This window comes from Roseibium album (assembly GCF_001404515.1).
GTDB classification, from domain to species: Bacteria; Pseudomonadota; Alphaproteobacteria; order Rhizobiales; family Stappiaceae; genus Roseibium; species Roseibium album.
On sequence record NZ_CXWE01000006.1, the window covers coordinates 1 to 57671 of the forward strand.

Sequence of the window (57671 nt, forward strand, 5' to 3'; positions counted from 1 at the left end):
TCTTCGGGCTGTCCCAGCCTACATCAGATCGGACAACGGGCCGGAATTCGTTGCTCAAGCCGTCAGGGACTGGATCAACGCTGTGGGTGCCAAGACCGCGTACATCGAACCTGGTTCGCCATGGGAAAACGGATACTGCGAGAGCTTCAACGCCCGTTTCCGAGATGAACTGCTTGACGGAGAAACCTTCTACAGCCTGAAGGAAGCGCAAATCCTGATTGAACAATGGAGGAAACACTACAATACCAAGCGTCCACACAGCGCCTTGGGATACCGACCACCGGCACCGGAGACCATCATCCAGATGGACCGCAGCCCAGTCATGCACTAACAATCAAAACGGACCACTCAAGTGGGGCTGATCAGCATTGTGCGGGCTAAATGCTTTGATTTTTGGTGCAATCTGGCGAACAAAGACGCTCAGACACCCAGTTTACGTTTGTTGGGATACGTAAGTAGTACAATGAACAGTTCGGCCCTCCAAGATCATTGGTGCCGATAGCGTCGAATAACTGGAACGAGCCCAACGTGAAGACTTGAAACATCCTTGGTTTCGACAGATCATCGATGAAAAAGCTAGCTATAGCCTGCCCCGTCGCTTCAACGCATCGTCAAACTTGAGCATACGAAGCGCGTTAGGGCTCTTGAGTTTGTGAGCGATCACATGGGATTTCACCCTTTCAACCGGTCCTCCCATAAAGCTTTTAGCGACGTATTTGACGATTCCGATCACTGCCGCAGGTGTAGTGAAGTATCCGCTGACTGTTTCGAGCAATGGTAACATATCAAGCCCCATAACCGAGTAGCGGGCATGATCTGACCCCCGATCGAAATTGTCGATCAACCTGTTCACTTGCTTTGCCCGCTCTCTGTACTCTTGTACAAGTTCTTCAATGTTTTCTACCAATACGGAGATGCCCTCTTTGGTAGAGATCTTTTCCTGCTCCTGTAGTATGGCGTACAGACTCTCAATTCCCGCGTTGATTTTGTTTTTGAGGAGTTTCGTTTCGTTGTTCGACAAGAATTCGATCAAAGCGTTCGCATCTCGATCCTGAAAGGTCTCCACTTCGAAAGCGCCAGTAATCCTCCGAAAAACCCATTCCCACATCTCCTTGTCATTTGGTGAGAGCTTGGGTGCAGCACTCGATTTCACATCACCACCTCGCGGCGCTGTTGCGTCGACGGTTTCTTCCATTGGGGCAAACGCGAAAATGCCTCCAAGGGAGGCGGTTATCTCCGAAAAGGCTAGCCATTTGGTAAAGCTCACGAATTTTAGGAACTCAGGGAGTTTTTCCGTATCCGACTTAATAGCCTCAAGTCGATCCATAGTATTTTGATAGATGATTGGATCGAATGCGTTGAAGTATGAAATATTGCTTGCTAACTGGGCTGCGTTCCCTCGCGAAAATGGCACTGCCTCAAATGCTGTTCCCTTTCGGACAACAGCTGGCAATCCTTCGAACCTCAATAAATCCTCGAAAACTTCCGCTTGCATTACGTCAAATCGATCGACTTTTGACCTCAAAAAGGCATTGATCCTTGCTTTGTGGAAGTAAGAGCGAGCAATTAGGTCATCTAAATCGCTTCGTCTGCTCCCGGTTAGCTGTACATCGGTCCATTCTTTCGGGTCGGATCCATACAGCACTGGGATGACCAAGCCTGCTTTGACGAACGGTCTGATTCCACCGAAAGTCATTCCAGTTCGGGAGATGAACATGTCTTCCGATTCAGGTCGAAGGTCTATGACGGGGGTGTCTCCATACGGCAACACATCAAAGAGCCTGTAGCCGAATGGCAGATTGGTCGGTCGATTGATCCCCGCCTTCTTCAACTCGGGCCAGAATTCCTTCACTCCAATTCGATTGGTATAGGACCTGATCGATTTTGGGACCGAATCCACGATACCTTGGATTGTGTCTGTCTCATCCTGTATGCGCTCGGTAAACTGTCCGGAAAAGTCCATCGCGAGCCTCTATTGTGAAAAACGATTGTTTAAACACGTTGAACCCTAACACAAATTGACAACCAATGGTGCGTGAACATCGAGCTGTGTGCCAACCGCAGCTGAAAGGCGGCTTTGTCCGCAATGCTGAAGTTTGAACCCGTAACGGTGAAGTTCCGCTCTTCACCCGCCTGGCGACAAAACTCAACCCTCAAGGAATTTCACCGAACGTATCTCCCGCCATAAAACCCCATCGCACCAACTGTGACATAGGCAATCATGCTCCGAGTTTCTTTCAGGAAGACAGGTTATTCAAACGAAATCATTGCATTGTCGAGAGCCGACCCCGAATTAAGCACAGCAACAACCCGTTGCTGATCCCAAACGCCGACCTAGATGCCGTGACAGCGAAATCGGGAGCCTTTATGCGAGACTCAAGTGGATTGAAAACGCATAAAATAGCGTTCCTGTCCTGTCTGGAACGGAATCATCAGGATAGACACCTCAAGAGTGCGAGTGGATGCCAACTTGAAACATAATATCGCTTTTGCCCGATTGTCGGAAATTGAGCCAGCCGAGATTGCGGCTCACATGTCTGACCCCAGGGTCGCGGAACACATGCCGCTTTTGACATTTGCATGGGACGACGCGGCTGTGAGGAAATTCGTTGCCCAAAAGGAAGAATGCTGGAATCGTGATGGGCTCGGTCACTGGGCGATCTTGTCCGATGGCCGGTATGTCGGGTGGGGTGGTTTTCAAAAAGAAGGCGACGAGTGGGACTTCGGACTGGTTTTGCGACCCGATGCCTTTGGTCTCGGAACACGCATTTCGAGAAAGGCGCTGGAATATGCGATTGCCGACGAGCGCATCCCCTTTGTAACATTTCTCTTGCCACCATCTCGAAAGAACCTGGGTGCACTCAAAAGGATTGGAGCGAAATTTCTCGGGGAGATCGAATACGATGGCGCCAGGTTCCTCAAGTTTCAACTTGAGACTGCATGAAAGCTTCGTCCGCACTGCTGAAACGGGTGTCAATAAACTGCAAGGTTTGCGTTCAGGAATGATAACGTCCGGTCGCGGGGGCCGTTTGAGGACCTAAACAAAATATCCTGTAAATTACTTCCATAGATCAAAAATTTCTGCGAAATCTGTCGAGATATGAAATTGCATAACGCCACCTCTTATGCCTGCCGTTGTCTGTAGGGAAATCATATACAAATATACGCTACCTTCAGGTGAATAGTATTGAACAATAAAATCTGAAATTAAGTTAGATCGCTCATTTTTCCAAGATATCTACAAGCTTGAAATCCCTTTGGAAAATATTTCTCGAGAGGACTTAGAAATGCTTGCCTTTTCTCGGCCGGAATAGGGAAATTGTCTTCGACACCTAACAGAAATTCTCGATATCTTCCCTGATAAATTTGATCGACTCCACTTCGGACTTGTGGAACAACCACTGTTTCTCCGCCTTCGCATAAGCTTTCCGCAGCTTCTATTTCAGCAAAAGGAATACATAATAAAGACAATGCTGATATAGTGAAAATTATTAAAAATCTTCTAGAGTTGAATATTTTATACTTACAATTCATTTTGGCCACTCTGTTTTACTCAATGCCTTTGCACCATATTGACTACAACTCAATGCATTTATCGTTGCCCCTTGCTCGAATTCAAAATAACTGACCCGATAATCTGCTGTGCGGCAGAGCAAAGATAGTTTTGAAGACGGATGGAGCAGATTTCTTCATTTTATCTTTCTCTCAAACAAGAGTTTATTCGCACACAAGTGCCAAGTTTAGCAACCAAATCTTCGAACGCTCAGACTAAGTGAACTCGGCAGTAGCCTAGAGAAATTCAAAAGAATTCCCCGCTACCGTCTCTAAACCACAGTGCCGGCAGAAACCTGGTGAAATACACCAACAGAAATTCCAGATCTTCCGAAGCCGACGTAAATGCCACCTGTCCAGAATCGAAATCATATATCAGACTATGTTTCTTTAATACTTTGAATTTTTCGTCAATCCTTGTATTCTCGCCAAACAACCCAATATATTGGACTACTTTTTGCTGATTTTGAATAAATCGAATCTTTTTTTAAGGAAGTCACGTACACTTGAGACAACAGAAAGCTTCCCGGTCCAGGGAAAAATGTTATAAAAACAGCCACCACGCATGTATTAAAAACAAATTTTACAATTGACGGAATTACCGGTTGCCCACCGAAACTAAATCCAATCAAAAATATAGAGGCCAGAGAAAAAGCAAATATGCAAGAACAGAAAATACAGATCTTTTTTGTCATTTTGAAGTTTCTTTTCTTAAAACTTTTTCTTCCAAGTATTTCGGGGGCAAAACTTCGGAACGCTGTCGACGCCAGATTCAATCTCCGAACAAGTCTGAATTAACGCCAATCTTGCCACGTGTTAAGACTTGCACAATTAGATGATCTTTCTATTCTTTCCTACCACTGTTTTCTGACCACCTTCATCAGAGAATTGACCTTAACTTATGATGATTTGGATCAACAATGAAACTACCGGTTGGAGACCATCCAGTTGAATAATTCATTGCAACTCCGCCATGACAACACCACTAGCTGGTGCTCTTCGATGTCATTTTTTGTTTTTCCTCTTTTTGAAATTTAATAATTAGCTGAATAAATAGATAAACAACAACAACAATTAGCAATCCAACCATTTTATCAACATGTCGAGACACACGTCAATGTAATTCTTACAAATAATCCACGAAAGCGCAAATGCCTCCAGTAAAATGAAGGCCAATTGCTCACCCAAATAAATAAAGATAACCTTTTTCGCTTCTTTCAAACTAGAATCCCCACGATACACTGCTCCCTCTAATGAAGTTAAACACTTTTATTAAGTGTCACGCTAGGCTTCAGGCTCATAGCCAGTAGCAGACGGTTGCGGCGAAGCAGAGTGCTGATAGAAAGTTTCTGGCGTTTCGGTCGTATCGCGTAGCGATCCTGCGGAACTCCTTGAGCCTGCCGAACATTCTCTCAATGACGTTTCTGCCCTTGTAATGGTGTGGTGAGAACCAGTTTTTCCATCTACGAATTTTTCTCGACGGGATGTTGGGTAGAGATCCACGCGCCTCTACTGTCCGGCGGATACGATCACTGTCGTAGCCTTTGTTGCCATGCGGAACGCCGTTTTCAGGAACGAGCGGCAAGAGTGCCTCTGCTCCAGTGAAGCCCGGGACATTGGCTCCGGTGAGGTGGAAGGCGATGGGTCTGCCCCTGTTATCGCTCAGAGCGTGGATTTTGGTTCCCGGACCACCACGAGCTCTGCCCTGGGCGTGGGTTTGAGCCCCATTAGCCGCCATGAGCAACCCCCGGTGCGCCCGAACGGCTGTACTGTCCGTAGGCCGGCAGGTGACGCAAGTATCACCGAGAGACGATCATCACTTCCAGCGTGGGCCGCCGGTTTGGGACAGCGTATCGAAGATACCCGTCCAGACACCTTTCTCGGACCAGCGGACGAAGCGATTGTAGATGGTTTTCCTCGGCCCATAGACATCTGGTGCATCGAACCAGCGGCCGCCTGACTTCAGGACATGAATGATCCCGCTGATCATCGACACGGGCCTTGCCTCGCGTGTCGGTCGGCAAAAGCGACTGCAACTTTGAAAACTGCTCGTTGGTAAGACAGCAATACCCATCGGACATCGTCAAACTCCTGTTCAGGAGCTTGAATCAGGCTTCCACTGATTTGCACTGCCGTTTTATGGGTCCGAAGCCTAAGAAGGGAAGAGTATTTACTTTCCGTCATTTAGCGCAATCTTTCCTAATTTCATCAATCTTTGTTAGGATAGTGGGTTCTAAATCACCCTTCATTAGAAGCGATAGTTCTAACTCATCATAAGAAACGACCTGAACACCATTGCATTTTATGTATTGGGTTTTTGAATTACTTAATTGCGCGCGCTTAAAAAAAGAAATACTCTTACTCGCGCTATTACTTCCATATAACTCTACACGTTTGATTTCTTCTAAAAAAATACTTTGCTCCACCCTAAATACAGCTTCTGGATGCTTACAGGAAGAATTTTGCTGTATGACTTTAATTAAACACTGATTTATCTTGACTGTATATTTTGCGTTTCCATAGGTGAATATTGACTCTTCAATCGACTTACTCAACTCTTCGAAATTATCAGAACTCTCGACCGAATTCGTTTCTTGAACCAAATACAAAACAGTCAACAAATACAAAAGTGCATTTTTTCTTCGGCGAATCATCAATAATGCCCCTTTAACGCTGCGTTGTACAAATACCCTCAAGTAAAATTAGATTTTTTAGACCTCATGCGCCATCGAAACAAAAAAATCCGGATATCAAGCATGGTATCCAAAACGCTCCAGTTTCGAATTTTCGCACTCAAGTAATTCCACTCCAACCTATGTTTATCTACTAAATTTGAACAACAACATTCGAAACCACACCTAAAGCTCATCCACTTTATGATGGTTCATATCCCGCGGCGGCAAAATAGTTTGCGCATTCTTGTGGTTTGAACTGGGCGATGAGATCGCCAACAGAGCTCCACAGGGCATCGACAGTGCGCTCCGCCTTTGCACGCAACAGCGCCTTAAGCTTCGAAAACGCCATCTCGATCGGGTTAAAGTCGGGACTGTAGGGCGGCAGATAGCGCAACTCAGCATCCGCGCATTCAATGGCCTCCCGGACACCGGCCGCCTTGTGGGCTGGCAGGTTGTCCATCACGACGATGTCGCCGGGTGAGAGAGTAGGCACGAGAGCCTGCTCGACATATGCCAGGAAAGCGGCGCCGTTCATGGCACCCTCCAGCACCATCGGAGCCGTCATGCCGGTCAGGCGCAAGGCTCCGGTGAAGGTTGTCGTTTTCCAGTGCCCATGGGGAACGCCTGCCCGGCAACGCTCTCCCTTCAGGGACCGTCCGCGCAGCCGCGCCATCTTCGTATTCAGGCCGGTCTCGTCTATGAAGACGAGTTTAGCCGGATCAGGATCAAGCTGACTGTCGAACCAGGCCTGACGCTGCATCATCAGGCCTGGGCGCTCTTGCTCCAATGCGTGTGCGGTCTTTTTTTTGTATGTGAACCCGCGCGAGCGCAGCCATTTGCTCAACATGCTCCGGCCGATCTTTATGTCGCGCTCTTCAGCCAACCGGACAACCATCTCATCAAGCGTGATGTCCTTCTTGTCCTCGATCGGGCGACGATGAACTCTTCGTGCGGATCAAGCCGGGAAGTTGTCTTGCGTCCTGTTTTGCGGGGCGCCGTCTCGCCCTGTCCGGCACGCGCAATCCAACGGATTGCACTGGAAGCACTCACCCCAAATCGTGCCGCCGCCTGCCGTGCGGAACTGCCGTCTTGCCAGGCTCTCAAAACTCGCCCTCTACCTGTTTTTACAGCCCACTTAACGGTCAACGTGCTTGAAACGCCGACTTAATCGCCACAATCAAATTCAGAACGAAAATTGTGAATGCGGATACGCAAAGCATGAAAATTGATACTTCCGGAAAATTCGCCTTTGTAAGCTTTCCTTCCAAACTCGGCAGTAACTTCCATGTCACCGCCAGGTATGTAACCTTTTATTCCATCAAGTATTGCTGTAAAAGCCCATGGCGAAACGTACTCCGTTTTGAACTTGACACGAAAATCTGCGCTCTCAAATTTATAATCAGTTATTTCTGAACCATAAATTGACCTTGTCATCGCGATGAATACTCCAGTAATTTGGCGACTACTTGCGCCCCGTAACCAAGTGGGAAACAAGAAGATAAAGGTTCCACAACGCTGCCAAGCCGCCAACAATCAACACAAGCCCACCTGCCAGTAACTTTAATTCGCTTGGCAAGTATTCGAACGAAAGAAAGGCCAAAACAACTGAAATAAAGAGCGCGAGAAAAAAATTAAATACATAAAACACAATCAATTTTCCACCCAATTACAACATCGCTCTCAAGATACTAGATAGCACAATGTCGCAGGAAATAGCATTCTAGTGCGTTTCGCGGGCAAGATAGTGCGCGGCCCGGTAGTCCGCCTCGGACCCATCCGCCAACCGGACCCCCATGCGGCCCGAGTTTTGCCTCTCCCTCGCCGGAGCACTGCCGGACACACGCGGCATTTCTGCCCCGTCCACCTGCGCAGCCGGTCCCCTATCGCCGGGCACTCTATCGACGCGCCCGGAGAGATCAGAATCACTTCTGTCCACCTTGCCCCATTCCCTTCGCTCAACCGCAACCGTCCCTCGCCTCGAGGCAAGGTTACCGGTCAGGACTGCCATACGGCAACCCCTGATAAGGTTAACCAAACCTTTGCAATAGTACCAAGTCACGTGCAACCGAATTTGTTCGATTTCCGGTTGAAATTCAAACTAACGCCGCGTTGTCAGGAAGGTGTGGCTACAGGCTGGTGCGTGAGGTGAAAACTGAGACTTTCGATTGACAAGTGCGCGTTTCAGTAACAAATGGCTCGAGAAGAATTAGATTGTCGCGGCGTTCCTGCAAGTCGGACGGTGGTAACTCTTTCCGCACGGGGCCGCTTTGCCAACACGGGTTGATACCAGTGTCTCTCGCGGGAACTCCATCGACGTTTGCCGGTCAGAGCCTGGCGCAGCTTCAGGACGATGCGCAGAATCAACCGCCTCAAGACACTGTCTCGATGGCAAAAGTCAGAAAGTCATTGGGAAAAATGGTCGGGGCAGCAAGATTCGAACTTGCGACCCTCTGGTCCCAAACCAGATGCGCTACCAGGCTGCGCTATACCCCGATCCGTTGATTTGTCGGGGTGTATCCGCGTTCGCCGTCGGCGTCAAGAGACGAAAACCGTGATTTCCAGAGACTTGTGAACAGTTCCATAATCGAGCGGTTTTGAAATCACTCGATGATCATCGACGGACTGGAAACCTCATTGCCGACATCCAGGCCGAGTTTTGCCGCTGTTCCAGCGTTGAGTTCCAGGACATACTTTGCCGGGTCGCCCGAGGGAACGACCTTTTCGGAAAAGGGTACCGTGTTGGCTGCAATGCTGACGATCGCGCCGTTTGCGCCTATATAGATAATGTCGAGGGGAAGCGGCGTGTTCTTCATCCAGAAATAGCGCTCGCCCTCGCTGTCGAAAATGAACAGCATGCCGTGGTCGGCCGCCATCTCTTCCCGAAACATCAGGCCACGGGAGCGTTCGCGGTCAGTGGCGGCAATCTCTACAAGGAACCGGTGTTCGGTGTCACCGGAACGGACGGTGAGTTCCTCCTGGCGCAGCTGTTGAGGCTCATCTTGTGCAAGAGCGGTGACCGACGGACCGATGACGAGAACAACAATCAAGAACAAACGCGCAAAAGCCTGAAGCAAAGGGACACCCTTTCCAAATCCGGTAACGGGACGACATCAAAGAAGCATCCTGCCTCTTGCCGATCAACGCACGTGAACGCGATCTGCCAACCACCCACCGGAAATACAACCGCGCGACAGGTTCGACAAACAAAAAGGCCGAAACAAGTCCGGCCGGGAGGTACGGAATAAATTTTCTGGTGAGATCAGTGCGATGCGGGAATGTGTGTTCCCGTTCCCATCGGCCGGATTTCAGCGGCCATGCGTCCCTTCGGACCTTCACCAAAACGCACCTGGACATCCTGGCCCGGACGCAATTCTGTGATGCCGAACCGGCGCAGGGTTTCCATGTGAATGAAGATATCTTCCGTGCCCTCGCCCTGGGTGAGGAAACCGAAGCCCTTGACCCGGTTGAACCACTTGACGGTCGCCTTTTCGAACCCGCCTTCGGGCACGACCTGAACATGGGTCCTGGATGGCGGCAATTGCGAGGGGTGTGTCGCCGTGGTCTCGTCCATAGACAGGATGCGGAATGCCTGCAGACCGCGGGGTCTGTCCAGAACCTCACAAACGACCCGGGCGCCCTCATAAGCTGTCTGGTAACCATCGCGCCGGAGGCAAGTCACGTGTAGCAGGATATCACCGTCACCGTCGTCCGGTACGATAAAGCCGTAGCCCTTGCCCACGTCGAACCACTTTATTGTTCCGGCAATCTCGAATACGTCAACGGCAACATCATCTGCCACCGACTCGAGCGCGCGGGGTTCCCGTGCGGTTTTGACCCCCATAGCGATTTTGTCCCGTCTCTAGGTCCGCATGATTAGGCCGAAGGCAATTTGCGACTCACCTCGCACCCGATTCCTAATAAAAGGATAACATTGCGACTAATTGCGAGAAGCGAAATTGTGAAACTAACCACAGACCATTTACAGGTTTTGCTCATTTTCTTCGCCAAAATTTGCAAAAGTTTGTGCCAATGGTGTGCGAATGACAGTAGTGGCCAGTGAATCGAGCGGCGTTTCTTGCCCGTTGAGAATCACCAGGCCAGCGCCGGAGCGCACCGCAACCGCCGGCAATTGCGCAGCAGGATGAACGACCAGCGACGAGCCGAGCACCAGAAACAGGTCGCATTCCCGCGCTGCCTGGACGGCTCTTTCAAGTTTCGCCTCCGGCATCTGTTGCCCGAAACTGATGACAGCCGCCTTCAACAATCCGCCACAAGCGTCGCAGCGCGGGCTTCGCGCCGCCTCCACCTCGGCCCGCTGCGCATCAAGTCCGGCGCGCCGTCCGCACTCCAGGCAGGTGGCGAATGTCGAGTTGCCGTGGATCTCGATCAACCGGTCCTGCGGAAAGTCAGCCGCCTGGTGCAAGCCGTCAACGTTCTGCGTGATCAGGCATGTCAGGCGGTCTTCTTGTGCGAGCAGCGTGAGGGCCTCGTGCGCCGCATTGGGTTCGGATTTTTCAAAAAAGTCCATCATTTCAAAGCGGCGGTCCCAGTCTTCCAGGCGGGCATCCTCCGATGAGATGAAGTCCTGGTATTGAACCGGCTGGCGTCTTGACCATATCCCTCCAGGGGACCGGAAATCCGGAATTCCCGATTCAGTTGAAATTCCGGCTCCGGTCAGCGCCACAATTCTGAGGCGGTCATCCTTGTAAATTTTTGCCAGAAAGTCTCGAGCTTCGGATAGGCTGGTGATAAGTGTCATGAGCCAGTCGGGTACCTTTCGATCAGATCCCTCGGTGGAGGAAAAGGACAAGCTATGCGTTATCTGCACACGATGGTTCGCGTAACCAACATTGAAGAATCCCTGGACTTTTATTGCAACAAGATGGGCATGACGGAAATTCGCCGTCACGAGAGCGAGAAGGGACGCTTCACTCTGGTCTTCCTCGCCGGGTCAGACGATCTGGAAGCCGGCAAGGCCAGTGCCGCGCCGCTCCTGGAACTCACCTTCAACTGGGATCCGGAAGAGTATACGGGCGGGCGCAATTTCGGGCATCTGGCCTATGAGGTCGATGACATCTATGCATTCTGCGAAAGCCTGCAGAACAAGGGCGTAACGATCAACCGCCCTCCCCGCGACGGTCGTATGGCGTTTGTCCGCTCGCCGGACAACATTTCCTTTGAATTGCTGCAGAAGGGTGAAGCCCTTGAAATCAAAGAGCCCTGGGCCTCCATGCCCAATACAGGCGAGTGGTGATTTCAGCAGGTTTTCAACAAGTGCGGGCCCGAGGGATCGGGCCTGCAAAAAATTGTAATAAAGGCTCTTGCGGGCAGGACCATTCCCGCCTATAAGCCTCCCCACGACGCAGCCGCGTCGACCGCGCGCCCATCGTCTAGCGGTCTAGGACGCCGCCCTTTCACGGCGGAAACACGGGTTCGAGTCCCGTTGGGCGTGCCAATTTCTTCCCAAGAATTGGACCATGATGATCAGGCGCCGCGCGCCTGAAGTTTCATGCGCGTGATGGTGAAACGAAACGGCCTTCGATCTCCTGGGCCGGATCATCCATTCCGAAAAACGCCCTTCCGGGAAATTCCCGTCTGTAGAAGTTCGCGATATCGTTTGCAGTCGGCCCGGCATATTCGATGCGTCCGTTAGGAAAAAACACATCCAGGTCATCGTCCTCGTGATCCGTGGCGTAGGTCTCCTGTGAGCCATGAAGGATCATGTTCACGCCGATCCGGCTGTTGACGAAGGTTTGCACGTCCATGAATTTCGGCGAGCGGGCGTGGATCTGCCCCAGTCTCTTTTCCTTGACCCTGATGATCCGGTCCGGTGCATCCATGTCGACAATTCCGTAGAGATCGAAATCACCATGGACACATTTCCCCTCCCTGAGGATCGTGGTCGGTGAAAACTTGACGCAGCCGAAGTAAGGATCTTCCGGATTGCGCTCCACGAAATAGCGGCCACTGTTCGGGATAATGAAAGCTATGTTCTTCTGCTGTTCATAAGTTGCCATTTCCGGTCTCAACTGGCTGGAAAAGGACCGCCAGGCCGCCAGTGCCTTGGGATATTTTCCATCCTTGTACGCCCGTTCACCGAAAAGCGTCGGATCGACGACAAGCCCGGCAATAGACCCTCTCCTGGCCTCCGGCAGCCGGCTGCCGCGAGGGACAACATCGAAATCTGCAGTTTTGGCTTTGCAATCAAGTGGCTTGGGGACGGCATAGCCCTCACCGATATGCTGTAGCGAAGCGGTATTGGTTCGCCTGACGAGAATTGCGACGTGGTAAAGCCGTGCGGCGGATTGAAAGACGCCGACATGCGCCTTTTTCATATGCCTGTGAATATCGGACCGACCCGCCATAAGAACTGCCTCCACGATTTCCTGAATGCGTGACCAGTCGGCCATCACCTGAACAAAGGCATTCTACCAGACCATGCCCGGTACAAAGCGTGATCTCTGTCACGTCTGTCGCGGTGCGACTGCTGCGGTTCCGCAACAAAGAACACCGTCTCGCCATCAAGGCAGTGCGCACTGCCGTGTTGACACGTATTTGATACAAAAAAATTAGGGGTAACGTTAGGAAACGTGGAACTGCCGGGAAACCTTGATATAATGCCGTCGGAATTTGGACGGTGGAGCTAATTGGCCTGGCAGGGTTCCGTTTCATTTAAGACGAATTTCACCAAAACGAATAGTTGTGACACGTATTACAGAACATTTAATGCCGCTGGGGTTAGCTCTATAAACAAGAGGAAACAGGCCTCAAGATAATGATCGGATTAACCGACAGGCAACAATGATCTTACGAGAGGACAGGAAATGTTCACACGAATGATCGCCGTGCTGGCAATACTGATAGCAGGGACTGCCCCGGCACTCGCCAAGCGCGTTGCCCTGGTAATCGGCAACGGCGCATACGAACACACGATACCGCTTCCGAACCCGTCGAATGACGCGGAACTGATGGCCGCCAAATTGCGCAGCCTCGGTTTTGAAGTCGTGGCGGGTCAGGACCAGACTTATAACGACATGCGCCGGTCCGTGCTGGATTTCGCGAAGAAGGCCTACGGGGCCGAGATCGCGGTTCTGTTCTACGCCGGCCATGGCATGCAGGTAGGCGGTCAGAACCTTCTGATCCCGATCGACGCCAAGATCGAGGACGAAACCTCGCTCGATTTTGAAACGATCTCGGTCGACTTCATCATGCGCCAGATGTCCAAGGACGTGAAGGTGCAGATGGTTTTCCTGGACGCCTGCCGCGACAATCCGCTGGCACGCACGCTTGCGCGCCGTATGGGCCCAAGCCGTTCGGCAAACCTCGGTTCGGGACTTGCGGAAATCAAGGTTGAGGAAACCGGTGGCGAAGGTTCCGTGATTGCATTTGCAACCAGCCCCGGCGATGTAGCCCTTGACGGCGACGGCAAGAATTCTCCTTTCACCTCTGCCCTTATCCGCCATATCGATACGCCGAATGCGTCTATTCAGACAGTCATGACCCGGGTGACCGGTGACGTCTATGACGCAACGGAAAAACGCCAGCGTCCGTGGGTGAACGCTTCCCTGATCGGCGAAGTGTTCCTGAACAAGTCAACCGCTTCGGCGGAAGGCACGGAAGTGGCTTCACTGGGCACGACCACAACCACAGTTCCGGACCAGGCCGTCACCAATGCGGCTGTGTCAGCGGCGGCGACCACTTCCCAGCCCAATCTCGATTGGGAACGTGAGAAGCTGATCTGGGAAGCAGCAAAGTCCAGTGACACGGTGGCCGACTACAAATCCTACCTGGCGGCCTACCCGAAAGGTACGTTTGCGGATTTTGCTCGCAACTCGATCAAGCGTCTGAGCAACGGTGCGCAGGTTGCTGCGGTCAATCCGGCCACAACACCTGGTGCCGCCGCTGCTGCGAACCCGACAAACGGTGCTGCCGCGTCACTGCCGAACCCGCAGACTGCGATCCCGGGAACGGCCGAGACGGAAGCTGCTCTTGGCTGGAACCGGACTGCACGGCGGGAAGTGCAGACACGGCTGAACCTTGCCGGACACAATGTCGGGCGCCCCGACGGTGCTTTTGGTCCCAAGACCAGAGCCGGTGTCGTTGCCTGGCAGACGCAAAACGGAATGGTTCCGACCGGGTTTTTCACCGCGGCACAACATCTCCTGCTGAACTCGCAAACAACGGCTCAGTACACGGCCTATATTGCAGAGATCAAACGCAAGCAGCAGGCGGCCGCCACGTCCCGCAGCACAACAACACGCCGGGCGAACACCACTCCGCAACGCACGACCAACACGACGCGTCGTACCAATAACGGTGGTGGTGGTCTCAACCCCGCAGGCGCAGCCTTTATCGGCGGCGTGGTCGGTGGAATTCTTGGCGGCGCGATCGGCCGCTGACTTCAGCCACAGACACGAGCTCGGCCCGGTGATTCACCGGGCCGATTTTTTTCATGTCTTCACTTTGCGCATTCAATCGAGTTTCAAACTCACACGTTTCATGTTCGTAGCCTTTGCGGCATCGAGAATATGAACCACCTGCTGGAAATCGGTTGCCTTGTGCGGGATAAGAACGGCAGTTTCAGCCCCCGCTGCAGCCAGACGGTTCAGTTCGCTTCCAAGTTCACCAAGGGGTACCGGCAGGCCATTCACGATCAGTTCCGGGATATCCGAACCCGCTCCCATTTTCAGGACGATGAGAACGGCCGGAGCGGTGGAAGTTCGCGAATTATCGGCGGCGCCAACACTTTCGCCACTCCCAAGGGCAACATCGAGCGGACGCCAGATACCGAATGTTGACGAGAGCAGGAAAAACATCACGAGGATGAAAATCACGTCGATCAGCGGCGTCAACGGGATGCGCCTGCGCTTTCCTACCGGGTTGTGGATCTGGATCATCTGCGGCTTCTGGTTCTTGCAATTTCCGGCAACTCTGACCGCCACTTTCCAGCAGTTGCGCTCAAACCACAATGAAAAAAGGCAAATTGACCCAAGGCTCTCACTTGCTTAGCGTGAAATCATCAATGACTTCGAGTGACAATTCATGGCAACGGCCTTTCAATCCAGTTTCCGACCGTGCTTCGCAAGGAAGAAGACCAACACGGCAATCCGGCTCTTTCTTCTGCTGTTTGCCTGCGTGCTGGTTCCTCAGGCGGCTCAGGCAGGACTCAGGGTCTGCAATGGATCCGTCGATCTCGTGAATGTGGCGATAGGCTATGACACGGAAGACGGTTTACGGACCGAAGGATGGTGGACAATCACGTCCAATGCCTGCAGCCAGGTCCTTCAGGAACCGCTGAAGGCCAGCAACTACTACCTTCATGTCTCCGACGGTTTTGGCGAGAGCAGGCTCGGCGGCGATGTGACGCTTTGTATCCGCGAAGAGAAATTTGTCCTGTTCGACGGAGATCAGTGCTGGCAACGGGGATTGATCGAAGCGGATTTTTTCAAGATTGAAACAGAAGGGGCTGAAGACTGGACAGTGTTGTTGTCATATGACTGACTTTTGTGTCAGATGTTCTTAATGTCCAGTTGCTCAAGTGTTTGGATTGAAGTGTTCCGGGGGTTTGTAAATGCGATTTTCGACGCAACTTTTTATGCTTGGTTATCTTTGCGCTGCGATTGCAGCACCTGCGCACGCACAGGAGCCAGCCGGTAAGATCAGTCTCGAACTCAATCATGTCCAGCCAACACAGGACGGCGGTTGCCGGCTTTCGATCATTGCGACCAACGGACTTGAACGTCCGATAAATCAATTGGGCCTGGAAATTGTCGCCTTTAACACCGAGGGGCTCGTCGACCAGTTCCTGCGCCTCGATTTCTCCCGTATTTCTGCAGGCAAGACAAAAGTTCTGCAATTCGACCTGGCTGGCAAGGCATGCGATGGCCTGTCCAGATTGCACATCAATGACGTACTGAACTGCGTCCCTGCAAGTGTCACGGATGTATACTGCCCCGATCTTCTGGATCTCAAGAACCGCACTCCAATCCAGTTCGGTGACTGATCGTTTCCGCACACACAGTCTGGAGCTGTCGCTGAATGGTTGAATCGTCTTCTTCCCTGCTTGAACTGGGAGGGCCTGTTGTCCTTGTTCTCCTGGGGATTTCCGTGCTCGCGCTCGCTGTCATCCTTGCCAAGGCTTTCCAGCTTTCCAATGCCCGTGTCGGTCGGCACAGTCTTGTGAGACAGGCAGTGACGATGTGGCGAACCGGAGAGCGTTCCAAGGCAACGCAGGCTCTGCTGAAGGACCGTTCGCTTTCGGCTGCCCTTGTCCGGAGCGCCATGGAAGCGATCCAGAAACTGGACGGTCAGCCATTGAGTTCGCAGGAACGGGACATTCGTGAAGAACGCCTGCGCGAAGAGATTTCCGCCAGAGCCGCCGACCGACTTTTCGGGCTCACCAGTTGGCTGAAGGCACTCGATCTCGTCACCCAGATTGCCCCCCTGCTTGGCTTGCTCGGGACCGTGCTCGGGATGATCGAGACGTTCCAGACACTGCAGGAGTCCGGATCTTCCGCCAACCCGGGCACACTTGCGGGCGGGATCTGGGTTGCTCTTCTGACAACAGCCTGCGGTCTTGCGGTTGCCATACCGGTATCTGTCGCGGTGACTTGGTTCGAGACAAGACTTGAAAAAGAGCGCGCAGCTCTTGAGGTGCTTCTGACGGGTGTCTTCACAGCCGGTGCAACGAGCAACCAGTCTCCCTCATCGTGAAACCTTGAACGCAGAGAGGGAGTAAACGCCCGGTGACGCCAGAACATTCGCAATCCGTTCTGCCGGAAGCCTGCCAAACGAGCCTGGCTGTTTTTGCTTGGGCCTGTTCCAGACGGCCAGGATCAGCGCGGTTTCGCTCTGGCCACCGGTTATCAGCGTAACCGGGATTGAAAATCGCCAGCCACCCAATGTCGCTGTACTCGTCTGAACCCGGACGAAGCTCCTGCCATCATGGATCTGACCGGCATCGTCAATAAGATAGAGCTCCGGCGGTCCCTTTCCGTCCAGTTCAAGACCTGCCTCTTCCGCCTGCGCAATACGTCCGAGTGGCAAGTCACGCTGGATCACACCGGAAACCCTTGTACCGCTTGTCACGACGGTCCTGTCCAGCTCCACAAGACCCGGCGCTTCAACTCCGTTTGAAATACCAAGTGCATCAAGAAGAGCACATTGACGACCTGTGACCAGACGCACTTCAATATCAGCACCATATCCCTGATCAGTCGTGAAACGTTGATCAAAAAGAACGAACGGATCGATTGCAGATCCAAACGCGGTCACGCGCGCGGTGTCCGTTCCAGCCGACATCACTGAAAGATGCGCGCAGCTTCCCGCATCGTAGTTGGCAACATAAGCCGAAACATTTGCCAGTGGATCAATCGTGGCAACTTCATCTGGTGGCACGTTGGCCGTGGGATCAGACGATACAGGCGCAGCCGGTACGTTGGACGGGTTCGGATCGCTTGGATTTAGAGCAGGAAGATCCACTTCTGACGGTTGAACGGCAGCAATCTGTTCCTCAACGGGCCTGACAGGTTTCACGGTTCCGCTTTGAACCTGAACCGGGCTGGCACTTGAACTTGGAACGACAACCGCAGACACCTGGCTCGCAGAAGAATTGCTTGAAACGACAACAGGACTGGATGCAACGGGAGCGGACGACACCGGTGCAACCGTCGAGCTTGATGTGGTGACAACAGCTGAACTTGTGCTCGGCGTTACCGTTTGACTGGCTACCACGACTGATTCTGTGCTCGATTGCGCAGGCCGAGTTGTCGTCGAGGAGCTGATGTCTGCAGGCTGAACCTGAGCCGGCACTACCGCTGCGACGTCAACCGGGAGCGGATTTGCCGCCTCGGAGGTCGGTGCAAGTGTTTCAACAATCTGGCTTTCGGGCGTTGCAGGATCCTGTACCTGTTGCACAACATCAAGCGCGGTTTCTTCCGGCGCCGCTTGCACTATTTCGGTCACATTCGATTGGCCTGCGACAACGACCGTCTCCGGTGGTGTCACGGCTAAGATCTGCTGATTGGCAGCTTCAAGAGCCTCCGGCGTCTGTTCAGAAATGGTCTCAACGGCAACGGCAGCGACGGCGTCAACCGAAGGAGTGGACACCGGCTGAGCGGAATTCGAATCGAGTTGTTCAGGCGCAACAGGATCGCTGCTATCGGCTAAACTCGGTGCCAGCGTCTCAGGCAAAACAGTGGCTGTGTAAGCTGCCTTTGTTGCCTCAGGTCTGACGGTTTCACTGCCATTCGGTATTGCCTGCTCCGGCGACAAGGGAATGACGGCGTCGGCTGCCGTTTCGTTCGCCTGGATGGCTGCTGCATCGGGTATCGCTGCCTCGGACACTACAGACTTCACCGCATCGGCAGATTCAAAAACCAGATCTTCGCTCTGAATGACAATTTTCGTTTCGACCGGTTCCGGAGGATCTGCGGACTGCCAGGTGAGTTGCGGCAGGCCGTAAATCAGGAAAGCCAGGTGGGCGGCAACCGACAGCACAAGAACAGCAGTCCAGACCAAAGCGGGGATACGTAGTTCACCGGCCTGATTGTAAACAGCGGCTGTCACGGTTCATTCGCTTCAATGGCAATGAAAGACAGGTTCTTCACACCTGCAGATCGCATCTGTTGCGCAAGCTGCGCGACCGCTTCCATCTTTGCCCGGCGGTCAACCTGGACGGACATGTTGTCCTTGAATTCAGGGGATTGTGCCAGATAGTCAATCAAACCCTGTTCGTCGAGTTCAGTCCCAGCAAACCAAAGATTACCAGATCGCGTCAGGACAAGGCTGTTCTGGATGTTGCCCTTGCCCGACTCAGAACTCGTTTCCGCCCACTCGAATTCGTCGGGAAGCGGCGGACGTAGAGTTCCGGCAACAAGCAGAAACAGAAGCAGCAGGAACACGACGTTGATCAAGGCCAGTGAACTGTCCGCTCTACGATGAGCCAACGGCTTGGGTACGTGGATCGGCTTCGTGTAGCGTTTCATTGCTGTTTCAATTCACTTCCCGCCCGAACACCGCAACTCATGGCACCACTTTGACTGTCGTTGCCGTCGCCCGCAAGATCGGCAAGTCCTGCATGAGCGCGTTAAAATAGGCACCGGCCTGCTTTTCCTGGCGCCCGGACAGGTTCGCAACAAGATCTCTGCCCACCATTGAAATGATCAATCCGGTTTCTTCCGAGAGCGTTTTCAGGCTCAACGGTACGACGAACCCTGCCCCGCCGTCATCCGACTGCAGATATGGAGACAGGTTGACAACCTGACCGGTGCTCGACACGAACAAAAGCCCGAGTTCACCCGTCGACGGATCGTAACCGGAAATACGACCGGCCATGTTTTCTCCGTTCGGTACCACGGTTCGCTGCATATCAAGCTGGAGTTCGGTCTTTTCATTTCCCTGTGGTGTGGCCCGCAGGAATGCGATGGCGGGACATTGTGCATCGCTGACAAGATTCACCTGTATCTTGGCTTCAAACCCCTGCGACTGGGTAAAATCGCTGTCGAATGTGATAAAAGGTGGCGTTCTTGACGCGAACCCCTCGATCTCGGCCGAATTGCCGGCGACCTGGACGGGCTGCAAATACATGCAGTCGCCGGCCTGGTAGTTGCTGACGTAATTCCGGATACGGTCTGCCGGTTTCAAAGTCTCGTCCGGCTGGGTCCCATTCTGCAAATCATTGTCCGGCAAGACGGGCGGCGATACGGCAATATCAGTCGAGTCCTTGACAGGCGGGTTCTCGATTCGCGGATCCGGCAGAACCGGTTGGGTATCCTGGCCAGAGTTGCCGGACGAATCCACGTTGATATCGTTACCGCCCTGCGCCACGTCAGTATTGTTCTGATCCGTTGGTTGGGCGGGCCTGTCCGGCGCATTTTCACGAGGCTGTGCCACAAGAACCGGCTTCTGATTCTGCTCCGGCAGGTTTTGCCCGACGACGAAGTAAACAGCTGCTGCGCCGACGCCTGCAAATCCCAGCAGGGAAAATGCAACGAGTACCCGGCGCCCCCACCGGACCGGCGAAGGTGGCTCGTCCAGAACAGACTGCTCGGGAGGAGGTTCGGACGACCTGATAATCGTTTTGTCCTCGACGGGCAGGCGCATGGGCGCCCCAAGCGTCCATTCCGCGATTTCTGACATCGACGACGGTCGGTGTGCCGGGTCCGGTTGGAGCATTGCCTCAAGCAGCGGCCGGAAACGATTGTCGACACCGTCGAGCGAGGGAACAATCCGACGCTTTTCCACCATTTCGACCTGGGTACCGCCCATGTCCGTCTGCCTGCCTGTCAGGCTTTCGGCAATCACGAGCCCCAATGAATATATGTCGCTTCTTGCCGTGACCTTGCCGCCAAACAGGCCAACCTGCTCGGGAGACATGTAGTTTATCTTGCCAGCGAGTCCGTCGCCGATGATTGTGGGTCCGGCCTTGTTCGCACGGGAAATTCCGAAGTCGATGATTTTTGCCTGACCGACATCACTGTTTTGAAGAATGATATTGTCCGGCGACAAATCGCGATGGATGACCTCCCGATCATGGACCGCCTGCAATGCAGAGGCCAGTCTGACGACAAGTCTGTAAACCGCCTCGGGCTCGAGCGGCCCCGCCTCCAGCCGTGTTTTCAAGGAGGGCCCGCCAACGAATTCCATCGCCAGGTAATAAACGCCGAGCGTCGGTTCCTTTGCGAAAACAAAGTACTGCGTCAATGCATCGTGTTTCAGCTTGCGCAGAATTTTGGCTTCGCGCTTGAACAGGTCGAGGATCATGGGATCCTTGGCAAAATTGGCCAGCAAGATCTTGATCGCGACCGGATCCCCGCTTTCCACGTCCCGGGCACGGTACACTGTCCCTATACCACCGTCGGCGATATGCTCTTCAATTTCATAAAGATTGTTGAGCCGAGTACCACCAGGCAACAAATGGTCGTCAGGATTCATCAGCGGGCTTCTCCTTCACCCCGAGAGATACGATCTATGTCCACGATAACGACTGTCACATTATCAGTGCCACCCTTTTCCAACGCACCGTCCAGCAATCCCCTTGCTGCCGACCTTTGAGCACCTTCCATCAGGAAAGTTTCAATCACCGCGTCCTCGAGATGTCCGGTCAGTCCGTCGGAACACAACAAGAATCGATCTCCAGCCCTGAGGTTTCCGGATACAAGCTCAAGTTCGAGATCCAGGCCCGACCCTATTGCCCTTGTGATCACGTGCCTCCTGGAGAAGTTTCTTGCTTCTTCTTCGGTCAATACGTTCTGGTCAACAAGTTCCTGAACTTCGGTATGATCAGTTGTCAGTTGCTCCATCTGGCCGCTCCTGAACCGATAGACCCGGCTGTCACCGGCCCAGAGACATGCAAAGTTGGATTCAAAAGTCAGAAGGGCCGCAATGGTTGTTCCCATGGCTGCGCCGTTGGCATTGGTCGAGGCTCTCTCAATTTGCTCCTTGGCATCGATGACGCGACCTTCGAACTGGTCCAGAAGATCCACCGCACTCAATGGCATCCTTATTGTCGTGAGCGCATCCTTGACAAGATTGGACGCAATCGCTCCTCCCTTCATGCCGCCGGCGCCATCCATAACGGCGAATATACCTTTTGATTCATCACAAAAGAATGCGTCCTGATTTTCGTCACGTACACACCCCACATGTGTAAGCCCGATTGAAAGTCCCCGCACTGCCTCATGTTCTGGCTGCATCATGTTCGATGATCCTCCGGATGGTATCGCCCATGGTCTTTCCCTACCAATTTGTTGCCGGCTTCTTCTGCACCGAATGACTCCGGCAAAAGCAACCAGCGAAATGCTGTTGCGTCCGGTAAACCGGCGCAATTGAAAGCAAACACCTGCCGGCCCGCCCGGCACCAGAACAACGAGCTAATTTTGTCCGTTGTCCCAGCATCCGCCGCCAACGACTTGCCATCTGCTAAGTCCTTGGCCCCTCCGCTGCCGGAGATGTCGGCGAGCCCACTGACTGCCTTCTGAAAATCCTTCAGACTTGCGTCTTCTTCGAGCGCTCCGAGCAGCACTGCCTCGACTTCATCAAACCAGTCGTCCGACGGTCGCTCATCATTTTCAGAAGGAGATGAGGCGACGGCAATCGTTAAGGGGAACTTTCGACCAACCTTGTCGACGCTTGGCATCAGGGCGCCGCCGATTGCCTGGGTAAAAGGAGCACTCCCGTCTACCGGTTCCAGCCAAAAACGCCAGACGGGCATCGTCATATAGGTTTCTTCCCATCGAGAGCCGAGGAGTTGTCTGGAACTGCCCAGTCCCTTCATCAGAAACGGCTCCCACAGGTTCAGGAATCCCATGGGACAATTACCGACGACAAAGTCGGCCCTGTCCGGCAATTTGCCGAAATATCCCTTCTTTCCGCTCATGCGGCAATCTTCAAAAGCTTGTCGGGCATTTGAAGTCTCCGACGGCCGAGAGGAAAAACGGGTTTGGTTTGGTGCGAAGTGTCACGGTGAATGCCACCTGCCTGCCACCCAGGGTTTTCCGGATCACGAACTTGTTCTGGCCAGAGCTGACCCTGTTGGACCGCACGAACCGGTAAAAGGCCCAATCACCGTGGATTTCCTGACGGGATCTGTAACCCGGCACTTCCGGCTGTATTACCAGCACAACACGCGGGGTCGCCGTATTGCTCGGCCAGTCGAAACTTGCCGGCAGCGGTTCAATATCCGCGTTGAATCCAGGCCCACGCGTCACAAGCACGAGGTTTCCATTGACTTCGAGACTGGCAGCATCAGCCTGCTGGGACAATGCGCGCGGCACGACCTGCAATCCGATCGAGGGAAACGCGTTTCCGGTCGGGAAAAACGCCTGCTTGATCAGATCGGCACGCTCGAACTGGCGAAGCGTTGCATTTGAAAGCCTGTCAGCCTGTGCCACCCCCGGTTTCCAGTTCCAGGGCCGTGACGACGTATCCACCAGCGCCTTCAGGTTCTGATCGAAGAATTGCTGCATGATGCCGTTTGGTGAAAAAAGTTTGGCGAACTCCGTCATTGGAACTTCAGAACGTCCATTCGTGAACGGGTAATTGCGCGTCACGATCCGCTGGCACGCCTCGACCACCTGCGACTTGAGTTTTTCGTTCAGCTGAGTGATCGAAGTCTCCTTGAATTCCTCATCGAATTCCTTGGCAGACTGGAGAATGAGCTTGTCAAAAGGCTGTGGGAAGCGGGTCGCATTGCTTCTCAGTAATGATGCCTGGATCTGAACGTTGGAATTTGCGGTTTCACTCTGGACCGGGTTGTTTGCGACAACCAGAAGATTGTCCAGGATATTCTTGAAGTTGACCAACAGCGCGTCAATTTTCCGGCTGTTTTCTCCCTCAACCAGGACGTGATACGGTCGGAAGTGGTCCTCGATCCCTTTGCCAGGAATGATCACAGGACCGCCTCCACCGGCTACGGCTCCAAGCGCGTCGGAAACACCCCCGGGTGCCAGCGCCTGAACACCGGCTTCAATTCCTATTCGTTTCAGGCCACCAGCCCGATCGAGAACATACTGCTGAAATACTTTCTGGGCTGCCGACTTGCCGGCCTGCGCTGCGTTTCCGCCATCAAGCGACGCTGTCAGCCCCTCCTGTGACAGGTCTTGAGTGAGCAATGTCTCATTGCGAATGCTTTCCAGCAATTGAACGACCGGAGACGTCGGCGCCGAGACAGCTTGAAGTGTCGTATAGAGCGGCTTGTCGTTTCGCATGGACTTGAATTTCAGATTTCCAAGCGCTTCCTCCCAGGCTTCAATGAAATCTTTCGTGTAAAGCGCCAGGACCTCTGCCGGCAGAGACTGGTACTGATCGGAAAAAGCGTCCACTTCGCCAATTTCGCCAAACACCCATCTGTCACGTTCAAGCTCTTCCCGGATGCCGGCCAGATTCGGCAGAACAGACAGGTGAAAGCCCGGGTAGGTGTAGAATCTGTCAACCAGAACCGTGTCCAGGGTGTCGCCGTTTTCCGTTTCGAACACGGTTTCCATATCCGGACCGCCGCGTTGCTCCGCGATCCAGTCTTCGCTTGCAAGCCCCTTGGATCTTGACTTCAACAGCGCATAGCCCCGTTCGGAAAGACTGACCCTTCCAAGTTCCCGCTGCACTTCCGCGACAAGAACGCCGTCGAGTTGATCGGTCAGCACATTGCCGCCGAAATCGAGATCGAGCATCGCGGCTATGTGCGAATTGAGTTCGTTTCGAAGAACCTGTCCCTGTGGTCCGGGGAAACTCTGCAGAAAGTCCGCTCGGAAAGAATTCTTGATCTGGTCCTTGTCGATTTCAGGCGCGTCACCGGCGACCATGCGATACAGCTTTATCAGATTGTAAAGCGACTCAATGTCCTGTCCTCCCGGGCCTGTCCGGTTGTCTAGGACGTCTGTCATCTGCTTTTCTATCCGAAGCAACAAGCGTGGACGCAGCAAGCGCTCCAGACCGCTTCGATAGGACGTGATCCCGGCAGCCTGAAGACGTTCGCGCTGGCTCAACCCGAATTTTTCCATGAAAGGCGTCGGATCGTTTCGGGTATCATAGCCTACCGGAAGACTGCGCAGCAGCGAGAGAATGTAAGCAGAATCGCGCAAGCTATCATCGCGCACGACCCTTTGTTCAAGAACGCCCTCACCTTCCGCGCGGACTGCAGCCACAGCCTTTGCCGTTTCATCGATCAGAGCCCGGTTGTTCAGGTAACTGATCGTCCACAGACTTCCCAGCCCCAGGGTCGCCAGGACAATCACGGTGTAGGCTGCAATTCTTGCAGCCGTCGCCATTCGGACCACTCGACGATTATGCGTGACCCAACCGGCTTCCCCTATGATGACCTGGTTGAGCAAATCGCGAAGAAAATAGCTCTTGCCTTGCCCCGAAAGCGCGGCGGCCTGGTACGAGGTACCGAACGCCTGGCTCATTGACCCGATAACCCGGTCTATCGCGGTTCCTGTCTGGGTTCCCGATGTGAAGTAGAACCCGCGCAGAACAGCATTCGGATAGTACCGGCTGGGTTCGAATATGGCATTTAGAAATCCGGTTATCCGGTCCCTGAGCGCCGCAACCTGTGTCGGAAAACCATACAGCATCAGGCGCGCCCGCGGATCGGGTTCCTCCTGAAGCCTGTCCGCCAGTTCCTCATTCAGGCGTTCGATCAAGAGATCGAATTCCGCCGGAGTCTCGGCGACCATGTTCTTGTTCTTTTCGCGCGTCTGAAAAGTTGCGCCCCAGACGAGATTCCGTCGGCTTTCCGGATAGGATCCGAAAAACTCCATGAAACCGGCAACCGTATCGGCTTTCGTGAAGATGACATAGACCGGGAAGTCGATCTTCAATGTCTTGTAAAGTTCAATCAGCCGTGCCCGGATCGCGTCTGTATGCTCCTTGAGTTCCGCGTCCGAAAGCGTCATCAGGTCTTCCAGACTGATCGAAACCATGACCCCGTTGACCGGCTGTCGTGGTCGGGCCTTGCGCAAAATGTTCAGAAAACCAAGCCACGCTTCCCGATCGTGTTCTTCGTCGGAATCCTGTGTCGTGTAGCGGCCGGCTGTATCGATCAGAACTGCGTTTTCAGCAAACCACCAATCGCAAAAGCGCGTTCCACCAAGACCTTCGAGTTTCTGCGCTTCGCCCTTTCCCCTGGAGTTGGCGAACTTCAGCCCGGAATGCATCAAAGCCGTGGTCTTGCCTGCGCCCGGAGGGCCAATCATCAGGTACCAGGGTAAATCATAGAGATATGTGCGCGTGTTGCCGCTGGCTGTCTTCAGGGTCTTCAGCGCATCTTTCATGCGCTCAGACAGGATCTGGAGATCCTCTTCACTCGCCTTTGGCTGAAGAATCTCCTGTTCCAGGGCCCTGTTGGCCGCAATACGCTTGTAAATTCTGTACCCGGTCCAGCCACCGATCGTGAGAAGGATCAAGAAGATCAGCAGCAGTCTCACCCAGAGCGGTTCAAACGGGCGCACGCCGGCAATGCCAAGAAAAGGCCCTCCGAACCAGATCAGAGCAATGAGGGCAAGAATTCCAATCACTATTGCCGTTATTCCGAGCCAGAATTTCATTGACGTCGCCTTGTACTTCGGTTGCCCCGGAGATTAAAAATCAGTTGTCAATCACCAGTCCCTTGGATGGTGGTTTCAAAAACACTTCGACCCGCCGATTGAGTGCCTTGCCTTCACGGTTGGTGTTGGGAGCTACGGGTTCGTCCGCGCCACGTCCCTCGACCTCGACCCTGTCCGGCGTCTGCAATAGGGCCTGCATTACAGCCGCGACGGATTTCGCCCGTTCGACGGACAAATGCCAGTTTGTCGGAAAGCGCGGATTGTTTCGGATCGGATCGCTGTCGGTATGGCCAACGACGAGAATATCGCCTTCCATCTGGTCAAGCGTTTGGCTGACCTGTTCGACGAGAAGCTGAAACTCGGGGCGCAGCGTTGCTGCGGCCACATCAAACTGCGCGCGCATCCGCAGCATTATGGCGGGTCCGGCTTGAGAAATCTCCAATCCGTCAATGCCGGCAAGCTGCTCTGCAACCGTGTCAATCGGTGCATCATCCGGTGGTGCCGGCGGCGGTGGCGGCTTCGGTTGGTAACCTTCCCGAGCCAGCTCGAGCGGTCCGGTCGGATAAAGAGCCGACGTGCGGCCTGCCAGGACCTCGCTGCCGCTTGCAAGCAGCAACATCAACGTGACATATCCGCCGAGCAGCAACGCGCTGGCAACGGCTGCGACCGACCAGATAGGAATTGAAAATCCGGTGCGTTTCTGAAGCAGGTCCAGTCCGCGCCAGTGTGGTGAAAGATCGTCACCCGGACGGGGCCGGACGCGTCTCAGGATTTCGTGCAGGTCCCGCCGCTCACGCTCCAGTCCCTGCTGACCACCCTGAATCGCACGGTACTTTCCGTAAAACCCGAGCGACAAACAAGAATGCATGACTTCCAGAACACCATAGTTTCGTCCCGGATCCTGCTTGGCCTTCTCAAGAACCTGAAAGAACTCCACGCCACCGGTTGCCTGTCCGAAGAACTGGGTCAGCATGGAATACTGCGTCCATTGATGTCTTCCGGCGGACGGTAGATTCTGAACGATGTCGTCCGATGTGGCGCATAGTGCATATGCGGCCGACTGTATCTGGTCGTCGGTGATGCCAACGTTGCGCAAGTCTTTTTCAAAGGCCTTGATGGCATTGTAGACATCGCGCATCAACGCGTCGAACTGCGCATCGGTCATTGTCAGATGCAGCCGTCCCAAAAGGAGAAGCAGCGGCGCTGCGGCACGGGAAATCGGATTCCGATTTGCGACGCGGATCTGGTTTATGTCCGGAGTTTGGGCCAGTTGTCCGGCTGGTTGTGCTCCTGGAGCGGCAGCGGGTTGGACTGGTTGTTGAGGCGGCGGCGCCGAAGGCTGAGCCGGTGGCGGCGTCCGGATATCGGGTGCTTTCTGCTGGCCGTATTCATAACCTGCCGGGGTCGGTGCATAAGGGTCAGGACCCGACCCGCGTCCTCCCTGCCAGGGATCGGGAGCACCGGGAGGCTGTGGTGATGGCGGTGCCTGTGGCGGCTGGCCCTGTGCGGGCGGTGGTGGAGGTTGCTGCGGCTGTTGCGGCGCTCCCGGCTGTGACGTTTCGCTCCAACGCCCCCCGGGGTTGGGCCGAACAATCGTTTTACCCTTTCGCTTGGAAACACCGAAGGGATCGTCATTGTCCGACATCATCGTCCCTCCCGAATGGCATAGAATTCAAGCTGAAGGTCCGGCCAGTTGCCGGAAAATTGCAGCCCGATCGCGGAGTCCTGGCTGAATTCGCGCCAAAGCGGTGTCGTCTTGTCCAGTCGGAAATAGACCCGATCGGTAAGAGCCCGGATCTGAGCGGGCGGGACCGGCATGTGAATTAGCGGTATACCCGGCAGATTTGAATAGACGATCTGGCGCATCTGGCCGAATGGACCGACCTTGAACAGCCGCGGAAATTCGTTCTGGATCTCGGTGAGCGGACGACGTGCCGCAACTTCGATGACAAAACTCGCCTGCGAGAAAAGATTGCGGTCGACAATCGTCGACTTGAAGGCATTGGGGGCAAGCTGTTCCAGAGGGAGGCGGATTGCACGGCGGTCGTAACCGGCAGACAGAAACGCCTGTATATCGGCGAGCACCGGCTTGAAGATGTCATGCAGACGGTCATGATCGTAGACCGGATAGTTTCGGGCCCGCCGTTCTTCTGTTGCGAATGTGGCCAGTTCACCTGCCAGCTGGATAAATTCCGAATAGACCCTTTCAGGATGCACATAAGCCGATTTGCGAAGATGCATCAGTTGCGGATGGAGCCGATTGAGCATTTGCAGCGTCAGGTAATCGAAATTCTGTAATCCGCCGCCTGCCGACGTATCGGCTGCATATCGCGCAAGTTCACTCAGTTTCCTTTCCACCCAGCCAATCACCGAGTCGATCCATCCGGTCACGACGGGATGTACGTGGCAGGCAAGAACCGGCGGCGCAAACGTGCCGTCGGTGATCACGATACGGTCCTTGATTTCGGTAATACGGGCGACCGGCAGACAGACATGTCCCGGATGGGGCGTGGCCCGTATCGAATACATCAGCCGCGGATGTGCGACATCGATTTCCTCTTCCTGCCGAATGGCCGAGGTCGAATCGATAATCGTCTCGCGACCCTGAACGTAGCGCGTCGCCGCATCTTCCCTGCCGCTGGCCACCTCGACAGCGTTGACGGTCGTCTCCGGGATTCCGAGCCAGACGATCTGGCCGGCTGAATCTTCGGGAACATCAATGGCTGGTGGCGGCGTTCCGTCGGCTGGAAAGTTGAAAACGGTGCCATCCGGAAAAATACCGCGTCCGTAACGCAGCGCAAATCGACATTGCTGCCCGACATCCTGATCGATTTCAATCTCTGAAAAGCCCCAAGGATATGAGGAGGCAAGCCTGATACGTTCATCCAGCAAATGTTCGGCGTACCGGTCGCTCTGCTGCAGATGATGCGGCCTCAAAAACAGGCCTTCGGTCCATGCAACCTTGCTATACCACGACATTCAGGCACTGCTCCCTTAATCTTGCCGGCGTCTGTTCGCCCATGAAACTTCAAGCCTACTCAATATTTGCCAGCCGTTTATTGCTCCGGCTCTTCATTTGAAAATTCTTCGTAACTTTCGGTAAAGTATTGCGTGAAAACGCCGACCAGACCATCGTCATAAGCACCTGCCAGCGAACTCCAACGCTCGTTCAGATGCTCCCAGAGCTTTACCTTCTGGTTGCTGAATGTGCTCTTGGCGACCTTTCCCTCTTCTTCAATTGCCCTTGGCGAAAGCGTTTCATCAAAACGTGCTGCGGCCTTTTGCATTGCCGCATATGTCCAGACATGGTGTTTCTGGATATCCTTGAAGGCGGCAGACATAGCTTTGGGCAACGGCAGGTAACCAGTGTCCTCGACATTGTGCGCAAGCATCGTCTGAAGCGCCATTTGAGGTGTCGGAGAGAACTTCAGCGCATTGTTTCCGCTGCGGCTTATTAGTGTGCGGTTTGCATTCCGGGTCATGGCCTTGACCTTGCTGCGTGCCTGAAGCAACCCCATCAGATCGCTTGTAATATCCTGCAGGACTGAACCGATCTCCCGGGCGAATTCTTCAGGATCCCGGCCTGCCAGAAGCGTTTCAGGAATGCCCGCACCTTCCGAAAACGCCTTTAGGAAGTCTGCGCCTGCAATCTCGACCACGTCAGCACCGACCTGTTCGGCCGATTGCCGAGCTTCTTTCACCGGTTGGGCAATTTCTGCAACAGGCGCGCGCTCCTGCGGTGCGGGTTCCTCCAAAGGAGTGGCTACCTCTTGCACATGCTGTTCGGCTTCTGCTCCTCGAGAAGAATGATCCGACGCGTCCTCTGCCGGAGTGTCGGGAAACGGAGAACCTTCCGGCTCTGCCGGAAAGACATCTGCAGGTTCTTGTTGCGGCGGTTGAGGAGCAGGCTCAGCGGGCGGCGCGTCCACTGCAGGTTGTGGGGCTACCGGCTCCTCACCGGCGGCGATGTCCGGCATCTTGAATATGGGCTCGGCTGCACCCTGCTGTGCTGCCCCCGGAGCAGCTCCCGGAAAAGGGGCGGCCTGAGAAGGTTCGCCTTGCAGAGCAGGTTGCTGCTCAACGGCCGGTGATTGCGGCTGAACGCTCGGCTGTGCCGCAAGATGGTCCAGGGGATCCGCTTGTGCAGGTCTGGCGGGTGCAGCCTCAGGCCTCTGTGACTGAGGGTCATACAGCGCAGGATCCGCGCTCCCCCATCCATGACCCTGTTGGCTCCAGACGTCATCAGCCGGGGTTCCAACACCTGGTGCATGAGATGGCGGAGCGTGCCGTCCTTCCATCCCGGCGGATGGAGCGCCACTCCAGGGCCCTCCTCCACCCGGATCGGGATAAGGTGCCTGTACCGGCGGCTGTGCGGACGGCCATTGCGGCTCGGCTGCTGCTGGTGCGGGCTGTTGTGGTGCCTGCCATTGGGCCGGTTGAGGCTGGAACCCCTGTTCAGCACCTGACGCAGGCGCACCGCCAAACCCGGCGGCAGCGCTTCCCTCGGCATCAAGCGATACCACGACGATATAGTCGCCGATCATCAACCGATCGCCGGACCGAAGCGGGTGCGCCTTGTCCATGCGATTCGGATTGCCGTTGAGAAACGTGCCGTTGGTCGAAACATCGTACAGGACAAATTGCCCACCTTCGAAGCGGACTTCACAATGCTTTCCAGAGACTACACGCTGCGGGTCCGGAAGGCTCCAATCAAGATGCTCGTGCCTGCCGATATCAAATCCGCGGTCGGAGCAGGTATAGGAAACCTGCCCACCGGTTTCGAGTCGATCCACATTTTCAATCTGGAGCGTTATACGCATTCCAGCATGTCTCCCGCTCGCTCTCAGGCGATTGCCTGTTTCTTGAGGTTGATAACGGGCATTACCCCACCTTCAGCGAATGACAGGCCAGAGGAAAGGCAAGACTTCAGACCCTCTTCGCGCTCGCCCGGTCCCAGATTGCCAATTACGATTTGCAGCGCGGCGTTCAAAGCCGTCGCAGTCAGACCCGGTGGAACATCGACACGAAAGTCCGGGTTGGGGGACAATGACCCGCCGGACCAGTTCACTGCGCGCCCGATCCACAGAGATCCACTGTCGCCACGAGCGTCTTCCGTCATTGCGACAACGGCAAGACGCGCCTCTTCATCTCCCTCGCGGACCCAATTCTCGCACAGCTTGAGAACTTCGCGGTCATGGTCGCTTTTCTCACGGTCGAGACCTTCAACACACTTTATTCCCCACCAGACCGCCTCCGGTTTCGGCAAGATGTGTGCGAAATAGGTGATTGCCAAAAACGGATCCTCACCTTCCAGAATCTCAAGCGTGTAGTCCTGTGGCGAGACATCACCCTCGGGAGAGCTGACCTTCTCATGCAACTCAGGAAATGTCTCAAAAACCTGCTTCGCCATTGTAAAACGGATACGAGATCCCATTCAAATTACTCCATCAGCAGTCCGTCATGCTCACAGCGCCAACACATCAGTTTATCAGAACGACGCCGCCCTTCACGATATGCGTTGCGGTTCCGTCAACAATTGTCAGGGCTCCCTTGGCATTCAAGGTCGCGTCCGCTTGAATCTGGATTACGGGTGATTTTATCTGAATCATCGCAGGCGTCATAGTGATCTTGCTCGCGCCGCATTTGAATTCGATCATCGCACCTGCCTTGACTTTCCAGGTCGCGCCAATGTCTTCGGTCACGTTAATGCCGACTTCTTCAGTGCGGTTCATGTCGATCTTGGTGGTCCGATCATTCTTCACGTGAAGATCGTCATTGTTCTCAACGACGGTTTCCATGTCCTTTTGTGCGTGTACACCAATTTTTTCCTGGCCCTTGGAATCATCCATGACCATCTCGTTGTAGCCACCGCCGCCAATTGTTGAATCTGTCTTGATACCGGACTTGTTCTTCTCGCCGGGCAAGGAATAGGGTGGCATGTTGTCCGCGTTGTATACGGTTCCGATAACGATCGGCTGGTCTGGATCCCCCTCCAGGAACTGAATGATCACCTCCTGGCCAACGCGCGGAGTGTAAACACCGCCCCAGTTTTGTCCGGACAGGACCTGCGCAACGCGCACACGGCGCGACTGTGTCTTGTCCCGATCCCAGTGAAATTCGACCATGATCTGACCGTATTCGTCGACGTCGATTTCTCCCTGCCCCACGACCTTGGCCGTCTGCGGACCGGGAATACGCGGCTTCGAAGTATGCGCCGGCGTTCTGAATGGAATGTCTGTCGACAGGACGTCGTAGGCACCGGTGTAGGCCTCTTCCTGAGGCCCGCTCTCGCCAGACCGGTAGCTTTCGGTGATAATCTGGTGGCTCGCCCGGACAACAAGGTATTCCTTGTTCTGCGGGCCATGCGGGTGCTCTTTCAGTGTGAACAGGCCACCTGCATAAAGACGCACGACCTCGCCTGCGCATTCGATGCGCTTGTCCGCTGCCTGCTCTGCTTCAAGGCGAATGTTGGAGTATTTCGTCCCCTTGTCCTTTTCGGTATATCGGCCGGGATAGTCATAGCTTTCCAGCGCACCGGCCCGATAGGAGGAGCCTGCGTCTTTTTCAGCCTCAAGCGAAGCACTTGGTTTTTCAAAATCGTAATCATTGATCGCAAATTTTCCGGTCCTGAAATTCCGGCCCGGTATCCAGTCATAGATGTGTTCTTCGTCGCGCTGACTGTCCCCCCCGAGTGGAATGAACGGGATATTGGGATCGCCTTCAATTTGGCTGTAGGACGACTTGGAATCGGCAAGAATCATGGTGTGTTTGCCGTCGGAGTGTTCGAAACAATACGAAATACCGAACTCTTCCATCAGCCGGCAGCAGAAGTCGTAATCCGACTCGCGATACTGAACGCAATAATGGATCGGATCGTATGATTCGGTGAGCTTGTCTTCGAAATCAGCAAAGTCGTGCTCGCCCAGAACCTCGGCCAGGATGTCCTGGACGGACATGTCCTTGAAAATCCGGCAATTGGCGTTTTTGGTCAACAACCAGAACCAGGGGCGCAGGAGCAGTTTATAACGGTAATATCCGCCTTGATGCCCTGCCCACCTGGCATCCGTCAAAAGTCCGTCGAAGTAACGGGTATCACCATTGTTCGTTTTGACCTTTACAGTCATGTGAGTCGCAATGGCGCGATCAAAATCCAGATCTTCCTGCTGACTTACGACTTCAAGACGAATCTCGAATTCTTCGCTCAATCCCTCATCGCACTCTACGGTGACTAAGGAGAGCTCATCTTCGCCAAAGACCGTTTTGAGTTCGGCCATGCGATCGGTTTGTCTGAGTTGTCCAGTGGCCACGGAGGTCTCCTCGGAAATACTTCGGTTACAAACAACTGCCGTTTGCAGTCGTCTGACAATTTCCTATGGCGTTTCCGACAAAATTGATGTGCTCGGGAACACAATTATTGCAAATAGTTTAAACGCCATCGTCGGAAATTACCAAGCGTTGATTGATAACTTACCCAGCTGATTCTTAAATTGAAAACAGATCACATTAGACTCTTGCCCGCCTCACAAAAAACTCACGCCTGCCTCCTCTTGATAAATCACCGCAATTCGACATACTGATATCAAACCGTACTTTAGTGACTTTCGCCACATTAATATTTTCAAAATCTGGCACGATGTATATCGAAACTTAAATGCGACATTGTTCGCACGCACTCCAAAAGGGAGGATTGAAATCGTGACCTATCACCGCCTTGTTTCCGGTCCCGCAAATTACCGTAAAGAGTTTGCCGGTTCCCGGATGAAGACAGTACTGTGCGCAGCCGCCTTTTCGCTCGTATTCGCCGGATCGAATTTCGGAATTGGAACCGCATCGGCTCAAGATGCGACCTACTCCGCCGAGGAAGTGAGCCAACATTTCAAACAGTTGAAGACACGTTCGCTCAAACCGACTGGACAGACGCGTGCGCTGTGTATCGGGACAAGGGATGAGTGCAATCCGAATGGTGCCAAACAAGAAGGTGGCCAGGTCGCCGTAACCTCACAGGATCCAGATGCCAACGCCGGTGACAACCAGACAGCGGAAACACTCGTGGTGGATCCTGATACCAAGGCAATCGACGAAGGTTTCAATCTACTCGTCTCGTTTGAATACGCGTCGGCGCGCCTGAGCACTGAGGCGAAGGTGAACCTGCGGGAATTTGCCAAGGGGATTGCTGATCCGGAACTCGCAAGTGCCGTCTTTGTCATCGAAGGCCATACTGACGGGATCGGTTCGCTGAACTACAACCAGCGCCTTTCGGAGGACCGCGCACAAGCCGTATCCGAATTCCTGGTCTCCCTCGGTGTCGGCAGAGACCGCCTGAAAACCGTCGGCTATGGCAAAACTCGACCGGCTGTCGCCGACATCAATGACCCGTCAAACAGAAGGGTCGAAAGCAAACTCGTTTTTGAATAATTTTTTTCAGACGACGTCCCTGCCGGAAGCGTATCGGCAGGGACATGGGAATTGGGGCAGGAAACTCAGATGAATTTCGATCCGGAGACATTTGGCAGCGAACTTTCGCCCGGTGCCGGGTGCGGCCCTGACCTTTATGATACGGAGCCGGCATTCGCAGCCCTGATGGATGCATGCGAGGAAATGCTGCCCGAACGCTTTGGCGACTTCGATCGCTCGGAAATAGAATTCTCTGACATTTTCAAGCAAATGGAAGGGTTCCTGAAGCAGTCGAGGGACCTCCGCCTGCTGGCAATGCTCGCGCAATTCGCCCTCCTGAACGGGCAGTTGCACCTGTTTGCAAATGTGATCAGAATTATTCGCAAACTCCTGGAAGATCACTGGGACCAGGTTCATCCTCAGGATGCCGATTTCGGACACATGGAGCGCGTCGGAGCACTCGAAGCGCTCAACAATCGACCAACAGTAACCCTTCCGCTCGAAGCCGCCCCTCTTCTCAAGACACGACGCAGCGGTCCCATCAGCTATCGCGCGATCAAGATCGCCAACGGGGACACAACACCCCGTCCCGATGAACACACAATTTCGCTCGGAGCCATTGAAGCCGCCCTGACATCAGGCGAGCTGGAACAGGATGTCATCGAGGACGTGCTGCGGGATCTCGCAGAACTGCCTGACGAGTTGCGGGCAATCGCTGAAGTCAGTTCGGCGAAACTGACCGAAGCCGAGGCCAAAGCGTCGCCGCCGAACTACGAACCATTGATGACGCTGCTGCAGGAGATGAGCGCAGAGCTCAATCTTCGTCTCGGCCGGATGTCACCGGATGATGCCGAAGCGGCAACGTCTGAAGGCGACGAGGAAGACGCGACCGGCACCGGGGCTTCCGCGACTTCCAACCTGGAAATCAAAAACGCCGCACAGGCCAAACTGATACTGGATTCGGTTGAAGATTATTTCTCCTCCCGTGAACCGTCGCACCCGGCCTTGTTTCTGGTGCGAGAATCGCGAGGACTTGTTGGCAAGTCCTATCTGGACGCCCTGAAAATTCTGATGCCCCGGAGATTCGACGAAGTCGCACTCTTGCTCGGTGCAAGCGGGCTTCAACTTTCAAACGACAGGCTTATTGAGCTCAACGAGGGCGAAGAAAGCGAACTTGGAAGCATCGACGACTTTTCTGTTCTGGTTATTGAGAATCGTGCGGATGCGATTAAGGGCATTGCTGCCGTCAAGGGATATTTTTCTGCCAACGAGCCGACAAGCCCCATCCCGATGCTGTTGGAAGAGGCACAAAACATGAGCTCCGGGTCCTTCACCGGCCTCCTCAACCTCTTTCTCCGTCCGGAAGACGAGTGAGACTGGAACCATCATGGCCACGAGCAACACCTTTGTTTCCCTAGAGTTCTCATACTTGTCCTTGACACAGGCGGCTAACGGGTCCTCAATATTTGAGGAAAATTTGTAAAGCGACATTGATGTGACTGTGATCACTTCCAAAACCAGGAATTCGAAGTAAATATAGTTTCAACAACGCGGCGCAACTCAAATAAAGACACAGTATTTTATGCGCCATGTACGAGTACTTGATTGAATTGAACATTTTTTTCTGAGGTCAAAATACGAAAGGCAAGTACAATGGCATCAGGTAGCGGGCAAAGCTTTATCAAGCGAAATAGGCCACCCAGAGTACACATTTTCTACGAGGATCCATTTGACGCAGAACAAAAGGTCGAGTTGCCATTCGTGATGGGCGTCATGGCCGATCTGTCAGGTGACAGTCCGGGAGTTGAAAAGGCAGATGTCGACGAGCGCAAGTTTCTCGATATCGATATGGACAATTTTTCCAAGCGCATGGAAGCGATCGAGCCCGGCACGTCCTTCACTGTGGAGGATAAACTTTCGGGCGATGAGAACACAAAACTTGGCGTTCAGCTGCGTTTCAAGAGCATGGATGACTTCACACCCGGAAAGGTTGCCGAGCAGGTACCGGCATTGAAGAAACTTCTTGATGCACGCAACAGCCTGGCAACTCTGCGCACGATGATGGACGGCAGGGTGCAGGCGATCAGTCAACTTGAAGAGCTGACACGTGATCCCGCACTGATGCAGGCACTCGCCAAGAAAATTGAAGCCGACAGTGCCTCGTCGTCGAATGACGGCGCAGCGGAAGGCGATGAAGAGGAGGCATAAATGAGCAACACCGATACAAGCGCTCAAAAGAGTGGTGCCGCCGTCGGCGAAGTTGCGGGTGAAAAAACCCCGGAGGAATTCGCTTCGATCTTGAAACAGAATTTCCGTATCAAGAGCGAGCAAGACACGGCCAATGAACTCGTTGACAACGCGATGTCGACATTCCTCTCAGAGGCCCTGTCGGACGAAGCGCTGATCAAGGATGATGTCTACGACACCATCGATGAAATGATTGCCAAGCTCGACGAAAAGTTGACGTCGCAAGTGAACGAGATCATTCATGCGCCGGCGTTCCAACAGCTCGAAAGCGCATGGCGCGGCATCGATTACCTGGTTCATAATTCGGAGACCGATGCGTCCTTGAAACTGCAGTTCCTGAATATTTCCAAAAAGGAACTTGCAGGTGTCTTCAAGAGCTACCGCGGCGCCAAGTGGGATCAAAGCCCGCTGTTCAAGCAGATCTATGAAGCTGAATTCGGTCAGCTCGGAGGTCAACCATACGGCTGCCTCGTGGGCGACTACGAATTCTCCTACGATCCGCAGGACATTACCGTCCTCAGGGGCATGGCGAAGATCGCTTCTGCTGCTCATGCACCGTTCCTTGCGGCGGCAGATCCGCAGCTCATGCAGATGGAAAGCTGGACTGAACTTCCGGCCAAACGCGATCTGTCCAAGGTCTTCGATACGGAAATCCACGCTCAGTGGCGCACGCTGCGCGAATCCGAGGACGCTCGTTATCTGGGACTGTCGCTACCACGTGTTCTGGCGCGTCAGCCCTATGGTGCCAAATCCGATCCGGTTGAAGAATTCGCCTTTGAGGAAGAGTTCGACGAAGACACGCACGACAACTATGCCTGGATGAACTCCGCCTATGCGATGGCGAAGAACATCAACGCCGCCTACAAGGAATATGGCTGGACAGTTCGTATCCGCGGCGTGGAAAGCGGTGGCCTGGTTGAAGATCTGCCGACACACGTCTTTGAAACGGACGACGGCGGTGTGGATCAGAAATGCCCGGCTGAAATCGCGATCTCCGATCGTCGCGAACATGAAATTTCGCGACTGGGTCTGATCCCGCTGATTCATCGCAAGAATACCGACCAGGCGGCCTTCCTTGGTGCGCAGTCGGTCTTCAAGCCACGTCAGTTCTCCGGCCCGGACGGCAAGGACGCAACTGCCTCGGACAATCTTTCTGCGCGGCTGCCCTACATGTTCGCAACCACGCGTTTCGCCCACTACCTGAAGGTGATGGTGCGCAACAAGATCGGATCCACCAAGGAGTCCGCCCAGCTGCAGCGCTGGCTGAACGACTGGATCATGGATTACGTCGATGGCGATCCTGACAACTCGACTGAAGAGACCAAGGCACGAAAGCCGCTTCGCGAGGCGAAAGTCACCATCATCGATGACGAGGAAAACCCGGGATACTACAGAGCCCAGTTCTTCCTTCGTCCACACTATCAGCTTGAGGGCATGGATATCGGCATGAGCCTGGCCTCGAGAATTCCGCAAGACGGAAACTGATTTTCAGAATTGGCAGTTGGGCGGAGATCCGCCCAATCGCCAGGCATCCCTCGAGGATGCAATCCGGTTCGACCGGGTGGAGGTGCAAACGAGACGCAAATGCGCCAAGGGGTTTGGACCAGAAGGTCCGAGGTAGATGTCACATATTGGAAGCACAGCGCCGGTCGAAAGGTGCCGGCCTGACACAAAAGAGGATTACTTAAAATGGCTGTTGATTATTTTCTGAAGCTTGAAGGCATCAAGGGTGAAGCACAGGACAAAACTCACAAGGAAGAAATTGATATTCTTTCCTGGTCCTGGGGTGCTTCGCAATCCGGTACAACGCACATGGGCTCCGGCTCCGGTGGTGGAAAGGCACATTTCCAGGATCTCAGCATTACCAAGTATGTCGACAAATCGACCCCGGTTCTGCTGCAGCACCTTTCGACCGGTAAACACATTGCCGGCGGTTATTTCTACTGCCGCAAGGCTGCTGGCGACTCTCCGCTTGAGTACATCAAGATCGAGATGAAGGACATCATCGTCACGAGCGTATCGACTGGTGGCAGCGGTGCCGACGATCGTCTTACGGAAAACTGCACGCTGAACTTCGGTGAGTACAAGTACGTCTATACCGAACAGAAGCCGGACGGTTCCAAGGGCGCAGCGCCGGAATTCGCATTCGACATTGCAGCGAACACCAAGAAGTAAGGCATTCGCCGAATTGGCTGCCGCTCCAAGTGAGCGGCAGCCTGTGTTTTCGAGGGGCGCTTCTCCAAAGTCGGGCACAAGAATTCCATTCTTGATGTTGGTCCTCTCGCACATCATCCAGGACCGGATTCTCGTGGGCGTTGCCGATGGCAAAATCTAGTGTGAAAATGCATTCGCCACTGATGTGGGCATTCCGGGCCATGGACGACCCGGACTACAAGGCCGCACAGGATCGTCAGAAGGCTTCGGCATCCGGTAAAGCTCTCAAGTCAGGCCGCAGACTGTCGCGCGCTTACGGTGTATCGGAGCAGACCCTTTTGTCGGAAGTTCGGCAGAACTTGCAGGCGTTGCTCAACACGGTCAATCTCAATTCGACACAAGATCTTTCCGATTTTCCCGAGGTGGAAAATTCAATCCTGAACTTCGGCCTGCCGGACCTTTCCGTACATGTTGTCGATACCATACAGATCGAACGCCTCGCCGACGATATTCGCGAGGCGCTCATTCGTTTTGAACCACGTATGGATCCGCGTAGTTTGCAAGTCGTACGCGACGACAATGTCGAGAGCGATACATTTAAGGTACGATTTGTTATCAAAGCCGAAATTCGTTGTGACCCGGTGCGCGTCAGCAGTGAATTCATTGCTGATGTCGACCCTGCATTCGGTCGAATCAAGATTATCGGGGCGACTGGATGAACCGGGAATTTCTGGACCTTTTCAATCAGGAACTTACTTACCTGCGTGAGCAAGGCGCAGCGTTTGCTGAAGCTTACCCTGCAGTTGCCGAAAGGCTGGGTGGGTTGCTTGAGGACCGATCCGATCCGATGTTGTCGGGACTTCTGGAAGGCACTGCCTTTCTTGCAGCCCGCGTTCAACTCAAGATGAAGCACGAGTTTTCAGAATTCACGTCCAATCTCTTTGAGCAGCTTTACCCTTCGGCCCTCGCTCCCATCCCGTCCATGGTACTGGCGCGCGTGACGCCAAAATACGGCGATGCCAACCTGAGGTCCGGTATCAAGATCGACCGGCACGCGCCCCTGGAGGCCGTGTTTCGGGAGCGGCAGGGCGAAGTCAGGTGCCGTTTCACGCTCACCGCGCCCATTGTTCTGACGCCGCTGCAACTGACCGGGGCGAAATATCTGAGCTCAGCGGCGCAGGTCTCCGGACTCGGCGCGGAAATGGCAGAAGACAAGCGCACGAGAGCGGGCCTGGCCATCAAGTTGACGCACCGGATGGCAGAGGATGACGAAAATGAAGTCTCCGACGAGGAAGCGCTCAAGAAACCGGAATACCAGGTGGCCGGTTGCAGGATTGATGACCTGCCAATCCGGCTGATCGGGCCCCTTGATCTCGCGGCCAAGATCTACGAACAGATTTTCGGGCATACGATCGCTGTCTATCTTCGAACCGAGGACGCCTTTGGCCAGGCATCTCTGCAACGTTTGCCGGTCAACGCCGTCGAACAGCTTGGCTTTGACGAGGACGATGCGCTGCTCCACAATGATCGGCGATTGTTCATCGGGTTCGACCATCTGAGGGACTACTTCAATTTTCCGCGCAGTTTTCTTGGTTTTCGGCTAACTGGTCTGCGACGCCACCTGGATCGCGTCAAGGCAAAGTCATTCGAAATCGTCTTCATTTTCGACGAGGCCGAAACCCGCCTTCCCTCCCATGTCGAGCACAAGATTTTCGCTCTTCACACATCTCCCGCCGTCAACCTGTTCGAAAGAGCCACGGACAGAGTGCCGATCAAGAAGGGCCAACACGAATTCGCCGTCATTACGGATCGCACGAGGCCTCTCGACTATGAGGTTCATTCCGTCACCGAAGTGAATGCACACTTTTCGGGTGGTGAAAAAAGGACGGTCGAGCCGCTGTACAGCGTGGCGCCGGACACTGAAAAAGCGGGGCATGAATGGTTCTATACCGTTCGCAGATTGCCCCGCAGGCAATCTTCCAGCGAGGTTCGCAGACTGCAGCCAAGGTCCTATATCGGGACCGAGACCTTCGTGACGATTTCAAGCGGTGCTCAAGCTGCTGCCATCCTTCAAAGTGGCAACAAACGACTTGCCGAACTGTCCCTGAAGGTCATGGCATCCAACCGCGCGATTGCCGCCGATCTGCCGGTCGGAACCAATCCGGACAAGTCGAACATCGGAGATTTCCGCATTCTGGAAGACGTCAGCCTCAAGGTTGACTGTGTTGCCGGACCCACACAACCAAGACCACCGCTGCTTTCCTACAATGAGAGATTGGGCGAAGAAGGGCACGTGGGCGCAATTGCCTGGCGCCTGATCAACGTACTCGCGCTCAATCACACAGGACTGATACACGACGCGGCCGGTAAAGATGGCCGCTCCTTCGGCGATATTCTGAGCCTCTTCGCTCCTTTATCCGACAATGCGGCCGACAGGCAGGCGCAATCAGTTCGTGCCGTTTCGACCCGCCCGGTTGTTCGCAGGCTTCAGCAAAAGTCCGGAACCGGTGTGGCACGTGGGCTGGAAGTTACAATCACTCTCGACGACAAGGCGTTTGAAGGAGCCAGCGCGTTTCTTCTGGGGGCGGTACTTGACCGCTTTTTGGCAGAATATGCGTCCATCAATCATTTCACCCAGTGCGTGATCGCAACGACGGAACGCGGTACCATCATGAAATGGCCACCGAGGATCGGCGCCAAAGGGATCCTATGAGCGACCTGGACGAAAAGGACCAGAAAACAAAGGTGCGCCCGAAGGACAATGTACCGGAGGGCGACAAGACTGTTGTGCATTTCGCTGGCGCAAAAACGGCATGGCCCGACCCGGACGATACTCCAGATACAAAGCTTCCCGACCCGGATTCAGATGCCGACGCTCCGGCCGTCGAGGCTGAAGCGGACACGGACACGGAAATAGACATTCCCGCAACAGATCCCTGGACAATATCGGAAGACGCGATCCAGTCGCCCGCGACTGAATCTGAAACGATCAATCAGAACGATGAGGAAACCGCCGCCGTCACGGCAGACGAGGCGGATAAAACCGCGTCTGAACCTGTCGGCGAAGAACCAGCAAAACTTGGCTCCGAGCCGGCGCCATTTGAGACGGACCTGACGCAAGCCGAAACAGTTTCAGCCCATGAAGAGGCACTCCCGGCAACCGATGAAACGGACGACGAACCTGTCGACGCGGTTACTGCGGACGCATCACCGGCCGACACTGAAATGCCGAAAGACCCGAAACCACCGGCAGAAACCCGGATAGAGGTTCCAGTTCAGCAGCAATATGCATCACTGCTTGCAGCCCTGAGCGACCGTGTCCAGAAACATCCGGGCGGCCATGACCTTCTCGCGGTACTGCGCATGCTGGAAGGACAGACCGCTCCCGGAGCTGCACAAGCTGGCATGGACCCAAAGAAGGCCGATGAGCCGGCCCCTCCGCGCATCGGCAAAAGCCGCCGGCTGATGGAAGACATTGTTCGATTTGGACAGGACCCGACCGGCGAATTCGCTACCTCGACAATCGAACGGGCCACCCGCGATGCAGACAACGGACTGATCCTTATGGAGCGGTTCCTGGGAATGCTCGGTCCTCAGGGTGCGCTTCCCTCGGCGCTCAACGATGAAGCGATCATGCGCGGTTTGCGGGGTGACGACAGTTTGCCCCGGTTCCTGGATGTGTTTAACAATCGCTTCATTCAGCTCTTCTTTCGAGCCTGGGCGGACGCCAGACCAATCGTCCAGCACGACCGTCCGGACGACGACCGGTTTCTTGCATATCTCGGCTCCAGCATCGGCATCGGTGGACCAATCTACCAGGACCTTGATGGTATCGATGACAGGCTCAAACTCCTCTATGCTGGTCTGAGTTCCTCGAAGTCCAAAAGCGCCGCGCGATTGAAAGCGCTCATCACAGGTGTGTTCGGCGTTGATGTGGATATCGATCAGTGCGTCGGCACATGGTTGCATCTTGAACCGGACGACCAGCTCAGCATCGGCGGGTTTGGGCCCGGCGGAGCCGGACAACTCGGCATGGATACAATTGTCGGGTCGAAGATCTACAGTGTCAGCGACAAAATCCGTATCAGAATATTCACTCAGTCACTGGATGAATATCGAAAATTCCTGCCACCGACACGGACAAAGCCAAATCCATGGACCGAAAAACTCTTTGATCTCATAGATTTCTATCTCGGGCTCGAGATTGAATACGAAATCGAACTCGCGCTGCCCAAACGCTGTGCTTCTGCTGTCCGGATGGACGGTTTGAGCTCGGCGACGCTTGGTCACATTGGTTGGCTAAAGCCCGCCGATACGGGCGTTCCGGACGACGCGGAATTCGACGACGAAGAAGACATGCTGACGGACACGCGCTTCCGGCCCGTTCGCCGGCATACATCCGTTTATCAATAGGTCTCCAATTTGAAAGGCCGATGCCATGAGCGACATTCTTGTAGAAACAGTTGCAAACAAACTTACGACGGTCAGCTACGATTGCCTGGAACAGGCCATGAGGCTCACAAAGAGCTCGGGCCACCGGAATCTGGAAATCCTCCACTGGCTGTATTACCTCGCACGCGACGAGAACACCGATTTTGTTCATATCCTGCGCCATTTCGGCATCGATGTCGGGGTCGTCCACGGTGATCTTCAAAATGCGATCGGCGAGCTTAAAATCAACCAGACAGAGCTGCCCTCAATGGCCACCCCCTTCCAGGAAGCGCTTGAACGCGCCTGGTTCGAAGGCACTCTGAGGTATGGCGACTACAAGATCCGGTCGGCTTACGTGCTGATAGCGGCGATGGGCGACAAGACAACCTGGCGCCAGTTTCGAAGCTATTCATCCGCCCTTGAAACGCTCAATCGCGATGTTCTGGTGCGCGATCTGGACAAGATTGCGGGAGCATCCGCTGAAACGGGTGCAAGACCAATCGATGGTTCCGGCCCCAAGGCCGCGGCAACTGCGCCGGGTGGAGAAACTGCAGAAGCAGCGCCGGGCAGCGGTGTCGGCGAAGATGCGCTTTCCCAGTTCACGGTCGACTTTACGGCACGCGCCCGTGCGGAAGAATTCGATCCTATCGTCGGTCGGGACGAGGAAATCCGGCAAGTCATCGACGTGCTCATGCGCAGGCGGCAAAACAACCCCATCCTGACCGGGGAAGCCGGCGTTGGCAAAACCGCGATCGTGGAAGGGTTTGCCCAGAAGATCGTCGCGGGAGATGTTCCGCCTGCCTTGCTGGGTACGCGGCTATGCGCACTCGACCTTGGCCTGTTGCAGGCCGGCGCATCGATGAAAGGCGAATTTGAAAAACGGCTGCGTGCCGTCATCGATGCCGTTCATGCTTCGATCGTGCCGACGATCCTTTTCATCGACGAAGCGCATACCCTGGTCGGTGCAGGCGGTGCGGCCGGTACCGGCGATGCTGCCAATCTGCTGAAACCGGCGCTCGCGCGCGGCACGCTTCGCACCGTCGCAGCAACAACCTGGTCGGAATACCGGCAGCACTTTGAAAAGGATCCTGCACTGACCCGGCGTTTCCAGCCTGTTCAGGTAGACGAGCCGGATGAAGAAAAGTGCTTTGCGATGGTTCGTGGGCTGCTTGATCCTATGGAGGAGCACCACCAGGTTCGAATTCTCGATAGCGCAGTCAAATCAGCCGTATCCCTGTCTCACAGATACATCCCCGCCCGACAGTTGCCGGACAAGGCCGTCAGCGTTCTCGATACGGCGTCGGCACGGGTGAACATTTCGCAGGCGGCCCAACCTGCGAGACTCGCGGATCTTGTTGCCAAAAAAGGGTTTCTCGAAACCGAAAAACAGGCGCTCACCAACGACACCGAACTCGGCATGGAGCATCAGGAGCAGCTGGACGCTCTCAATACTGCCATCGACGAGACAGAGGCCGATATCGAGAAAGTCCGTGAGGAATGGGAACGGGAGCGCAATCTGGTGGCTGCCGTACGCCGCCTGAATGCCGCCCTCACCCACCTCAAGGGCGGTGAACCTGCTCCGCATCCGGAAAGCACGGAAATCGGGGATCCGGAACATGAGGGTCCGGACCTGGTATCGATAGATGACATCGAACTCGACCTGGACGTTGACCTGGAAGACGAAGAAGCCATTCGCGCGGCCCTTCACGAGAAACGGGCCGAGCTTTCACAGATCCCGGAAGATGACCGGATGGTCTATGCCTATGTGGACGACGACGCTGTCGCCAGCATCATTTCAGACTGGACAGGAATTCCGGTCGGCAGGATGGTGCAGGACGAAATGGCAACCATCCTCAATCTGACCGACAGTCTGAACAAGCGGGTGATCGGGCAGGCACACGGTCTGGCGATGATCGCGAAGCGCATCGAAACCAGCCGCGCACAGCTCGGGAACCCGGACAAGCCGATCGGTGTCTTCATGCTGTGCGGACCGTCGGGTGTCGGCAAGACCGAAACAGCGCTTGCACTCGCTGAAACGCTGTATGGCGGCGAAGACAGCCTGATCACGATCAACATGTCCGAGTTTCAGGAAGCGCATTCCGTTTCCGGCCTCAAGGGTGCCCCTCCCGGATATGTCGGCTACGGTGAAGGCGGACGGCTGACGGAAGCTGTCAGGCGCAAACCGTATTCCGTAGTGCTTCTTGATGAAGTTGAAAAGGCTCATCCGGACGTGCATGAAATCTTCTTCCAGGTCTTCGACAAAGGGTGGATGGAAGATGGCATGGGCCGCAGGATCGACTTCCGCAACACCTTGATCCTGCTGACGTCGAATGTCGGAACGGAAATCATCATGAATGCGGCCGGTCATATGCTGGACGCGCCGGTTTCAAGCGATCCGGACCTCGCGGCAACCGACCCCAACGCGCCTGATGCAGAAGAACTCTCCGAAAACCTGAGACCTGCGCTGCTTGACGTTTTTCCGCCGGCCCTGCTCGGCCGGATCGTGACCATCCCCTATTACCCACTGTCACCATCCATGCTTGGCTTCATTATTCGCCTGCAGCTCAACCGCATCGTGAAGCGGGTCAAGGAAAACAGAAATGCAGATCTCGCGTTCGGAGATGATGTGATTGCACATATTGTTTCTCTCTGCCGCGATCCGGACAGCGGTGGCAGGATGATCGACAACATCCTGACGAATGATCTTCTGCCAAAGCTTTCGCGTGCATTCCTGACCGCACAGATGAATGGCGAAGAATTGACGTCCGTGACAATAGCTGCAGGCGAGGATGGCCTGGAAATAGCGACGACGACCGGCACTTAGGTGCCGGTCAGGCATCCATTTTCCGCAAGGCCGAAAGCCGCGTCACCATTTTCCCGGCGCAAAGGTTTGCAAGCCTCACCTGGTTTGTCGGAACGGGAGCACGTTCATGTTCAACATCTTCACGATGAATGCAGCGCTGAACCTGCTTCAAGGCATCGGGAAGCCTCTGCTCAGTCTGGGCGCACAGAACAACAGCGTTGCAGTTCTGCAGAAATGCCTGGCGTCGCTCGGCTACGACCTGGCGCATTCCGAGACCTCGCAAGGCATTTTTGACGGAATTTACGGCTCCGGAACACAAACCTCCGTTGTCGACTTTCAGTCAGATCAGAAGATCAATCCGGACGGTGTCGCCGGAAACGTGACATTTACCCGGATCAAGGAAGACCTTCCGACCTATAGAGAGCTGCTGGAAAAGCTGAAAAACATCAATTCGGAAGAATTTCGGAAGAGATTCGACCTGTCGGGCGTGCCGACACCCAAGGGATTGCCAGAAAGCTTCGTATGGCGACCAATGGGATATGTGATAGCGATCATGACTCAAATCGACACGCTTCTGGGGGAAGGTGATGTACCCAAAGCGGTCATCGAGCAGATCAAGTACAGAGTGAAAATAAGGCCTGAAAAAACGTCCGCCTTTTCCAGTGCCCAGACTTCGCACGGGAGTATCAATTTCACTCCGTCGCACTACATTCCCGGTGAGAAGCTCTATCTCGGGAAAGACTTCACTATACGCGCGTCGTTGTTGCACGAAATTTTTCATGCGATGAGACACACGAACAAACTGGGTTCTTCCGACAACGTGGTGCAAACGGGTCGCAGGCGAAATTTGACGGAGGTGAGTTACCCACCCGGAGGCAGGGAAATGGGTAACGAAGTCAAACTGAACTTCAAGAACAGGGGTGAATTGCTGGCAATCACCGTCACCAACACATACCGGTCAGAAATCAACCCTGTTCCGATAAAACACCCCTACAACAAGGAAATGCTCTTCCTGCGGAGCGATCATGAGGGTTTTCTGAAGCAGAACGGTCTCCCGAGGCCGGACCTGTTTCACCTGTCTCCTGAAATAGCGCCACACCTGAAGATATTTCGGGGAGAACAGCCCGATCTTTGTAAAAAGATTGCCGTTTCGAAAGCGCCTTTCAATCCGATCAGGGAACTCAAGTAGAGCGTTAGTTCTCGCAAGCGTTCTCACTGTCCTGCCAGGATTTCCCCGACGACACCGCGATAGGTCTTGAGGTCCTTGCTTGCAACAGATTGCGGTGCGTCCGCGCCCGTCTCCATTTCAAAGGAAAGCGGGTCAGCCGGCTCGCCTCGTTGCCGGATTTCGAAATGAAGGTGGGGACCTGTTGAAAGTCCTGTGGTTCCCACATAACCGATGAGATCACCGGCCTGGACAACAGACCCCTTCTCGACCCCGTCCGCGTATTCATGCATGTGGGCGTAACGGCTGGTGATGCCATCCTTGTGCGTGAGTTCTATGAAATTGCCATAGCCACCGCGAACGTCCTTGTAGGTCACTTTGCCGGAAAAGGCCGCCCGGATAGGTGTTCCGGTCGGCGCAGCCCAATCGACACCGGCGTGCAGACGCTCCGTTTTCTTGATCGGATGAAAACGCATGCCGAATTTTGACGTCAGAACGCCTTTGACGGGAACAAGCATTGCGCCAGACAGGCTGATCTTTCCGCCCTCACTGACGCAGGCGAAACCGCGATTTCCAGGTGCCTTTAGAACGTAACAGCGGACGGACCAGTCGTCTCCCCTGCGGACACCGGCAAACAATACCCTGCCCCCGCCCCGCTTTTCGTCCCGAGGCATGTCGGTGAAGACGAGGGTAAACCTTTCGTCCGGCTTGATTGCTCTTTTGAGATCTGTCGAAGGTGCCAGGTAAGCGATCGCCTCGCCGACGATTGACGCCGGTACAGCATTCCGCACCGCCGTGGCATAGAGGCCGTCAATCAACCGATGTCTCTTTGGTGAGCCTGCGCCCTGATCGTCTGCGATTTTCTCCTGTACGACCTCCTTGCCGAACCACGGATCTGCACCGTGCACGTAAGTCTCACCGTCACGGGAGACTGAATAGGCGGCGGTTCCGAGGTAGCCCTCCGCAGAGTAGAGTGACAGCTGAACCGGGCGATAGTAGTCACCGATCCTGCCGAGCCGATTAGGCATCCTAGACCCCCTGATCGCGATCTTGTCGCCCACGATCAAATCGCTCCTCTCAAACTCCTGTTTGACGAATTCAAGCAGTGGTTTCGATGCATCGTCGTCAAAACCGTTTTCCTTCAAAAACGCCTCAAGCGAGCTTTTGTCGTCGATCTTCTTCCGGATTTCCATTCGGCTCGCGCCTTGTCCGATCGGGCGTTCGGTCAGATAGAGGTTCAGCGTGTCGGTTGGTGGCTTCAAGAACACAGGGAGGTTCGATGCCGTTGAATTGTCTGTTTCCCCACCTTCATCAACAACAAGGCCTTCCGAATCCTCGCCTCCGCCAAAATTACCAAACTGAAAATCCGCCTCGCTGCCCGGAGCCCTAATGACGAGGTCGCCGCTTTCATTCAGCATCTGGCTATCCAGTACAAATGCGGTCAGGGTCGGCAGGGCTGCCACGCCCGCGGACTCGGAGCCGGAGGGGACGGGTCGCTCGGACAGCTCTATCCTTTGTGTCGCCCCCCCGTCATTCAGCAACACCGGATCGCCGGCCAAAGGAATGACCGCCGATACTGCCATATCAAAAAACGGATCGGACGGAACAACCAGTTCCTCATCCGAAGCAATGTCGGTTGCCGTTTCGATTGTTTCAGTGCCTGGCTCTGCGGGTTTGTCCGCGACTGCAATGTCGGTCTGATCCTGTGACTGATCGTCATCCGTTTCCTGAGGAGGCGGAATAGTGTTTTGATCGACACTCGCCGTCTCAGGTGAAGACAGGGAAATCGCCCCGGATGAAATCAGATGGGCTATGCCGCCAATTCCACCCCCGATAACAAGGAAAGCAATGGCGAGGATCGCATATGTCGCGACAGAAGAGACCTTGGCCCGAGGCCTTTCAGGTTCAGCTGCCTGTTCACGTGCGGGGTCTGGTTGCGGCTTTTGTGGAGCATTGGCCGGTTTGCCAGACGGCCGGATCACCGTGCGATCAAATTCGGGTCGGTTCGCACCGGAATTCTGATTGTCTGACCACTGAACCATCAACGTATCCTGGCTGAAGCAGGTATTTTTTTGTTTAAGTCGCTGTCCTGATCATGCCGGATGACGCCACCAGATGCAAAATGCGGCTGTCATGAATTGGTCGCAGGCTTTCTCAACGGGGAAATTTAACCAGGTTGGAACCGCTTTGGCGGGATTGCTCGACTGATCTGAATTCCGAACCTTCCATATACATTTCGTCGGAATCCAGGGTGAATACGGAAATTTCAGTGCTTAAGCCTCGCAGCTGACCTTTCCAGATTTCCTTGACGGGATAATCATTGGGCAATCCAGTGGCGACGGAGTCACTGATCGCGAGGCGTACTTTCTTTTCCTTTGCGACGGATTCGACCCTGCTGGCCGTATTCACCGTCGTTCCCATGACGGTAAAGGAACGTCGGTGCTCGCCACCTATGTCACCGACCAAAACCGGTCCTGCATTCAGCGCGATACGAAGATCCAGTCCCTGCTGGCCTGTAATCTCTCGAATATGATCGAGAAGGTTGATGATCTCGTGTGCTGCGTCGACCGAAGATTTTTCGGGATTTTCAACCGTATTCGGCGCATTCCAGACCGCCATGATCGCGTCGCCGATATATTTGTCGATATATCCGTGATGCTTGGTAATCGTCTGTCCGATCGCATCGAAACAGTCATTGACCACGCGAACAACGTCCTGGTCCGCAAGTTGTTCGGACATCTTCGTGAAGCCGACAATATCGATGAATGCCACAACAACATGACGTGTATCGCCGCCCAGTCGAGGCAATTGTTCCGATGTCGCCATTTGCCTGATGACATCTGGCGCAAGATAATGTCCGAACAATCTGACCAGCGAACGCTGTCTGCGCTGGAGAATGCTCACTTTACCGACCGCGGCAACGACCATTGCGCTGATGCAACTGACCGGGGCAACACCTGGCGCAAGCAACACTGCGGCTTCGAGCCCGGCAAGCGATAGGACAAGTCCGGCGACGCCCCCCAGAACCGCTACCACCGGCAAAACCAGGAGCGGCAGAAAAAGACCTGCGACGGCTCCCGCGACAGCGAACAGAACCGCTATGGCAACAAGCACACCGTTTCTCGGCGCGACCGCGATGCGGTCGGACAGGGCCGCACCGATCAGATCCGCTAGAATGAAAACACCGGCTGTCTGAGGTTGAGCCCTGGGTCTGCCGCTGGGGCCGGTTTCGGAGGCCTCAACAGGAATACCTGGCAAAAACCGGTCTGAATAAAGATGCTCGTCTTCAAACGGGAGAAGCCCGCCCAACAAAACTATCCTGTCTGCAGAAAATTCTTCAAGCTGCTTTCTGCCCTCCTCGGTTGCCTTCAGACGCAGAACGTCGATCAGCGACATATAAGGCAGCGATGTCGCCAGTCTCGAGTTCGGAACGGCAGTATAGGCTCCCGAAATCTCCGCTTCTGATGCGCCCAAGAGGGCATCGATGAGATGGGGAGACTCATTGAGCGGCAACTCCGGTTCGTGTTGACGCACAATTCCGTCGATGTCGGTTGAGACTATGACGGACCGTACGCCACCGGCACCTATTGCCGCCGTAAAACTTCGATGCGGAACACCGATCTCCGTGTGGGCGATAAATACCCTGCCGCGGTTTCTATAGACAAAACTCTGAAATGGTCTGTCAAAGCCACTTAACCGCGCCTCGCCGGAGCTCGGGTCAACGAAAGAGTCAGCGCTGTAGGCGAACACGAAATCGAAACCCAGGGCCTTTGCGCCTGCGTCCAGAAGTGCCTGCCCCGCTTCAGCCAGAACCGGGGTCATCAAGACGCGGGGAATACGCGACAACCGTTCAGATTCGAGCGATGTCTGGTCCAGCCCGACGACAGCGACCGGGGCCGGAGCCGTCTCTTGCCCAGTCCCCATGCTGGCCCTGATCTGAAACAGGCGGTCAATGACCCAGCCTTCCCAGATGGCCTTGTTCGCCGACAATCCAACAACAATTCCTGCTCCCATCGCGACCAGTGCGATGAGAACCACAAGCTGTCTACGGCCCAAGGCAGAATCCGCCGATCGGCCTCCTGACATCATTTCACGAGAACAACCGCAGTTTTGCGACCGACTTGCGCCGGATCGATCGTGATCTTTCTCATTTCCACCCCAAAATCAGGCGCTTTTCCCTGGAGGAAGAGTTCGACTTCAACAGCTTCCTCATCATTGTCCCGCTTCGGCATTTCAGTCACGATATTATCGAGTACATCAAAGCGTTTCGGCTCGCCTCCGCCAAACGATACGAATACGGAACCGTACTGATCTTTCGCCTTGTCGTCGAAGCGCAACATCAGCGACGCGGCCTTCTTGTTTTCAAGGGTCAGACCACGCAACGTCACCGTCAAACCCTTGTCAGCAGTATTTGAGCTCGACCCACTGTCGGCCTGAAGACAATTTCCGGCGCGCAAAACCTTCTCTTCGCCACCTTCAAGTGAAATTCCTGCGGAAGAAACCGTCAAAGTACCCGATTTGATGCGCACTTCCTGACAGGCTGAATAGTCGAGCAGATCAACGTGTCCGGTCGCGCCCAGGTCAATAACGTCACCCGGCATCAATTCGGAAAATGCGGCAACGTCGATTCCCTCGGACCTGTCGAGCACGAGCGCCACCGGGTCTGCAAATGCCTGACCCGAAGCCAGTGCGCCAAGGGCCACGGCAACCAAAAAACTTGATTTCCTGATACTTCGCTGCGCAATGCCATTAATAAAAATTTTCATGACGGTCTCCAAGATCAATTGTCCTATTGCGCCATGCACTCACTGAAAAGCCAGACGCCAATCCAAGGCAAACAATACCAGAAAATGACGATTTGATTGTGGCCACAGTCACACAAAGACGCATTGGAAAGCAGCATAGAGGCATCTGGAATATTTGCCAGCTATCCTGCCGGTTCCGTGTAAACACCGGTTATTCCCACGGCGTCTGCAGATTTTCCTATGAGACTCAGCAGTTTTGGTGCCAATGAAGGATCAAGCGGGCGTCCCTCCATGGCCGACAACACTCCGACCAGTTGCGGCATCGGCTTTCTGGACCTGATCAACACGATGTGGTCAGCGCCAAACGGAAGCGCCGCTCGCAGATTGAGAACATAGGGATAGTCGGCTTCAAGCTTTGTGTCCTTGCCCAGTGGATCTGCCGCTTTGTCTGGAGCCAGCAGACGCATGGTGCCATCCGCTTCAAGTGCGAAGACTGCCATGTAACCGCTCTCGTCCGAGGTCAGGCCTACCCTCAGCGGAGAGCCTTCAGGAATGTGTCCTACGGAAGGGGTCAAAGTTCCTTCAACCGGCTGGCGTTCACGCGACAGAGCATAAAGCTCGGACAAGAACAGCCACTTGGCAACGACTTCTGAGAACCGATCGGCATTTCCGGCCTTCTTGCGAAGAACAACGTCACCGAATTTGGTCAGCACGTCTCCTGCTTCGACGTCCCAGAACAGGTCTGCATTTGCCGCGTCAATCACTTTAAGAGCACCCTCATGACGCCTGGATAGATTGTTGAGCACAGGCATTGCCACGTCGGTGCTCGCGGATATGGTCAGTGCGCTGTTGCCACGTGCGAGGATATTGTCCTGAACCCTTGGCAAGACAGCAGAACGCGTGCCGCCACCGATGGTCAAGCTCGGCGTCTGCCGCCCTTCAGTTGCAACACGGACTGTTTCCTTCAGGAAGCGGGTCAGTTCCTCCATTGAAATTCCGCCGTCGCGGTCAAGGTCCGCGCGGCCCTCAACACCTCTTGCAAAGGACCAACTCAGTGCACCGCGGGGTTCTCCTGCGATCATCAGTTCAGGGATCACCTGGCCATCGACCGTTGCCCCGACATAGATCACGTTTGCAAGCTCCTGCAGGTCGTCCCCGTCTGACGCCTTGTCCTGCAACATCGGGTGCAAGGGTTGCGATCGCAGAAGATCGTTTTCAAAGGGTGGAAGACCTACAAGACGCGTCCCAAGGCGCACTATTCTCGGATCGATCGAGCGTGTCATCGTTCCCGAATGGCAACTGTCTGCGAGAACCAGAACACTTCTGTCTCCCGCAGCCCGAAGCATGGCGGCCAGATCATCGTCCCGCAGGCGTTCGCCGTTCCCGGGCGCTGATACATCGAAGCCGGCCAGGAGGAAAACTTCATCGAGTCCGTCGGCTTCCGAACCCTTGACCCATTCCGTTTCCTGCGCACCGTGACCGGCATAGGACAGGACCAGCACATCGTCTTCAGCCGAGCGTTCGATAAGGTCCTGCCAGGCCGAAATAACGCCATCCCGGGTTGCCTCGGCGTCATACAATGTCTGAAGATCCCGCACGCCTGCCGCTTTTAGCGTATCGGCAATGTCTTTGGCATCGTTCACCGCTCCCTTCAGCGGTGACACGTTCTGATAGGCATCGATCCCGATAACCAATGCCCGCCATTCGCCTGCGACCGAAGGCGAATGGCCTATAAACACGCATGCCAAAAGCGCTGACAATCGACCAATCCGTCGGCACGCTCCAGCAGCTTTCAACACTCTGCTCATGAGACGGTACAATTCCCGGGGCCGCCTTAGCCCCAGCCGCCGCCACCGCCGCCGCCGGGGCCACCGCCGCCGCCACCGCCGCCACCGCCGCCGCCGTTGTCATTGTCACGGAATGTCGGATCTTTTAACGGATCAACTGCAGGTGTTGAGGTGGTTGTCGCAACCGTTGGTGTAGTTCGCGCAGGAGCCGCGGTTTTTGGCTGGATCGCACATCCTGCAAGTACAAAAGGAAGCGCACCGACCAAGGGCAAAAAATATTTAGTCGTCTTCATCGTATTCCTCATTTGCTTTCAAGACGGATATTGCCGAGAGAGGCGACACCCAAACACTGCCACGATCGGTCAATCTACACAAAATTTTATACTGACAAGACCAACCGCAACACACGTCGTATTTCCACTTGGTCTCGTCACCATACTGCTTGAGACACTTCCTAAAAAATGTCTCAAGTCAATCGTTTAACCCCATGGACCGCCGCCGCCGCCACCGGGCCCGCCGCCACCTCCGCCGCCGCCGCTGCTGCCGCCTCCTCCGCCGCTGCCGCCACCGCTGCTGCTGCCGCCGCTGCTGCTGCCGCCACCGCTACTACTGCTGCTGCTGTTATTGTTGCTGCCGCCGCTGCCGTTGTCATTGTCTCTCAATCTCGGATCATTAATTGGATCATAAGACTGGGACGTTTCTCCGCCACCGCCCGTCGAGCCGGTCGTTAACTGTTGTTGCGCAGCGCAACCCGCAAGTAATATCGCAGACATACTCACTGCCGAAAGTATAATTGAAAATTTCATGTCGCCCTCCACCACTACTTAGAACAAATCATATCTTGGCCGGCTCTGCTCCCACTGAAATTTAACCAGAGCAATCAGAGAATCGTCGCCCTGAACCGAGTCAAGTTTGGAATTTTTGAAAAATTTACTCAAAGCATCTCGCGTTTTTCTGCCTGGCTGACCATCCACCGGTCCAGGTTCAAATCCCAGATCTGTCAATGTCTGCTGCAGAACCTTTGCTTTCAGGTTCCTGTTGGCCGACTTTAGATCGTTGCGTCCCTTTTCCGCTGCCGGGGATGTCGGATCGACCGCTGTTGCCATGGCGAGCATCCTGATCCTGTCGCGGGCAGCCGCTTCACCGGTCTGCTGACCGAGCATCCATGCCGTGTTATAGGCCCCCCAGGCATCCCCTCGCTCCGCACTCTCGCGGAACCACTTGGTAGCCTGTGCCTCGCTCTTCTCAACACCCTGACCGTTGAAATACAGCAGTCCGATTGCAGTTCCAGCTGACGGATGACCGCCTTCGTGCGCTTTTTCGAACCAGCCGAGAGCTGCCTTGTAATCCTGACTGGTTCCTTTGCCGTCCCGATAAAGCGTACCCATATTGAGATATCCGTAGATATCTTCGCGCGCCGCAGATCTGTTGTAATAGTAAACGGCTCGGTCAATGTTCTCGTCAACGTGATCACCGCTCAGGTAAAATCCGCCGATCGCATTGAATGAAAAAGTGTGACCCGCTTCGACGGACTGAAGCAGTTTCTCCAGCCCCGCCTTTTCATTTTGTCCGGTGCCTTCACCCTTGATTTCTGCCATTCCGAGAGAATGCAGCGCGTAGGCGTCGCCACGCTCGGCGGCCTTGCGATAAAGACTGACGGCTTTCTTGCGATCCCGGTCAATGCCGGCCCCAAGATAGTACATCCGGCCAAGTACCTGACCAGCGCGAACGTGACCCATCTGGTAGGCCTGTTCAAAGTAGGCGCTGGCCTTTTCAAGATCGCCGGCTGCAAAAGCACCTCTGCCGCGCTGAAACACGAACCGACCGATTTCGGGATAGGCCGCCATGGCTTCTCCGCAAACTTTGTCGACCAGTTCCGAGTCGATTTCGTTCGCAAGCCGACCTTCGGTCACCGCCTGCAAATCAAAGGGCTGTGTCGCCAGGCCATCGCACTGGGTTACTCTTGGTTGAATAATCTGGGTAACCCGTTCAACCGGTTTTCCGACTTCACCGGGCAATTCAAGTTCGAAACGCCCTGCCCTGGTCTCAGATCCTATTTGGGGGCGCACTGTCAGGGACGAAAGTCCTGACATCGGGAAACGATCCCCAGGTCCAAGCAAACGTCCGTCGGAGGAAAGCTGCAGATCGCTGTCTACAGACACAACCTTGAGCCAATCATCCGACGCCGGCAGCCCATCGACAGGAGCCTTTGGATAGACCGGAACCGGTCCGACCCCGATATCTGCTTCAACGGCTCGGCCCGTGGCAGTTTCGGACAGCCATGCGACCAACGCCTCAAGGCGCTGTTCACGTTCCTTTTCCTTGTCAGCATCATCGGCATCAGCAACTGCTGTCGCCTGGACAACAGTGACGGACGCGATTGCAGATGCCGAGCCGCCCCATTCATCCTCCACTTCGTATCCGATAAGTTCAACGTCTCCAGCCCCCGATCCCGTTGGCATGAATTGCAGGCTTGCTAGTTGAACGGCACTAATCTTGTCCCCTTCACCAACTGTGCTGCCATCAGGCAGGCGCAATTCACCCTTTTCCGGGGACAGGGTAAGCGTCGCTGTAATGACCCCGCCTTCGGGCTGTACCGGTTCAGGTATGGAAAGCGCACTCGCCCCGCTTCCGACCGGTATACTTACGCGGTGGTGGGCGGTCACGATGGGTTCGGGTTTTGGAGGGACGAAATAGAAGTTCGTCACCAGTGTTGAATCTTCGTAAGGGATCTGTTGCCCGCCGGTCTTGCGCACGACCTCATCGCGAACCTTGGTCATCAGGTCCTTGATTTCGAGCGACGGATCAAGTGCGTTGCCGACGACGGATGAGGTGAACGGGCTCAGCGGCCCCTCACCGTCATAGGCCACCTGGCCAGGTCTCGTTGCATAGGAAATGAAACTGCCGAGCTTGTTCGGAATTCTCCGCAACCCGCGCGTTTTGCCGAGCGCATATTCCTCTTCACCCCAGAACAAACTGCCGATTTCAAACGGATTGTCCCTGCAGGCGTCCAACATCACGATCTGAAGGCTCGAAGCCGCTTTCATGTAGTCGAGCAGATGCGACACCTTGAGGCTTTCGAATTCCAGATCGTATTGAGTCGCCAGTTTTGCATCGACTGGCAAGATGAAGTTCGATTCACCGACCTGCAATGCGTGCCCGGAGTAATAAAATAGAGCGGTGTCACCGTCGTTCAACTCCCGCAGGAAGCGGCGAACGACCTGTTCCATTGCCTTCTTGTCCAGATTGATCCCGAGGGTTACGTCAAAATCCGCTTCCCGAAGCATCCTTGTGATTTCTTTGGTGTCGTTAAGCGGATTCACCAAGGGTTCCACGAACTCGTAATCCTGGTTGCCGATTACAAGCGCGACCCTTCGCCCGGGATCCTCGGCTGTGGATCCCAGAGCCGGTGCCCCGATCATCGCAAGACCGAGCGGAAAACCAACGATGCCAATTCGAACCGCCCGGTGAAAACCGACTACCGGACCTGAAATTGTGTTTCTTGCTGACCGCATCAAAGCAGACAGGTATTTCCGTTTTTGCATGTCGCCCTCAGCGCTTATTTCGGCACTGTATCTTCTCATCAGTCTTCAAATAGGTCTGTGACGCAGTTCACAATGTAACCGATCTTTCATAGGTTTGGATCGATCTAAATAAATAAAGTTACGTTCAGTTA

45 protein-coding genes, 2 tRNA genes and 1 pseudogene are annotated in these 57671 nt (G+C 54.6%); 18 read left to right on the plus strand and 30 right to left on the minus strand.

The features are described from left to right. Window positions 1–331 (plus strand): integrase core domain-containing protein (locus tag LA5095_RS19770; protein ID WP_145902527.1); only part of this gene is annotated, 331 nt, incomplete at its 5' end. A 249-nt stretch (window positions 332–580) separates the two neighbouring features. Here the strand turns inward: LA5095_RS19770 and LA5095_RS19775 are convergent. Further along, window positions 581–1963 (minus strand): hypothetical protein, encoded by a 1383-nt coding sequence (locus tag LA5095_RS19775; protein WP_055118107.1) that lies wholly within the window; start codon window positions 1961–1963, stop codon window positions 581–583. Window positions 1964–2470: 507 nt separating this feature from the next. Between LA5095_RS19775 and LA5095_RS19780 the strand changes: the two genes are divergently transcribed. Next, window positions 2471–2944: a GNAT family N-acetyltransferase gene (locus LA5095_RS19780; RefSeq protein ID WP_208992780.1), complete on the plus strand. Its 474-nt coding sequence runs from the start codon at window positions 2471–2473 to the stop codon at window positions 2942–2944. A gap of 1905 nt (window positions 2945–4849) precedes the next feature. On the opposite strand, the pseudogene LA5095_RS32105 reads toward LA5095_RS19780, so the two are convergent. From LA5095_RS32105 to LA5095_RS19840, 9 genes and pseudogenes are all read right to left on the minus strand, one after another. After that, window positions 4850–5633: pseudogene (locus LA5095_RS32105) on the minus strand (IS5 family transposase). A gap of 99 nt (window positions 5634–5732) precedes the next feature. Beyond that, entirely contained in the window at window positions 5733–6206 is a 474-nt protein-coding gene (locus LA5095_RS19800; RefSeq protein ID WP_055118111.1) for a hypothetical protein, read from the minus strand. Between the two features lie 220 nt (window positions 6207–6426). Next, window positions 6427–7331 (minus strand): IS630 family transposase gene (locus LA5095_RS32110; RefSeq protein WP_408010596.1). Its coding sequence is split into 2 segments (ribosomal slippage): window positions 6427–7157 and window positions 7157–7331, totalling 906 coding nucleotides; the frame shifts between segments, so codons are not numbered across the junction. Between the two features lie 60 nt (window positions 7332–7391). Then, window positions 7392–7661 carry a hypothetical protein gene (locus LA5095_RS19810; RefSeq protein WP_055118113.1) on the minus strand — a complete coding sequence of 90 codons (270 nt, stop codon included), beginning with the start codon at window positions 7659–7661 and terminating at the stop codon, window positions 7392–7394. A gap of 286 nt (window positions 7662–7947) precedes the next feature. Beyond that, entirely contained in the window at window positions 7948–8235 is a 288-nt protein-coding gene (locus LA5095_RS19820; protein WP_055118116.1) for a hypothetical protein, read from the minus strand. Window positions 8236–8643: 408 nt separating this feature from the next. Continuing rightward, a tRNA-Pro gene (locus LA5095_RS19825) sits at window positions 8644–8720 on the minus strand. Between the two features lie 107 nt (window positions 8721–8827). Further along, entirely contained in the window at window positions 8828–9301 is a 474-nt protein-coding gene (locus tag LA5095_RS19830) for a DUF192 domain-containing protein (protein ID WP_235814786.1), read from the minus strand. Window positions 9302–9486: 185 nt separating this feature from the next. Further along, window positions 9487–10068, minus strand: a complete 582-nt coding sequence (locus LA5095_RS19835) for a cold-shock protein (RefSeq protein ID WP_029066007.1) — start codon at window positions 10066–10068, stop codon at window positions 9487–9489. 138 nt (window positions 10069–10206) lie between these two features. After that, complete coding sequence (locus LA5095_RS19840) at window positions 10207–10986, minus strand: SIR2 family NAD-dependent protein deacylase (RefSeq protein ID WP_055118118.1); 780 nt, start codon at window positions 10984–10986, stop codon at window positions 10207–10209. Between the two features lie 54 nt (window positions 10987–11040). Here LA5095_RS19840 and LA5095_RS19845 point away from each other — a divergent pair, with 54 nt between their 5' ends. Beyond that, entirely contained in the window at window positions 11041–11481 is a 441-nt protein-coding gene (locus tag LA5095_RS19845; protein WP_029066009.1) for a VOC family protein, read from the plus strand. Window positions 11482–11606: 125 nt separating this feature from the next. After that, window positions 11607–11682: transfer RNA gene (locus LA5095_RS19850), tRNA-Glu, on the plus strand. 52 nt (window positions 11683–11734) lie between these two features. Here LA5095_RS19850 and LA5095_RS19855 read toward each other — a convergent pair. Continuing rightward, on the minus strand, window positions 11735–12637 hold the full coding sequence (locus tag LA5095_RS19855) for a hypothetical protein (protein WP_055118120.1): 903 nt from the start codon (window positions 12635–12637) through the stop codon (window positions 11735–11737). A gap of 414 nt (window positions 12638–13051) precedes the next feature. On the opposite strand from LA5095_RS19855, the gene LA5095_RS19860 reads away from it, so the two are divergent. Beyond that, window positions 13052–14626, plus strand: a complete 1575-nt coding sequence (locus LA5095_RS19860) for a caspase family protein (protein ID WP_055118122.1) — start codon at window positions 13052–13054, stop codon at window positions 14624–14626. Window positions 14627–14698: 72 nt separating this feature from the next. On the opposite strand, the gene LA5095_RS19865 is transcribed toward LA5095_RS19860, so the two are convergent. Continuing rightward, the gene (locus LA5095_RS19865) at window positions 14699–15124 is read right to left on the minus strand and encodes an ExbD/TolR family protein (protein WP_082443021.1); all 426 of its coding nucleotides are present in this window, start codon (window positions 15122–15124) and stop codon (window positions 14699–14701) included. Between the two features lie 145 nt (window positions 15125–15269). Here LA5095_RS19865 and LA5095_RS19870 point away from each other — a divergent pair, with 145 nt between their 5' ends. The 3 genes from LA5095_RS19870 to LA5095_RS19880 all read left to right on the plus strand — a co-directional run bounded on the left by LA5095_RS19870 (window position 15270) and on the right by LA5095_RS19880 (window position 16940). Next, complete coding sequence (locus tag LA5095_RS19870) at window positions 15270–15728, plus strand: DUF1036 domain-containing protein (protein ID WP_055118126.1); 459 nt, start codon at window positions 15270–15272, stop codon at window positions 15726–15728. Between the two features lie 70 nt (window positions 15729–15798). Continuing rightward, a complete protein-coding gene (locus LA5095_RS19875; RefSeq protein ID WP_055118128.1) occupies window positions 15799–16230 on the plus strand; it encodes a hypothetical protein in 432 nt (143 codons plus the stop codon). A gap of 35 nt (window positions 16231–16265) precedes the next feature. Continuing rightward, window positions 16266–16940, plus strand: coding sequence for a MotA/TolQ/ExbB proton channel family protein (locus LA5095_RS19880; RefSeq protein WP_055118131.1), 675 nt, complete (start codon window positions 16266–16268; stop codon window positions 16938–16940). On the opposite strand, the gene LA5095_RS19885 is transcribed toward LA5095_RS19880, so the two are convergent. From LA5095_RS19885 to LA5095_RS19935, 11 genes are all read right to left on the minus strand, one after another. Next, window positions 16932–18794 carry a hypothetical protein gene (locus tag LA5095_RS19885; RefSeq protein WP_055118133.1) on the minus strand — a complete coding sequence of 621 codons (1863 nt, stop codon included), beginning with the start codon at window positions 18792–18794 and terminating at the stop codon, window positions 16932–16934. The genes LA5095_RS19880 and LA5095_RS19885 overlap by 9 nt on opposite strands. Continuing rightward, the gene (locus LA5095_RS19890; protein WP_055118136.1) at window positions 18791–19213 is read right to left on the minus strand and encodes an ExbD/TolR family protein; all 423 of its coding nucleotides are present in this window, start codon (window positions 19211–19213) and stop codon (window positions 18791–18793) included. The genes LA5095_RS19885 and LA5095_RS19890 overlap by 4 nt, the downstream gene beginning before the upstream one ends. Window positions 19214–19250: 37 nt before the next feature. After that, window positions 19251–21161 (minus strand): serine/threonine protein kinase, encoded by a 1911-nt coding sequence (locus LA5095_RS19895; RefSeq protein WP_055118138.1) that lies wholly within the window; start codon window positions 21159–21161, stop codon window positions 19251–19253. Beyond that, window positions 21161–21925 carry a PP2C family protein-serine/threonine phosphatase gene (locus tag LA5095_RS19900; protein ID WP_082443018.1) on the minus strand — a complete coding sequence of 255 codons (765 nt, stop codon included), beginning with the start codon at window positions 21923–21925 and terminating at the stop codon, window positions 21161–21163. The genes LA5095_RS19895 and LA5095_RS19900 overlap by 1 nt, the downstream gene beginning before the upstream one ends. Beyond that, entirely contained in the window at window positions 21922–22605 is a 684-nt protein-coding gene (gene tagF, locus LA5095_RS19905; protein WP_055118142.1) for a type VI secretion system-associated protein TagF, read from the minus strand. Before tagF ends, LA5095_RS19900 begins: the two co-directional genes overlap by 4 nt. A 10-nt stretch (window positions 22606–22615) precedes the next feature. Continuing rightward, window positions 22616–26269, minus strand: a complete 3654-nt coding sequence (gene tssM, locus LA5095_RS19910) for a type VI secretion system membrane subunit TssM (protein WP_055118144.1) — start codon at window positions 26267–26269, stop codon at window positions 22616–22618. Between the two features lie 40 nt (window positions 26270–26309). Next, window positions 26310–27914 carry a type IVB secretion system protein IcmH/DotU gene (gene icmH / locus LA5095_RS19915; RefSeq protein ID WP_196892524.1) on the minus strand — a complete coding sequence of 535 codons (1605 nt, stop codon included), beginning with the start codon at window positions 27912–27914 and terminating at the stop codon, window positions 26310–26312. Then, window positions 27914–29248 carry a type VI secretion system baseplate subunit TssK gene (tssK, locus tag LA5095_RS19920; protein WP_029066017.1) on the minus strand — a complete coding sequence of 445 codons (1335 nt, stop codon included), beginning with the start codon at window positions 29246–29248 and terminating at the stop codon, window positions 27914–27916. The genes icmH and tssK overlap by 1 nt, the downstream gene beginning before the upstream one ends. A 77-nt stretch (window positions 29249–29325) precedes the next feature. Next, entirely contained in the window at window positions 29326–31089 is a 1764-nt protein-coding gene (gene tagH / locus LA5095_RS19925) for a type VI secretion system-associated FHA domain protein TagH (RefSeq protein WP_055118148.1), read from the minus strand. A gap of 23 nt (window positions 31090–31112) precedes the next feature. Then, entirely contained in the window at window positions 31113–31703 is a 591-nt protein-coding gene (locus LA5095_RS19930; RefSeq protein WP_144436179.1) for a DUF6931 family protein, read from the minus strand. A 46-nt stretch (window positions 31704–31749) separates the two neighbouring features. After that, entirely contained in the window at window positions 31750–33576 is a 1827-nt protein-coding gene (locus LA5095_RS19935; protein WP_144436180.1) for a type VI secretion system Vgr family protein, read from the minus strand. 388 nt (window positions 33577–33964) lie between these two features. On the opposite strand from LA5095_RS19935, the gene LA5095_RS19940 reads away from it, so the two are divergent. From LA5095_RS19940 to LA5095_RS19985, 10 genes are all read left to right on the plus strand, one after another. Beyond that, a complete protein-coding gene (locus tag LA5095_RS19940) occupies window positions 33965–34684 on the plus strand; it encodes an OmpA family protein (RefSeq protein WP_055118154.1) in 720 nt (239 codons plus the stop codon). 69 nt (window positions 34685–34753) lie between these two features. Then, window positions 34754–36037: a type VI secretion system protein TssA gene (locus LA5095_RS19945; protein ID WP_055118156.1), complete on the plus strand. Its 1284-nt coding sequence runs from the start codon at window positions 34754–34756 to the stop codon at window positions 36035–36037. Between the two features lie 279 nt (window positions 36038–36316). Next, complete coding sequence (gene tssB / locus LA5095_RS19950; protein ID WP_055118158.1) at window positions 36317–36871, plus strand: type VI secretion system contractile sheath small subunit; 555 nt, start codon at window positions 36317–36319, stop codon at window positions 36869–36871. Beyond that, entirely contained in the window at window positions 36872–38395 is a 1524-nt protein-coding gene (tssC, locus tag LA5095_RS19955) for a type VI secretion system contractile sheath large subunit (protein ID WP_029066023.1), read from the plus strand. 204 nt (window positions 38396–38599) lie between these two features. Further along, window positions 38600–39085 (plus strand): Hcp family type VI secretion system effector, encoded by a 486-nt coding sequence (locus LA5095_RS19960; protein ID WP_055118160.1) that lies wholly within the window; start codon window positions 38600–38602, stop codon window positions 39083–39085. Between the two features lie 146 nt (window positions 39086–39231). Beyond that, on the plus strand, window positions 39232–39783 hold the full coding sequence (gene tssE, locus LA5095_RS19965) for a type VI secretion system baseplate subunit TssE (protein ID WP_082443017.1): 552 nt from the start codon (window positions 39232–39234) through the stop codon (window positions 39781–39783). Further along, the gene (tssF, locus tag LA5095_RS19970; protein WP_055118164.1) at window positions 39780–41777 is read left to right on the plus strand and encodes a type VI secretion system baseplate subunit TssF; all 1998 of its coding nucleotides are present in this window, start codon (window positions 39780–39782) and stop codon (window positions 41775–41777) included. The genes tssE and tssF overlap by 4 nt, the downstream gene beginning before the upstream one ends. After that, entirely contained in the window at window positions 41774–43477 is a 1704-nt protein-coding gene (gene tssG, locus LA5095_RS19975) for a type VI secretion system baseplate subunit TssG (protein ID WP_055118166.1), read from the plus strand. Before tssF ends, tssG begins: the two co-directional genes overlap by 4 nt. A 25-nt stretch (window positions 43478–43502) precedes the next feature. Beyond that, window positions 43503–46319, plus strand: a complete 2817-nt coding sequence (gene tssH / locus LA5095_RS19980) for a type VI secretion system ATPase TssH (protein WP_055118168.1) — start codon at window positions 43503–43505, stop codon at window positions 46317–46319. A gap of 106 nt (window positions 46320–46425) precedes the next feature. Beyond that, window positions 46426–47487, plus strand: coding sequence for a peptidoglycan-binding domain-containing protein (locus LA5095_RS19985; RefSeq protein ID WP_055118170.1), 1062 nt, complete (start codon window positions 46426–46428; stop codon window positions 47485–47487). Between the two features lie 23 nt (window positions 47488–47510). Here the strand turns inward: LA5095_RS19985 and LA5095_RS19990 are convergent, their stop codons facing one another. The 7 genes from LA5095_RS19990 to LA5095_RS20020 form a co-directional block, all read right to left on the minus strand. Next, entirely contained in the window at window positions 47511–49505 is a 1995-nt protein-coding gene (locus LA5095_RS19990; RefSeq protein ID WP_055118172.1) for a M23 family metallopeptidase, read from the minus strand. Between the two features lie 112 nt (window positions 49506–49617). Beyond that, the gene (locus tag LA5095_RS19995; protein ID WP_208992782.1) at window positions 49618–51519 is read right to left on the minus strand and encodes an adenylate/guanylate cyclase domain-containing protein; all 1902 of its coding nucleotides are present in this window, start codon (window positions 51517–51519) and stop codon (window positions 49618–49620) included. A gap of 29 nt (window positions 51520–51548) precedes the next feature. Continuing rightward, a complete protein-coding gene (locus tag LA5095_RS20000) occupies window positions 51549–52229 on the minus strand; it encodes a hypothetical protein (RefSeq protein WP_208992784.1) in 681 nt (226 codons plus the stop codon). Window positions 52230–52390: 161 nt separating this feature from the next. Next, the gene (locus tag LA5095_RS20005; protein WP_158510417.1) at window positions 52391–53968 is read right to left on the minus strand and encodes a caspase family protein; all 1578 of its coding nucleotides are present in this window, start codon (window positions 53966–53968) and stop codon (window positions 52391–52393) included. Between the two features lie 74 nt (window positions 53969–54042). Then, the gene (locus tag LA5095_RS32920; protein WP_186009663.1) at window positions 54043–54288 is read right to left on the minus strand and encodes a hypothetical protein; all 246 of its coding nucleotides are present in this window, start codon (window positions 54286–54288) and stop codon (window positions 54043–54045) included. A gap of 186 nt (window positions 54289–54474) precedes the next feature. Next, entirely contained in the window at window positions 54475–54801 is a 327-nt protein-coding gene (locus LA5095_RS32465; RefSeq protein ID WP_144436181.1) for a hypothetical protein, read from the minus strand. An 18-nt stretch (window positions 54802–54819) separates the two neighbouring features. After that, the gene (locus LA5095_RS20020) at window positions 54820–57540 is read right to left on the minus strand and encodes a caspase family protein (RefSeq protein ID WP_158510418.1); all 2721 of its coding nucleotides are present in this window, start codon (window positions 57538–57540) and stop codon (window positions 54820–54822) included. Between the last annotated feature and the right edge of the window lie 131 nt (window positions 57541–57671).

What these genes read in the sequence shown, in the direction of transcription:
- LA5095_RS19775 (WP_055118107.1), bottom strand. Translation starts at nt 1,963, where the DNA reads ATGGACTTTTCCGGACAGTTTACCGAGCGCATACAGGATGAGACAGAC.
- LA5095_RS19800 (WP_055118111.1), bottom strand. Translation starts at nt 6,206, where the DNA reads ATGATTCGCCGAAGAAAAAATGCACTTTTGTATTTGTTGACTGTTTTG.
- LA5095_RS19810 (WP_055118113.1), bottom strand. Translation starts at nt 7,661, where the DNA reads ATGACAAGGTCAATTTATGGTTCAGAAATAACTGATTATAAATTTGAG.
- LA5095_RS19820 (WP_055118116.1), bottom strand. Translation starts at nt 8,235, where the DNA reads ATGGCAGTCCTGACCGGTAACCTTGCCTCGAGGCGAGGGACGGTTGCG.
- LA5095_RS19835 (WP_029066007.1), bottom strand. Translation starts at nt 10,068, where the DNA reads ATGGGGGTCAAAACCGCACGGGAACCCCGCGCGCTCGAGTCGGTGGCA.
- LA5095_RS19840 (WP_055118118.1), bottom strand. Translation starts at nt 10,986, where the DNA reads ATGACACTTATCACCAGCCTATCCGAAGCTCGAGACTTTCTGGCAAAA.
- LA5095_RS19845 (WP_029066009.1), top strand. Translation starts at nt 11,041, where the DNA reads ATGCGTTATCTGCACACGATGGTTCGCGTAACCAACATTGAAGAATCC.
- LA5095_RS19855 (WP_055118120.1), bottom strand. Translation starts at nt 12,637, where the DNA reads ATGGCCGACTGGTCACGCATTCAGGAAATCGTGGAGGCAGTTCTTATG.
- LA5095_RS19860 (WP_055118122.1), top strand. Translation starts at nt 13,052, where the DNA reads ATGTTCACACGAATGATCGCCGTGCTGGCAATACTGATAGCAGGGACT.
- LA5095_RS19865 (WP_082443021.1), bottom strand. Translation starts at nt 15,124, where the DNA reads ATGATCCAGATCCACAACCCGGTAGGAAAGCGCAGGCGCATCCCGTTG.
- LA5095_RS19870 (WP_055118126.1), top strand. Translation starts at nt 15,270, where the DNA reads ATGGCAACGGCCTTTCAATCCAGTTTCCGACCGTGCTTCGCAAGGAAG.
- LA5095_RS19875 (WP_055118128.1), top strand. Translation starts at nt 15,799, where the DNA reads ATGCGATTTTCGACGCAACTTTTTATGCTTGGTTATCTTTGCGCTGCG.
- LA5095_RS19880 (WP_055118131.1), top strand. Translation starts at nt 16,266, where the DNA reads ATGGTTGAATCGTCTTCTTCCCTGCTTGAACTGGGAGGGCCTGTTGTC.
- LA5095_RS19890 (WP_055118136.1), bottom strand. Translation starts at nt 19,213, where the DNA reads ATGAAACGCTACACGAAGCCGATCCACGTACCCAAGCCGTTGGCTCAT.
- LA5095_RS19895 (WP_055118138.1), bottom strand. Translation starts at nt 21,161, where the DNA reads ATGAATCCTGACGACCATTTGTTGCCTGGTGGTACTCGGCTCAACAAT.
- LA5095_RS19900 (WP_082443018.1), bottom strand. Translation starts at nt 21,925, where the DNA reads ATGATGCAGCCAGAACATGAGGCAGTGCGGGGACTTTCAATCGGGCTT.
- tagF (WP_055118142.1), bottom strand. Translation starts at nt 22,605, where the DNA reads ATGAGCGGAAAGAAGGGATATTTCGGCAAATTGCCGGACAGGGCCGAC.
- tssM (WP_055118144.1), bottom strand. Translation starts at nt 26,269, where the DNA reads ATGAAATTCTGGCTCGGAATAACGGCAATAGTGATTGGAATTCTTGCC.
- icmH (WP_196892524.1), bottom strand. Translation starts at nt 27,914, where the DNA reads ATGTCGGACAATGACGATCCCTTCGGTGTTTCCAAGCGAAAGGGTAAA.
- tssK (WP_029066017.1), bottom strand. Translation starts at nt 29,248, where the DNA reads ATGTCGTGGTATAGCAAGGTTGCATGGACCGAAGGCCTGTTTTTGAGG.
- tagH (WP_055118148.1), bottom strand. Translation starts at nt 31,089, where the DNA reads ATGCGTATAACGCTCCAGATTGAAAATGTGGATCGACTCGAAACCGGT.
- LA5095_RS19930 (WP_144436179.1), bottom strand. Translation starts at nt 31,703, where the DNA reads ATGGGATCTCGTATCCGTTTTACAATGGCGAAGCAGGTTTTTGAGACA.
- LA5095_RS19945 (WP_055118156.1), top strand. Translation starts at nt 34,754, where the DNA reads ATGAATTTCGATCCGGAGACATTTGGCAGCGAACTTTCGCCCGGTGCC.
- tssB (WP_055118158.1), top strand. Translation starts at nt 36,317, where the DNA reads ATGGCATCAGGTAGCGGGCAAAGCTTTATCAAGCGAAATAGGCCACCC.
- tssC (WP_029066023.1), top strand. Translation starts at nt 36,872, where the DNA reads ATGAGCAACACCGATACAAGCGCTCAAAAGAGTGGTGCCGCCGTCGGC.
- LA5095_RS19960 (WP_055118160.1), top strand. Translation starts at nt 38,600, where the DNA reads ATGGCTGTTGATTATTTTCTGAAGCTTGAAGGCATCAAGGGTGAAGCA.
- tssE (WP_082443017.1), top strand. Translation starts at nt 39,232, where the DNA reads ATGGCAAAATCTAGTGTGAAAATGCATTCGCCACTGATGTGGGCATTC.
- tssF (WP_055118164.1), top strand. Translation starts at nt 39,780, where the DNA reads ATGAACCGGGAATTTCTGGACCTTTTCAATCAGGAACTTACTTACCTG.
- tssG (WP_055118166.1), top strand. Translation starts at nt 41,774, where the DNA reads ATGAGCGACCTGGACGAAAAGGACCAGAAAACAAAGGTGCGCCCGAAG.
- tssH (WP_055118168.1), top strand. Translation starts at nt 43,503, where the DNA reads ATGAGCGACATTCTTGTAGAAACAGTTGCAAACAAACTTACGACGGTC.
- LA5095_RS19985 (WP_055118170.1), top strand. Translation starts at nt 46,426, where the DNA reads ATGTTCAACATCTTCACGATGAATGCAGCGCTGAACCTGCTTCAAGGC.
- LA5095_RS19990 (WP_055118172.1), bottom strand. Translation starts at nt 49,505, where the DNA reads ATGGTTCAGTGGTCAGACAATCAGAATTCCGGTGCGAACCGACCCGAA.
- LA5095_RS20000 (WP_208992784.1), bottom strand. Translation starts at nt 52,229, where the DNA reads ATGAAAATTTTTATTAATGGCATTGCGCAGCGAAGTATCAGGAAATCA.
- LA5095_RS32920 (WP_186009663.1), bottom strand. Translation starts at nt 54,288, where the DNA reads ATGAAGACGACTAAATATTTTTTGCCCTTGGTCGGTGCGCTTCCTTTT.
- LA5095_RS32465 (WP_144436181.1), bottom strand. Translation starts at nt 54,801, where the DNA reads ATGAAATTTTCAATTATACTTTCGGCAGTGAGTATGTCTGCGATATTA.
- LA5095_RS20020 (WP_158510418.1), bottom strand. Translation starts at nt 57,540, where the DNA reads ATGCAAAAACGGAAATACCTGTCTGCTTTGATGCGGTCAGCAAGAAAC.